Source organism: Nonomuraea sp. NPDC059194 (genome assembly GCF_042754765.1).
GTDB lineage: Bacteria > Actinomycetota > Actinomycetes > Streptosporangiales > Streptosporangiaceae > Nonomuraea.
This window is the reverse complement of the sequence record NZ_JBHZBH010000004.1, coordinates 1-56533: the sequence shown is the minus strand read 5'-3', so window position 1 is coordinate 56533 and position 56533 is coordinate 1. Positions and strand designations below refer to the sequence as shown.

The following is a 56533-nucleotide window of genomic DNA, read 5'->3' as shown; positions in this document are numbered from 1 at the left end:
CCGCCTGGCAGCAGGTGCAGGATGACGAATGTGATCATCGTGACGAGCACGACGATGACCAGGGCCTGGCCCAGGCGCGTGATCAGATACCGGGCCACGGAGGCCCCCTCCTCGTTCCGGGGACCCCGGCGGCGCGGTCGGGCGCCACCGGGGTCGGCGACTCAGTTCTTCCAGGACCAGTCCTGGAAGAACATGCCGTTCATCGGGTCCTGCGGGTCGACGCCCTGCAGACCCGACCTGAACGCCGAGATCTGGTAGACGGGGTTCGGCATCCACAGCACCGGCAGGTCCTTGGCCAGGTGGTCGTTGTAGGCCTTGAGCGTGGCCTCGTCGGCGGAGAACTGCGTCGCCTCGATGAGCCGGTCGGCCTCGGGGTCGCTGTAGCTGCCGAGGTTGACCGGCGCGCCGGTGGCGAACAGCCGCTCGCCGCTGGCGAAGGCCGGGTAGTACCAGCTGCCCTGGGAGCCGAAGAAGGACATGTCCCACGAGCAGGTCGCCTCGGACGGCTTGCAGATCGGGGTGACCGCGACCGAGTCGGGCACCTCCTTGACCGTCAGCTCGACGCCGACCTTGGCCATCTGCGACTTGATCTCGGCGAACATCTTCGTCGTCGCGGCGAAGCCGGTCTGGCTGGTCACGGTGAACGCCAGCGGGGTGCCCGAGGCGATGCCCTCGCCGCACTGGTCGGGCCCGGTGCCCGGCCGCTGGCAGGTCGTCTGCCCGTCCGGGGTCACCTTCCAGCCGTGGCTCTCCAGCAGCTGCCTGGCCTTGGCGGGGTCGAAGGAGTAGGCGCAGCCCTCGCTCGACCCGTTCGTGCCCGGCTTGAGCGGGACGGGACCGCAGGTCGGCGCGGCCATCCCGGACCAGATGACCTTGCTGATCGTCGGCTGGTCGATGAGCATCTGCAGCGCCTGGCGCAGGTACGGCTGCTTGAACAGCGGCCCCGACGTCGGGTTGTTGTAGTTGAGCTGCAGATAGGTGATGGACCAGCCGTACCAGGGGGAGATCGTGTAGCCCTTGGACTCGAGGTACTTGCGCTGGGACAGGTTGGCCGGCGGCAGGTAGCCGTAGTCGATCTGGCCGGCGCGCAGCACGTTGAACTCGGCGTCGTCGCCGGTGAAGGGCCGCAGCACCACTCTGGACAGCTTCGGCTTGTCGGCGCCGGAGTAGTTCGGGCGGGCGGTCAGGACGACCTCGCCGTTCGGGACGTACTTCTCCAGCTTCCACGCGCCGCTGTTGACCTGCCACAGCTCGTTGGTCGCGTAGGTCTTGGGGTCCTTGGAGGCGGCGGTGAGGAAGTCGAAGACCTTCCTGGCGCCCTCGGGGGTGGTGTCGAGGTCGCTCACCTTCGCCGTGGCCGAGTCCTTGTCCCAGACGTGCTGGGGGAGCGGCACGATGCGGTTGAGCTGGTTACCGACGAACCACGCGGTGTTGTACGCCTTCTTCGTCGTCAGCGAGAAGGTCCTGTCGTCCTTGACGGTGAAGTCGGCGATGTTGTCGGGGAAGCCGCCGGCCCGGTAGGACGCCCACTTGTCCTTGTTGGCGGTGACGAGGTTGTACCAGAACCGCACGTCACGGGTGGTGACGGGCTTGCCGTCCGACCACGTGTTGTCCTTCAGCGTGATCGTCAGCGTCTTGCCGCCGTCGCTCACCTCGGGCGGCGCGGCCATCGAGCGCTCGGGGTCGATGTTGTACTGCGCCGAGCCGTCCAGCTTGTACTCGTACAGGTGGCGGTACTGCGCGGCGCCGAAGATGGCGTTCTCGCCCTGGGTGAAGCCGGGCGCCGAGATGGGCAGGATCCAGTTCGGGGTCCGCAGGGCGACGGTCACGCTGTCCTTGCCCTGGCCCCCGCCCTGTGCGCCCTTGGCTGGGCCGCCGCCGGAGCCGCCGCACGCGGCCAGGCCCAGTCCGAGGGCCATCACGCCTGCTAATACCGCGGTGCCGCGGAGCCCGCGCCGGTGGAATCTGCTCCCCATGGGATCTCCTCGATTGACGTGCACATGCCCTGCGCTTTCGGGGCCGAGGTGCGCTCAATCCGGAGAATGTATAGACGGCAATGTATGAAGTCAACGGAACAAAACCACTTTGTTTCGCTGACTTATTTCGAGCTAGAGTCGAAGTGGCGCGTGGTCCATGATGGGGCTCTGTGCAACGGCGCGGCCGGGAATGCGGCCGTAGGGAGGAGCGGCATGTCGGACCCATCGAGTCCCGCCAACCTGCGCGAGCAGGCACTGAGCCTGCTGGCGAGCGGCGAGGCCACGTCCCGTGCCGACCTCGTCGAGACCCTGCAGGTCGCACCGTCGACCGTCTCCAGCGTCGTACGGCGCCTGCTGGAGGAGGGAGCCATCCTCGAGGAGGGCGTGGGCCGCTCCACCGGCGGACGGCGACCGCGGATCCTGCGACTGCGCGACGTCGGCGGCGTCCTGGCCGTGTCGGAGCTGGGCGCCGGGCACGCCCGCATCGGCCTGTGCTCACCCGACGGACGGCTGCTCACCTCCGAGGAGGCCGCCATCGAGATCGCGGCCGGTCCCGCAGAGGTCTTCGACACGATCGCCCGGGAGCTCGGGCGGATCAGGTCGGCCACCGCGCCGGGGCAGGCGCTGCTCGGGATCGGCGTGGCGCTGCCCGGACCGGTCGAGCATCCGCACGGACGGCTGGTCGGCCCGGCCCGGATGCCCGGCTGGAGCGGCTTCGACGCGCAGGCCGACCTCAGGCAGCGCTTCGGCGTGCCCGTCGTCGTCGACAACGACGCCAAGGCCGCCGCGATCGGCGAGCACATCGCCCGCGGCAGGGACTCCGGCGACATGATCTACGTCAAGGCCGGCACCGGCATCGGCGGCTGCCTGGTCAGCGGCGGCCAGGTCTACCGCGGGGGCCGCGGGCTCAGCGGCGACGTCACCCACGTCCGCGTGGCCGACAGTGGTGAGCGCGAGTGCTCCTGCGGCAGCCGCGGCTGCCTGGAGACCGTCGCCAGCGGCGCCGCCCTGGCCCGCCAGCTGGAGGATCGCGGCCTGCCGGTGACCACGACCCGTGACGTCATCGCCGCGACCGTCAACGCCGAGCCGTCCGTCGTCACCATGGTGCGCCACGCCGGCGGGCTGCTCGGGGTCGCGCTGTCCGGCCTGGTCAACTTCCTCAACCCCGACGCCGTCGTCATCGGCGGCGCGCTGTCCAGCCTCGACGTGTACGTGGCCGCCGCCCGGAGCATGCTCTACGAGCGCTGCCTGCCGTCCATGACCCAGTCCCTGTCCATCGAGGCCAGCGTCGCAGGCCCGGATGCCGCCCTGGCCGGGCTCGGGCATCTGGTGCGCGCGTCGGCCGACGTCCGACCCTCCTGAGGAGCCCCCGCCCGTGTCCCGACCCCTTCGCGTCGCCATCGGCGGCGTGCACATCGAGTCCAGCACCTTCTCGCCGCACCTGAGCACCGCCGCCGACTTCGAGGTCACCCGTGGTGACAGCCTGCTGGCGCGGTACGGCTGGCTCTCGCCCGCCGAGCCGTGGGCCGCCGACGTCGAATGGATCCCCCTCGTCCACGCGCGAGCCCTTCCCGGCGGCGCGGTCGCCCCCGGCACCTACGACGCATGGCGCGCCGAGATCCTCGACGGGCTGGCAGCGGCGGGCCCCCTGGACGGCGTCCTGCTCGACATCCACGGCGCGATGAGCGTCGTCGGCCGCGACGACGCCGAGGGCGACCTCGTCACCGCCATCCGGTCGGTCATCGGGCCCGAGCCGTTCGTCTCCGCGGCCATGGACCTGCACGGCAACGTCTCGCCCGCCCTGTTCGACGGGTGCGACCTGCTCACCTGCTACCGCACCGCGCCGCACGTCGACGTGTGGGAGACCCGCGAGCGCGCCGCGCGCAACCTGGTCGAGGCGCTGCGCCGCGGGCATCGGCCCTGCAAGGCCCTCGTCCACGTGCCGATCCTGCTGCCCGGCGAGATGACCAGCACCAGGCTCGACCCGGCCAAGGGGCTCTACGCCCGCGTCCCCGAGGTCGAGGCCAGGCGGGGTGTCATCGACGCGGCGATCTGGATCGGCTTCGCCTGGGCCGACGAGCCCCGCTGCAGCGGCGCCGTCGTCGCCACCGGCACCGACGCCGCCGCCACGGCCGAGGCGGCGCGCGAGCTCGGCGAGCACTTCTGGGCGGCACGCGAGGAGTTCGCGTTCGTCGCCCCGACCGGCACCATGGACGACTGCCTCGACCAGGCGCAGGTGGCGATCAAGGACCCCGCCCGCCGCCCGTTCTTCATCAGCGACTCCGGCGACAACCCCGGAGCCGGCGGCGCCGACGACGTCACCTACGCCCTCGACCGGCTGCTGGCGCGCCAGGAGATCCGCGACGGCTCGATCAGGGCGGTCTACGCCTCGCTGGTCGACCCCGAGGCCGTGGCGCAGGTCGCCGACCTACCGCTCGGCTCGCCGGTCAGCGTACTGGTCGGCGGGCGCATCGACCCACGGGAGCCCGGTCCGCTGCCGCTCGACGGCGTCCTGGAGGCGGTCGCCGACGACCCCGACGGCGGGCGCTGCGTGAGCGTGCGGGTGGGCGGGGCCAGCGTGTTCGTCACCTCCCGGCGGATGCAGTACCGCGAGCTGGCCTCCTACGCCCGGCTGGGCATCGAGGTCGGTACGGTGGACCTCGTGGTCGTCAAGATCGGCTACCTCGAACCCGAGCTGTTCGACGCGGCGGGCGACTGGCTGCTGGCGCTGACGCCGGGCGGCGTCGACCAGGACCTGCGGCGCCTGCCGTACGCGCGGCTGAGGCGGCCGATGTTCCCCCTGGACCGCGACTTCACCGCGGACCTCACCGTGGTGGCGAAGTGATCCACGCAGGTCGGCCCTAGCATGGAAATCATGGAAATCTGGATCAACCCCGACTGCTCCAAGTGCCGGTCCGCGCTGTCCGTCCTGGACGCCGCCGGGGCCGGCTACACCGTGCGGCGCTACCTGGAGGACCCGCCGAAGGAGAACGAGATCCGCGACGTGCTGGCCAAGCTCGGCCTCGAACCGTGGGACATCACCAGGACGGGCGAGGCCAGAGCCGCCGAGCTCGGCCTGAACGACTGGCCGCGCGACGCCCCCAGCCGTGACCGGTGGATCAGGGCGCTGGCCGACAACCCGATCCTGATCCAGCGGCCGATCATCACCGCCGCCGACGGGTCGGCCGTGGTCGGGCGGAGCGAGCAGGCCGTACGGTCGCTGCTCGACTAGACGCCCTGGTGTTATAGTTCGCTCTCGCGGCGGTTCTCTCCCGCCGAACCTCCTGAGCGGGTCCCCACGCGACCCGCCGACCGCGGGGGCAAAGGGGACGTACGCGCCTCGGGAGCGGCAGTCTGACCGGCCTCGCGACACTTCGCGGCCGCCAGGGGCCGCGGGCGTGGGCCGGGCACTGGCGAACGGCCGCGCGGAGAGCCGTCATGACCAGCAAGAAGCAACTCAAGGCCCGCATCCGTCAGCGGATGGCCAAGACGGGCGAAAGCTACACCACCGCCCGCGCCCACCTCGTCGGGCAGGCCGAACCGCACGCCGACGGCGGCTGGCGGTTCGTCGGCGGGCACGATCCCTCGAGCGCGGCGATCACCGCGATCCTGGTCAACCAGGGCGTCGCCGTCAGCGAGCCGATGGTGTTCCTGGCGGGCGGCGGCATCGGCGCCGGATACATCCTGTGGGAGTTCCAGCACGACCAGAGCCGCCACGTGGTCCTGGGCTTCCGCAACCTGTGGCAGTACCACAACCGCTGGATGGACAAGACGCTCACCCGGCTCGGCGTGCCGTACGAGGAGCACACCACCGGCGGGGCCCGCGGCGCGAGCAGCAGGCTCGCACAGGAGCTCGACGCGGGACGGCCGTGCATCATCCTTCCCGACCGCTACCACCTCGGGTACTGGCAGCTGCCCGCCGCGCTGGACGGCTACGGCGGGCACCCCGTGGTCGCCTACCGGCGCGACGAGAGCGGCGTGTACCTCGACGACCGGGGCCAGGCCACGCTGCTCGTCCCGCGTGAGCGCGTCGACGCCGCGCGCGCCAGGGTCGGCTCGTACAAGAACGTGACGCATGTCCTGGGCGAGGCCGTCCTGGACGGGGCGACGCTGGCCGCCGCCGCGCGGGAGGGCTTGCGTGACTGCGCCGAGCACCTGTCCGCGGCGTCCGACTCGTTCTCGCTGCCCGCCTGGCGCAAGTGGTCGCGGCTGCTGAGCGACACCAGGAACGCCAAGGCCTGGGGCAAGGTCTTCGCCGACGGGCGCGGCCTGGCCGGGGGGCTGCTGTCGGTCTGGGAGGGGGTCGAGCCGATCGGCATGGACGGCGGGAACCTGCGCGACCTGTTTGCGCGCTCGCTGGACGAGGCCGCGGACCTGCTGGGCGAGCCGCGCCTGGCCGGGCTGGCGGAACGGTTCCGGCAGATCCACGCGATGTGGCACGACCTCGCCGAGGCGGCGCTGCCCGCGTCGGTGCCGCAGTTCGCCCGGATGCGGGAGCTGACGGCGGCGATCAGGGAGAGCGTCCTGGCGGAGGGGAGCGCGGGCGGCGCCCAGGCGGCAGCGTTCGCGCAGGAGCTGTGGGAGGTCCGCGGCGAGGTCGACCGGTCGGCCCCCGTCGGCGACCTGACCCCGCTGTTCGCCGACCTCAGCGCGCGGGTGGGCGCGATCTACGAGGCGGAGTCGGCGGCGATCGCCGAGCTGTCGGCCCTGACCCACTGATCCGCCGACCTGGTAGGGACTGGCGGCTCAGCCCCGTGCTGCCCGCTCACCCGCGCGGGCCCACCGGTTCGTCGCGGGTGTGCGAGCATGGTCGCTGTGCCGTACCGGCCCGCCCCGTCGCCGACGGTCGCCGACGCGATCGCCGACGTGTCCACGATCAGCGGCTACTTCGAGCTCGGCGTCGGCCCGATCGAGCCGGGCTGGCGGCCGCTCACCGACCTGCCCGTGGAGCAGCGGATCGCCGACGTCGCCGAGCGCCTGGGCACCGGCGAGACCAGGGTGGCGGCCTCGATCCTGTTCCAGGGCCTGGCCGCCCGCCTCTGGTCGCCCGCGGTCGGCGCCGCGGTGGCGCACGGCCTGCTCGTCGACCTCGCTCCCGCCCGGCTCCACTGGTATCCGGCTGCCGGCGGGCCGCTGCCGCTGCGCGCCGAGCGCCCGACCGGATGGCACGTCGCGGACGCCGAGGACGTCCAGCAGATGGCCGAGCCCCTGTACCGCACCGTGGTGTCCGGGCTGCTGGAGCCGCTCGCGCGGGCCGTACAGGAGGTCGTGCGGATCGCGCCGGGGCTGCTGTGGGGCAACGCCGCCTCCTCCCTGGCCGGGGCCGTCCGCGCGATCGCCCGCGGGCGTCCAGGGCTCGCCGCGCGGGCCGCCGCGCTCGGCCGCGAGCTCCTGGAGATGGGAGTGCTGCGCGGCACCGGCGACCTGGTCGAGCCCGCGCCAGGCCAGCCGTTCTTCGTCCGGCGCAGCTGCTGCCTCTACTACCGGGTACCCGGAGGCGGCATGTGCGAGGACTGCGTCCTGATCGACCAGGAGACGCGCCGCGCGCAGTGGGAGACGGCCATGCGCGTCACGCGGGGTTGACGCGCCGCAGCAGGTACGTGTCCATGATCCAGCCCTTGCGCTCGCGGGCCTGCGCACGCAGCTCGCGGATCCGGTCGGCGACCTCGGGCACCGGCCCCGACACCAGGATCTCGTCCGGGGTGCCGAGGTAGGCGCCCCAGTAGATGTGGAACTCCTCGCCCAGCTCGGCGAAGGCGCAGTGCGCGTCGAGCATGACGATGATGTCGTCGGCCGCGACGGGGCCCTCCTGCGCCAGGCGCCGCCCCGTCGTGATGTGCACGGGCCTGGCCACCCTGGTCAGGCTGGTGCGGTGGCGCGCCGTCAGCGCCGACACGCTGGTGATGCCCGCGACGACCTCGTACTCGAACGCCACCTCGCCGCGTTCGGCCACCTCCTCGATGCCGGCCAGCGTGCTGTCGTACAGTCCGGGGTCGCCCCAGACGAGGATCGCGCCGGTCTCGCCGTCGCCGAGTTCGTCACGGATGAACGCCTCGTACAGGTCGGCGCGCCGCGAGCGCCACTCCTCGACGGCGGCGGCGTAGGCGGGCGTGGTCCTGTCCCGCTCCGGATCCTGAGCCTCCACCAGCCGGTACGGCTCGCGGGCGTGCGCCCTGATCATGTCCTGGCGCAGGTCGACCAGGTCGTGCTTGGCCTCGCCCTTGTCGAGGAGGAAGAAGGCGTCGGCGCTGCCGATGGCCTTGACCGCCTGGAGGGTGAGATGGTCGGGGTCGCCCGCGCCGATGCCGATGATGAGGATTCGCTTCACGCGGCAAAGTCTGCCGTCTCGACGGCGCGCGGCGTGCCGCGGGGTGGCCGGGGCGGAGCCGTCCCCAGCGCGAGGAGACGACCGGCGACCTCGGCGGGACGTTGGTCGCCCTGGCCTCGGCCGCGCTCAGGCCCAACGCGAAGCGGGCGGCGGCGTTGTAGACGTCGCGGACATCGAGCAGGGCGTCAGTCAGGCCGGTGAGCGGCCGGGTGATGTCGGCGTGGACGACGGTCAGCCGCCTGGTGTCGATCCCCTGGGCAATCAGCCAGGGGGTGAGGGTGTCGTTCCGTATCGCCGCGGCGACGTGCTGGTTCCTGCCGAGCGGTCTTCATATTCATCGCAAGGGGGAACCCGTAGTGGCGCCGAAGCGCGATGCGATCTCATGGGGTTCGTGCCTCATGGGAAAGTACTCGCGGTGGGCGACAGCGCCTGGGCCGCCGTCACCACGACCTCCGCCTACGTCTTCGGCGTCGAGACGGCCGACGACGACACTCGCGTCGTGCAGTGGTACTGGGGGCCGCGCCTGCCGGACAAGGCGCTGGCCGAGGTCGTCGGGCAGGCGCCGACACGGACCGGCTCGAGCTTCCACGACCCCCGCGACATCGACGAGCTGCTGCCCGTCGAGGGCGGCCGCCGGTGGGGCGTGCCGTCGCTGCAGGCGACCTACGCGGGCGGGGTCCGCTCGGTCGAGCTGTCGTTCGCCGAGGCGGTGCTGTCGGACACGGAGATCGAGCTGGTGCTGCGCGACCCGCTGGGCCTGCGCGTCGGCCTGCACGTGAAGGTGGCCGCGGAGGTCGTCGAACGGTGGGTCAGCCTCGCCAACGAGGGCCCGCACGCCGTACGGATCGGCAGACTCGACTCCGGCAGCTGGGCCATCCCCGAGCAGCCGGCCTACCGCTACTCCGGGGTAGCCGGAGCCTGGGCGCAGGAGACGCAGCTGCACCGGGCCGAGCTGGCCGTCGGCGAGACCACGTTCACCAGCAGGACGGGCACGACCTCGCACCGCGCCAACCCGTGGATCATGATCGACGCGGGCGACGCCACCGAGGAACGCGGCGAGGTCTGGTCGATCGCGCTGGCCTGGAGCGGCTCGTGGCGGCTGACCGCGCAGCGCCGTCCCGAGGGCGACGTCGCCGTCACCGCGGGCTTCGGCCACGACGGCCCCTCGTGGCCGCTCGACCCGGGCGAGAAGCTGGTCACGCCGCCGATCCTCGGCCTCTACAGCGACGGCGGGTTCGGCGCGGCCAGCAGGGCCTGGCACGACTACGCCCGCCACCACGTCCTGCCCACGCCGTTCGAGGAGCGGCCGGTCCTCTACAACTCGTGGGAGGCCACCTGGTTCGACGTGCACGAACAGGGTCAGATCGAGCTCGCCCGCAGGGCCGCCGACCTGGGCGTTGAGCTGTTCGTGGTGGACGACGGCTGGTTCGGCGCCCGCACCGACGACCGGCGCGGCCTCGGCGACTGGTGGCCGAACCCCAACCGCTTCCCGCAGGGCCTGTCCAAGCTCTTCGACACCGTCCGCGAGCTCGGCATGCTGGCCGGTCTCTGGGTCGAGCCCGAAATGGTCAACCCCGACAGCGACCTCTACCGCGAGCACCCCGACTGGGTGCTGCACTACCCGGGCCGCCGCCGCGACACCCTGCGCGCCCAGCTCGTGCTCAACTACGGCAGGGCCGACGTGCGGGAGTGGGCGGTCGGCTGGCTGTCGGGCCTGGTGTCGGAGTACGGGCTCGACTACCTCAAATGGGACATGAACCGCAGCTTCACCCAGGCGGGCTGGCCGCAGGCGGGGGAGCGGGCCGACCTGCTGTGGATCGAGCACACCCGCGGCGTCTACGCGGTCATGGACACCCTGCGCGAGCGCCACCCCCGGCTGCGCCTCGAGTCGTGCTCGGGCGGCGGCGGCCGGATCGACTTCGGCATCCTGCGCCGCGCCGACGAGGTGTGGACCTCCGACAACACCGACGCCCGCGACCGCCAGGCCATCCAGGACGGCTACTCCTACCTCTACCCGGCCGGCGCGATGTCGGCCTGGGTCACCGACAGCCCCAACCCGCACACCAGGCGCGAGGTGCCGCTGACCTACCGCTTCCACGTGGCCATGGCGGGCGTGCTCGGCATCGGCGGCGACCTCACCAGATGGTCCCCGGCCGAGCTGGAGCAGGCACGCGAGCTGATCGCCGCCTACAAGGCGGTGCGGCCGGTCATCCAGCACGGCCGCCAGTACCGCCTGGCCGGGACTGCGGGGGTGACGGCCTCCGCCGTGCAGTACGTCCACGAGGACACCGTGGTCGTGCTCGCCTACAACCCGTTCGCGCTGTCCAAACACCCGCCACGCAGGGTACGGCTGGCGGGCCTCGACCCCGAGGCCGTCTACCAGGACGCCGCCGGCGAGCGGTGGCACGGGCAGACGCTCATGTCGCACGGCCTGGCCCTGCCCTCCTGGTCCACGGAGGGCAGCGACTACCAAAGCGACATGGTGGTTCTCCGTCGCACCGGGAAATAGATGATCCTATGGACATCATGAAGGACGCCGCCGGCGTCCAACGCGTCTTCGGCGAGCCGGTCACCCAGGGCGAGGTGACCGTCATCCGGATGATGGTCCTCGGCGTACGGCCGGCCACCTCGGCCAGGTCGTAGCCGCCCGTGCTCGGCCGCGTCGCCGGATGGCTGCTGCCAGGCGATACCAACAAGCACGGCGTCCTGCCCGCCCTGCTCATCCCGCTGACGTTCGTCACCGGCCTGGTCGACGCCGTCAGCTTCATGGGGCTGAACAAGGTCTTCGTCGCCAACATGACGGGCAACGTGGTCTTCGTCGGCTTCACGCTGGCGGGAGAGCGGGACCTGTCGCTGTGGTCGTCGCTGCTGGCCATCACCGCCTTCGTGGCCGGGGCGTGGACGGCGGGGCGGCTGGTGGCGCGGTCGGCGGCCGTCGAGAGGGCGTTCACCCCCATCACCGGCGCCCACCTGGCGTTCGTCACGACGGCGCTGGTGGTATCAGTGATCTTCGGGCATCAGGCCACCGGCGCGCAGGCCGCGCTGATCTCGCTGCTCGCCTTCGGCATGGGCATGCAGAACGCGGTCGTCAGGAAGCTGGCCGTCCCCGACATGACCACCACGGTCCTGACGGCCGACATAACGGGCCTGGCCAGCGACTCCCCTGGAGTCGCCGGCAGGCGCCGGCTCGTCTCAGTTGTCGCGATGTGCGCCGGCGCGCTGTGCGGCGGCCTGCTTCACATCCACGTAGGCCCGCCGGGGGCGCTGGCGCTCGCGCTGGTGCTGCTCGCCGGCGTCGCGGTGGCCGGCCGGGGCTGAGCCCGGGGGATCATCGCGGCGCATTCGGCGATCGCACCGACCAGCAACTCGTGCAGGATCGCGTCGGGATCCGGCACGCAGGCCTGGGCGATGCCCACCACCGACAGCTGCACCGCGTTCGGCGCCGCGTACCTGCGAAAACCCTTGTCGGTGATCTTCGCGGCCCGGCTGAACCGCCGGGCCGAGTCGGCGGCGTGCGGCGCCTGGTCGAAGGCCCACCTGCTGCGCTCCTCCAGCCCCGCGGGACGGCCGTCCAGCCTGGCCAGCATCTCCTCGGCGGCCAGCACCGAGACGGCCAGCGCGAGCTGCCGCTCGGCGGCGGCGATCGGCAACGCGGTGGTCGATGCGCGCAGGGCCAGCCTGGCGTCGATCCGCAAGTCGTCACCGGTCAGCCCGATGATCGAGGGGACGAGCGGGACGAGCCTGCTCCTGCCCTTGTCGGTGGTGTGGTCGTTGACCAGGCGGGCCAGGCCCGCGAGCAGCGGATGTGTGCACGCGGGATGGTCGCTCCACCGTTCGCCCGCCAGATAGGAGGCCAGCTCCATGAAGCAGGCGCCCTTGCGCGGGTTGCGGTGCCTGCCTCGCGACAGGATCGGCATGTGGTCGTACAGAGTGTCCACGGCTGCTCCACGCGTTCTGCGTTGATCTGCCCTTTCAGTCTGCGTTGACGGCTACCCGAAAGCCAAGGGGTTAAGGCTTCGATCAACGGCCCCAGACTGCGCCGCCCCCAGCGCGTCGCCCTCACGCGCGGTCGATCTCCGCGCGGAGGTCCTCGTGCGATGACGGCGAGGGCTTGAAGTTTTCTTTTAGTTCATTGCTAAGACTTGAAACTTGTCACCATTGCGCGATTGAGTTCGGTCGTGCAGACCCTCCGCTACGTGGCATCCGCCGCACTCGCCTTAGCATTCGTCGCCACCCCGGCGCAGGCAGACCCACCCGCTCCCGCAGAGGACGCGCCCCCCGCGTCGTCCTACACCGCCGACTCGACCCTCCTGCTCAACGCCCCCGCGGGACAGTCGCTGGAGACGGCCACGAAGACCAGGCCCGTCGCGCCGGGCATCACGCTCACCTCCTTCGACCGCTTCGGCGCGGCCGGCTGGCTGCGCGCCGACGCGCTCGCGGCCGACCTGTCGGGCGGCGTCAGCGCCGGATACCTCAACTCCGGCGAGGTGTCGAAGACCGAGCCGCTGTCCGGGCCCGCCAAACGGGCGCGCGCCGTGGCCGCCGTCAACGGCGACTTCTTCGACATCAACCGCTCAGGCGCGGCCCTCGGCGTCGGCGTGAAGGACGGCGCGCTCGTCCAGTCGCCCGTCCAGGGCTGGAACAACGCCGTCGCGCTGAACGAGGGCGTCGGCCGTGTGCTCCAGATGGCCTTCGAGGGCAGCGCCACCCCCGCGGGCGGCGCGCCGATCACCATCACCCAGTTCAACCAGATCGTCCAGGCCGGGGGCGTCGGCCTGTTCACCCCGTTGTGGGGCTCCTACCGGCGCTCCGACGCCGCCAAGGTCACCGAAGTGGTCCTCGTGGACGGCACCGTCACCGAGGTGCGCACCGGCGCCGGTCAGGGCCCCATCCCCGCGGGGACCACGATCCTGCTCGGCAGGGAGGCGGGCGCCGACGCGCTGGCCGCCCTCAAGGTCGGCGACCGCGTGGACGTCAAGTACCAGCCCAAGCCCTCCGACGGCGGCGCCGTACAGACCGCGATCGGCGGCAGGAACGTCCTGGTCAAGGACGGCAAGGCGGTGCCCTTCACCGACACCGACAGCCACCCCCGCACCTCGGTCGGCTTCTCCGCCGACGGCAGGAAGATGTACCTGCTCACCGCCGACGGCCGCCAGGCCGACAGCCGCGGCCTCACGCTCGGCGAACTGGCCGCGCTCATGGTCGAGCTCGGCGCCCACAACGCGCTCGAACTCGACGGCGGCGGCTCCTCCACCATGCTCGCCCGCGAGCCGGGCAGCGCCGACGTCCAGGTCGAGAACAGCCCGTCCGACGGCGGCGAGCGGCACGTCCCCAACGGCCTGGCCCTCTACGCCCCGCAGGGCAGCGGCAAGCTGAAGGGCTTCTGGCTGGAGACCGCCGGCGACCCGGCCAAGGCGCCCGGCGTGGGACCGGTCGCCGGTGGCCGTCCCGACCGCGTCTTCCCCGGCCTCACCAGGCGGCTGACCGCCGCCGGATACGACGAGACGTACGGCCCTGCCGAGGGCGCCCCCTCGTGGCACACCTCGGCCTCCGTGCACGGCAAGGTCACCAAGGAGGGCGTCTTCCACGCCTGGATCCCCGGCCAGACCACGGTCAAGGCCACCCGCGGCGCGGCCAAGGGCAGCCTCGACCTGACCGTGCTCCAGCCGCTCGTCCGCATCGGCGCCACCACCGACAGGGTGGGCCTGGCCGCGGCCGAGGCCACCGGCACCTTCGGCGTCGTCGGCTACGACCGCAACGGCAACTCCGCGCCCATCGAGCCCGACGACCTGAAGCTCGACTACGACACGTCGCTGGTCGAGGTGAAGCCCGCCCAGCACGGCTTCTTCACCGTCAAGGCGCTCAAGGGCACCGGCTCCGGCCTGATCAACGTCCGCGTCGGCGCGGCGACGGCCGCCGTGCCCGTGACCGTCGGGTTCGAGGACGTCGCGGTCGCCGACTTCGACAACGCGGCCTCGTGGACGTTCGCGGCGGCCAGGGCCAGCGGCTCGCTCGGCGCCGGCCAGGGACATGACGCGGGCGGGCTCAAGCTCACCTACGACTTCACCCAGTCGACCGCTACCCGCGCCGCCTACGCCTCACCGCCGCAGCAGATCGTCATCCCCGGGCAGCCGCAGGCGTTCGGGCTGTGGATCAACTCCTCGGGCAAGGGGGAGTGGCCCAGCCTGGAGTTCTACGACGCCCAGGGGCAGTCGCAGATCCTGCGCGGGCCGTACCTGACCTGGAGCGGCTGGAAGTACGTCGAGTTCGCGGTGCCGCCGGGCGTCAGCTACCCGCTCAAGCTGCGCCGCTTCTACGTGGCCGAGACCAGGGCCGACACCAAGTACACCAACGAGATCACCATCGACGGGCTGGTGGCCAGGGTGCCCCCGTCCGTGCAGGCGCCGCCCACCGCGCGCGTCGCCGATCCCGTGGTGAAGACGTCGGTCGAGGCGATGCCGTGGCGGTTCGCGGTGATGTCCGACGCCCAGTTCGTCGCCAGGCAGCCCGACAGCGACCTCGTCAAGAACGCGCGCAGGACGCTGCGCGAGCTCAAGGCCGCCAACCCCGACTTCCTGCTCATCAACGGCGACCTGGTGGACGAGGCCTCGCCGGAGGACTTCGCGCTGGCCAAGCGCATCCTCGACGAGGAGCTCGGCGGCGCCCTGCCGTACCACTACGTGCCGGGCAACCACGAGGTGATGGGCGGCAAGATCGACAACTTCAGGGCCGTGTTCGGCGACACCTCGAAGGTCTTCGACCACAAGGGGACCAGGTTCGTCACGCTCGACACCTCCAGGCTGAACCTGCGCGGCGGCGGCATCGACCAGATCGCGATGCTGCGCGACCAGCTCGCCGCGGCGGCCGACGACCCGGCCGTGGGGTCGGTGGTCGTGCTGTTCCACGTGCCGCCGCGCGACCCGACGCCCGGCAAGGGCAGCCAGCTCGGCGACAGGAAGGAGGCCGCGCTCGTCGAAGGATGGCTGGCCGACTTCCAGCGCACGACGGGCAAGGGCGCCGCGTACGTCGGGGCGCACGTCGGCACCTTCAACGCCTCCCACGTGGACGCGGTGCCGTACTTCATCAACGGCAACTCGGGCAAGAACCCGGCGACGGCCGCCGACGACGGCGGGTTCACCGGCTGGTCGCTGTGGGGCGTCGACCCGGTGACGCCCAAGGAGGCCGAGCACGTCAGGCGCAACTGGTTCGTCGACGCGCCCGACTGGATCGGGGCGCAGGTGCGGCCGCATGTGGACACGCTGACGCTGACGGCTCCCGAGTCGGTCTCCGTGGGCTCGCCCGCGACGGTGAAGGCGTCGCTGACCCAGGGCGACAGGACGGTTCCCGTCGCCTACCCGGTGTCGGCCGAGTGGTCGGGGTCGCCGAACCTCCACATCGGGCGGCTGTCGAAGGCCAAGCCGTGGCACGTCGCGGCGCTCGACCCCGCGACGGGGACGCTGACGGCGCTGCGGCGCGGGCAGGTGCTGGTCGCGGTGACGGTGAACGGGGTCAAGAAGGAGGCCACGGTCGCCACCGCGACCAGGGCCGCCGCCTGACCATTCGCACCCCGAGGCGCCCGCATCCCCACAGGGAGGCGGGCGCCTTCGCGCGTCCTGCCGTACGACGGACGTGGGCGCCTGCTCGCCTTCTGCGGCGAGGTGGGGGAGGACGTCGCTTCCGTTCTTCGGGAAGAGGAGCGGAGGTGCGAACAGAGGGTTGGCCGGGAGGTGAAGCCGGGGACTTCATCGGGCGAGGGGTAGGGGTCAGGGGGCTGGCTGGGAGGTGAGGCGGTCGGCCCACGGCGGGTCGGCGCCCGCCACCTCGCAGGTCAGCGCCGCCACCCTGGCGCCGAGCGCGGCGGCCGCGGCGGCCGAGGCGAGGTCCAGCCCATCCAGGCGGCCGCCGAGCAGCCCCCTGGACTCCAGCGCATGCAGCAGCCCGGCCGTGAAGGAGTCGCCCGCGCCGACCGTGTCCACCACCTCCACCGGCACCGCCGGCACCGTCGCCACGGCTCCGTCCAGCGAGACCAGCGCGCCCGAGGCGCCCATCGTCACCACCACCAGCCGCGCCCCCGCCGCGTGCAGGATCTCGCACGCGCGGCCCACCGGCGCGTCCGGCATCAGGAACGCCAGGTCGTCGGCGCTGAGCTTGAGGATGTCGGCCAGCGCGCACCACAGCGGCAGCCGCTCCAGGTAGTCCTCCCGCGAGGCCAGGCTCGGCCGTACGTTGGGATCGATCGAGACCGTCGCCGCGGCCCGCCCGACGAACGCGGCCACCGCGCCTGCCCCCGGCTCCCTGACCAGGGTCAGCGACCCCGTGTGCAGGCAGGACACGCCGCCGAGCCGGTCGTCGGACAGCTCGGCCGCGCTCCACTCCCAGTCGGCGGTGCCCTCGGCGTGGAAGGAGTAGCGCGCCTGCCCCTCGGCGTCCAGGGTGGCCACGGCCAGCGTGGACGGCTCGCGGGCCCGCACGCACGCCGACAGGTCGACCCCCGAGGCGGACAGGCGCTCGCGGAACAGCTCGCCGAACACGTCGTCCGACAGCCGGCCGAGGAACCTGGTGGAGGCGCCCAGGCGGGCCAGGGCGACGGCGGTGTTGGCGGGCCCGCCGCCGGGCAGCACCCGCAGCGCGAGCTCGCCGGGGCGTCTGTCGGCGAAGGCGTCGGCGACGCACTCACCCAGGACGGCGATCATCTGCCTGCCTTTCGCTGTTGCCGTTTCGTTACAGGCCGAGGGCATTGACGTTTCCCGAATCGGAGTTCATCATCGCACCACAGCGGATGTCAACGATGACATATGTCAACGATGACACCGGGTCTGTCCAGCTCATGTGAGGAACGCCCGACATGAAACGACTCATCGCAGGCCTCATGGCCGCAGCTCTCACAGCCGCCGGATGCGGCGGCGGCAGCACTTCGTCCGGCTCAGGCTCAGGTGATGAGGCGGTCAAGGTCGGCCTCATCACCAAGACCGAGACCAACCCGTTCTTCGTGAAGATGAAGGAGGGCGCGACCGCCGCGGCCAAGGCGCAGGGGGCCGAGCTCATGAGCGCCGCGGGCAAGTTCGACGGCGACAACGCCAGCCAGATCACCGCCATCGAGAACATGGTCGCCGCGGGGGTGAAGGGCATCCTCATCACGCCGAGCGACACCAAGGCCATCGTGCCCGCCATCAAGAAGGCCAGGGACGCGGGGGTCCTGGTGATCGCGCTGGACACCCCGACCGAGCCGCAGGAGGCCACCGACGCGCTGTTCGCGACCGACAACTTCAAAGCCGGTGAACTGATCGGCCAGTACGCCAAGGCCGCCATGGCCGGCAAGCCCGCCAAGATCGCCACCCTGGACCTCGCCCCCGGCATCACGGTCGGCAAGTTGCGCCACGACGGCTTCCTGAAGGGCTTCGGCATCGCCGAGGGCGACCCGTCGATCGTGTGCTCGCAGGACACCGCGGGCGACCAGACCAAGGGCCAGACGGCCATGGAGAACTGCCTGCAGAAGGCGCCCGACATCAACCTCGTCTACACCATCAACGAGCCGGCCGCCCTCGGCGCGCACACCGCGCTGAAGGCCAAGGGCATCGACAAGAACGTGCTCGTGGTCTCCGTCGACGGCGGCTGCACCGGCACCAAGGCGGTGCAGGGCGGGCAGATCGCCGCCACCTCCCAGCAGTACCCGCTGAAGATGGCCGAAAGCGGCGTCAAAGCCGTCACCGACTTCGCCAAGACCGGCAAGAAGGCGACCGGCTACACCGACACGGGGGTCACGCTCATCACCGACAAGCCCGCCGCCGGGGTGCAGGCCAAGGACACCGCCTTCGGCCTGGCCAACTGCTGGGGCTGACATGGCCGTCATCGAAGCGACCCTGCCACGCAGGATCCTGACCACCCCGACGGCGGGCCCGCTGGCCGCGCTGCTGATCGCCTGCGTGTTCTTCTCGCTGAACAGCGAGCAGTTCCTCACCGGCGGCAACTTCTCGCTCATCATCCAGCAGGTCATGGTCGTCGGCACGCTGGCCATCGGCCAGACCCTGATCATCCTCACGGCCGGCATCGACCTGTCGAACGGCGCGATCATGGCGTTCGGCGGCATCGTGATGGCCAAGCTGGCCCTGTCGATGCCGCCGACGCTCGCGATCGCCGCGGGCCTGGCGGTCTGCGCCGGGTTCGGCCTGGTCAACGGGCTGCTGGTGACGCGGATCTCGCTGCCGCCGTTCATCGTCACGCTCGGCATGCTGAACGTGGTCTTCGCCCTCACCCACATCTACTCGCAGGACCAGACGGTCACCGGGCTGCCCGCCGAGCTGACCTTCCTCGGCCAGACCTTCGCGCTGGGCGACACCCGCGTCACCTACGGCTCCGTGCTCACGATCGGGCTCTTCCTGCTGTTCGCCTACCTGCTCGGCCAGACCGCCTGGGGCAGGCACGTCTACGCCCTCGGCAACAGCCCCGAGGTCGCCAGGCTCACCGGCATCCGCACCTCCCGGCTGACCGTCGGCGTCTACACCCTGGCCGGCCTGGTGTACGGCATCGCCGCCCTCCTGCTGGTCTCCCGTACCGGCGTGGGCGACCCGCAGGCCGGGCAGACCGACAACCTCGACAGCATCACCGCCGTCGTGCTCGGCGGCACGAGCCTGTTCGGCGGGCGCGGCCTGGTCCTCGGCACGCTTATCGGCGCGCTCATCGTGGGCGTCTTCCGCAACGGACTGCAGCTGATGGGCGTCCCGTCGATCTACCAGACACTCATCACCGGCATCCTGGTGATCCTCGCGGTCGCCGTCGACCAGCTCTCGCGCAGGAGGACCCGATGACCACCCCCGTACTCCAGGCGCGCGGCCTGACCAAGCGCTACGGACACGTCACCGCCCTCGACGGCGCCGACTTCGACCTGCTGCCCGGCGAGGTCCTCGCGGTCATCGGCGACAACGGCGCCGGCAAGACCACCCTGATCAAGGCGCTGACCGGCGCCATCCAGCCCGACTCTGGCGAGATCCTGCTCGACGGCAAGCGGGTGCGCTTCGGCGACCCGCTGGAGGCGCGCAGGGCCGGGATCGAGACCGTCTACCAGGACCTGGCGATCGCCGCCTCGCTCGACATCGCCACCAACATGTTCCTCGGCAGGGAACTGCGCAAGCCGGGACTGCTCGGCAAGGTCTTCAGGATGCTGGACAAGCAGCGCATGCGGGCCGAGTCGGCCGAGCACATGGCCGGACTGAAGATCGGGCTGCGCTCGCTCGCCGTACCGGTGGAGTCGCTGTCCGGAGGGCAGCGGCAGGGCGTCGCGGTCGCCAGGGCGGTGGCCTGGGCCTCCCACGTGGTCGTGATGGACGAACCCACGGCCGCGCTCGGGGTGAAGGAGTCGGGGCAGGTGCTCGACCTGATCCGCAGGGTCCGCGACCGCGGCCTGCCCGTGGTGCTGATCAGCCACAACATGCCGCACGTCTTCGAGATCGCCGACCGCATCCACGTCCAGCGGCTCGGCCGCAGGGTCGCGCAGCTCAAGCCGGGTGACCACAGCATGGCCGAAGTCGTGGCGATCATGACGGGCGCCATGAACGTGGCCGACGGCAAGGCGGTCATCGCCGACAAGGGAGCAGCGGAGGCGATCGGTCTGTCCTGATCCCATTACCCTGTTCACGACAATGGGGAGGTTCGATGGCGAGCGCGCGGCGCCCGACGATGGCCGACGTCGCCCGCGAGGTCGGCGTCACCGCCAAGACCGTCTCCAGGGTCCTCAACGAGGACGGCCCCGTCGCGCCCGAGACCAGGGCGCGCGTCATGGAGGTCGTGCGCAAGCTCGGCTACCGGCCCAACCTGATGGCCCGCAACATGCGGGTCGGCGCGAGAGACGCGGCGATCGGGCTGGTCATCCCCGACATGGGCAACCCGTTCTTCGGCACCGTCGCCGGCGGCATCGAGAGCGCGGTGCGCCAGCGCGGACTGACCGTGATCGTGGGCTCCTCCAGCGAGACGAAGGAGCTCGAACGCTCCCTAATCGCCGCGTTCCTCGCGCGCAGGGTGAGCGCGCTGCTCGTGGTGCCGTCGGCGACCGGCGACCACCGCTACCTGCGCGCCGAGCGCGAGGCGGGGCTGCCCATCGTCTTCCTCGACCGGCCCGCCATCGGGCTGGCGGCCGACTGCGTGGTCAGCTCCAACAGGGAGGGCGCCCGCGAGGGCACCGCGCACCTCATCGCGCACGGCCACCGCCGGATCGGCTTCATCGGCGACCTGCCCGCGACGCTCTACACCAGGCGCGAACGCTTCGCCGGCTACCGGGAGGCGCTGGAGCGGGCGGGCCTGCCGTACGACAAGGGGCTGGTGGAGAGCGGCCACTCGGCCGAGGCCGCCGCCGCGGCGGCCGAGCGGCTGCTGGCGCTGCCCGACCCGCCGACCGCGTTGTTCGCGGCCAACAACTTCGCCGCCACGGGGGCGGTGGTCGGGCTGGCCAGGGCGGGGCGCAAGGACGTGGCCCTGGTCGGCTACGACGACCTGCCGCTGGCGGAGGTCCTCGACCCGCCGCTGACGGTGGTCGCCCAGGACCCGGCGGGGATCGGCGCCGCCGCGGCGTCGCTGGTGCTGTCCCGCCTGGACGGCGACCGCTCGCGCGCGGCCAAACTGTCGGTGCCGACCCGGCTGATCCCCCGCGGCTCGGGCGAGCTCCCCGCGCGCTGACTTTCTCCTTGGGCCCGCATTCTCCTGCTGCTTCTGCCGTCCCGGTTCGCCTGTCCTGGGCTTGCTTCTTCTGTACGGCAAGCCCGGTCGGGCGCCATCCTGGGCGCGGGGCCGGGCTCAGTCGAGGGATACGCGTCACCGAGCGCGCGTGGCCGGCCGCCCCAACGGAAGGCCACCGGCCTAGAGTCGTTCAGGGGGTGGCGGATGGCTGACGAGGTGGATCACCATGTGCACGGCGCGACCGCGACAGACCTGACGCGGGCCGAGTTCGAGAACCTGATCACCGAGTCCGACCGGCCGGTGCCCGCGTGGATGAGTGCCTTCGACTCCCAGCTCGGCCACGCCATCCTGCGGCACTGCGCGCCGGTGCTCGGCCTCGACCCGCACCCCGACCCCGACTACTACCTTCAGCGCCGCGCCGAGCTGGGGGTGACGGAGGTCAACCGGCGGCTGCTGCGGGCGGCGGGCATCGGCCGGTACCTGGTCGAGACCGGCTACCGGGGCGCGGAGCTGCTGGACCCCGCGGGCATGGCGGCCGCCAGCGGGTCGCCCGCCGACGAGATCCTCCGATTGGAGGCGCTGGCCGAGCAGGTCGCCCCGGGCGACGCGGCGGGCTTCGCCGACCGTTTCGCCACCGTCCTGTTCGCCCGCCTTCCCCTGGGGCCTTCCCAGCCACCCGGTCTCCCGGCTCCCGGTCTCGCGCCTTCTGTCCCCCCGCCTTCTGGTGCCCTGGCTTCTGGCGCCCCGGCTTCTGGCCTCCCCGCTCCCGGTCTCGCGGCTCCCGAACTTGCGAGCTCCGGCCTCCCGGCTTCCGGCCTCCCCACTCCCGGCCTCCCCGCTCCCGGTCTCGCGGCTCCCGAACTTGCGACTTACGGCCCCCCGACTTCCAGCCTCCCGACTCCTGGCACGCCCGACCACCTGACGCCCGCCCTGCAGATGCCCGACTCGCCCGGACCCTCGGGATGGGAGGCGCGGGACGTCCGGGTGGGGGGCGGGGCGGTGGTCAGGGGGTTGAAGACGATCGTCGCCTACCGGTACGGGCTCGACTTCGACCCGCGACGGCCCACGTCCCGCGAAGTGACGCGCGCGGCTGGCCGGTGGTTGCGCGCAGTGGACCGGGGGCGGGTCCGGCTGACCGACCCCGTCGTCATGAGGCACCTCATCTGGACCGCCCTCGACACCGGCCTCCCGCTGCAGTTCCATGTCGGGCTCGGCGACCCCGACGTCGACCTGCGCCGCGCCGACCCGCTCCTGCTGAGGGACTTCATCGAGCTGGCCGAGCCCACCGGCGTGCCGCTGCTCCTGCTGCACTGCTACCCGTTCCACCGCCACGCCGGGCTGCTCGCCCATTCCTACCCGAACGTCCACTTCGACGTCGGCCTCGCCGTCAACCACTCCGGCGCCCGCGCGAAGGCCGTCGTCGCGGAAAGCTTGGAGACGGCCCCGTTCGCCAAGCTGCTGTTCTCGTCCGACGCATGGGGTCCGGCCGAGCTCCATTTCCTCGGCGCGACGCTGTGGCGGAGGGCGATGGCGAGCGTGGTGGACGGTTTCGTGGCGGAAGGCGAGTGGTCGAGGCGTCAGGCCGACCGCGTCACCGCCATGATCGGCGGCGAGAACGCCCGCCGCGTCTACCGCCTCGACGAGCACCCCTGACCGCAACCTCCCCCAAAAGTCCACCACCCGCCACCCTCGGTCACCCCCGCCACCCCCGGTCACCCCCGGTCACCCTCGGCCACCCCACACCCGGACCTCTCCGCCGCCCCAGGCCCCGCCGTTCCACCGCCCCGGCAACTCGGCCACCGGGCCAACCGGCCTCCCGCACACCGACTACGCCGCCACCCTGGCCACCCCAGCCACCTGCGCCACCCAAGCCATCGCGCCACCCATCACCCCGTCGCTCCGACCGCCATTCAGGAATCGTCTGGACATGTGTGATTATTTGGGAAAACATCGATTTTTGTGTACTTCGCCGATTTTGCTCCGGGAGCGGGCCGACTCGACCCGCGCGCCGCGCTCCACTCCGACGCCCCTTCGATCGACCTCAACGGTGACTGGCGCTTCCGCCTGTCGGCCACGGCCGACGCGCCTGACGACTTCGCCGCCCCCGACTTCGACGACGCGGCATGGGACACGTTGCCCGTCCCCTCCCACTGGCCGCTGCACGGCTACGGCAGGCCCGCCTACACCAACGTCGCCTTTCCGTTCCCCGTCGACCCGCCGTACGTCCCCGACGAGAATCCCACCGGCGACTACCGGCGCGAGTTCGACCTGCCGGACGGCTGGAGCGGCGGGCGGCTGCGGTTCGAGGGCGTCGACTCCTGCGCCAAGGTGTGGCTGAACGGCCACGAACTGGGCTTCACGACGGGCAGCAGGCTCCCCGTGGAATTCGACGCGGGGCCGTACCTCAGGCCGGGACGCAACGTGCTCGCGGTGCGGGTGCACCAGTGGTCGGCCGGCAGCTACCTGGAGGACCAGGACATGTGGTGGCTGCCCGGCATCTTCAGGGAGGTGACGCTCACCCGCTCGACCGCCGACGTGTTCGTGCACGCCGCCGCCGACGGCACGCTCAGCTTCGAGGGCGACGGGCTGCTGTCCGTCCCCGAGCTGGGGGTGAGCGACCTGGCGCCCGGCGTCGAGGTGCGCGTGGCGGCGCAGCCGTGGTCGGCCGAGACGCCCCGCCTCTACGAGGCCGTCTTCACCACCGCCGAGGAGACCGTACGGCTGCGCGTCGGCTTCCGCACGATCACCGTCGAGGACGGCGTGCTCAGGGCCAACGGCGTCCCGCTGGTCTTCAAGGGCGTCAACAGGCACGAGTTCCACCCCGATCTGGGGCGGGCGGTGCCGTACGAGACGATGCTCGAGGACGTGCTGCTCATGAAGCGGCACAACGTCAACGCCGTCCGCACCAGCCACTACCCGCCGCATCCCGCCTTCCTCGACCTGTGCGACGAGTACGGGCTGTGGGTGGTCGACGAGTGCGACCTGGAGACGCACGGGTTCGGGCAGGTCGGCTGGCGCGGCAACCCGACCGGCGACATCCGGTGGAGCGAGGCGCTGCTCGACCGGATGAAGCGGATGGTCGAGCGCGACAAGAACCACCCGAGCGTGGTCATGTGGTCGCTCGGCAACGAGTCGGGCGTCGGCGCCAACCTGGCCGTCATGGCCGGATGGACGCGCGAGCGCGACCCGTCGCGGCCGATCCACTACGAGGGCGACCTGTCGTGCGCCGACGTCGACGTCTACAGCAGGATGTACGCCTCGCACGCCGAGGTGGAGGCGATCGGGCGCGGGAGCGAGGACCCGCTCGACGATCTCTCACTGGACGCCCGGCGCAGGGCGATGCCGTTCGTGCAGTGCGAGTACGCGCACGCGATGGGCAACGGCCCCGGCGGGCTCGCGGAGTACCAGGAGCTGTTCGACACCTACCCCAGGCTCGCCGGCGGGTTCGTCTGGGAGTGGATCGACCACGGCCTGACCCACGAGAAGTACGGCTACGCCTACGGCGGCGACTACGGCGAGCCGCTGCACGACTCGAACTTCGTCGTGGACGGCCTGGTCTTCCCCGACCGCAGACCGTCGCCGGGCCTGCTCGACCTGAAGAAGGTGTTCGAGCCCGTCAAGATCACCTTCTCCGACGGGATGGTGACCGTGACGCGGGCGGTGCCGTACCCGATGGAGTTTCCCTGGGTGCTGACGGCGGGCGGTGTGCTGGTCGCCGAGGGAGTCCTGGAGGTGCCCGAGGGGGAGCGGGCGGAGGTGAAGCTTCCCGAGCTGCCCGAGGTGGGCGAGCCGGGCGAGGTGTGGTTCGCCGTGCGGGCGGTCCTCGCGCATGACCTGCCGTGGGCGGAGGCGGGACACGAGATCGCGTGGGGCGAGCTGAAGGTGGGCGAGGGGCTCGCCGAGGCCGCACCGGGGCGAGGGCCCGCCCTCGTGGTGCGCGAGGAGACGATCGAGCTCGGGGGAGGGGTGTTCGACGTCAGGACGGGCGCGCTGACCACGCTGTTCGGGCTCGACGTCGAGGGCCCGCGGCTGGACCTCTGGCGGGCCCCCGTCGACAACGAGCGCTTCGGCGGTCTCGACTGGAACTGGCGCCATCTCGGCCTGAACCGCCTCACCCATCGCGTCAGGTCCGTCTCCCACGATGACGGCGCGCTGACCGTCCGCTCGCGGGTGGCACCGGCGGCCAGTGACCTCGGCATGGGCGTCACCTACCGGTGGACGGCCGACGCGACGGGCCTGCGCCTCGACGTGCACGTGGTGCCCGAAGGGGAGTGGACGCTGCCGCTGCCCAGGCTCGGCCTCGCCCTATCGATGCCGTCGAGCATCGCGGAGGTCCAGTGGTTCGGCAGGGGTCCGGGGGAGGCGTACCCCGACACGGGCCTGGCCGCGGTGACGGGCGGCTTCGGCGCCACGATCGAGGAACTGCAGACGCCGTACGTGTATCCGCAGGAGAACGGCCAGCGCGCCGACGTGCGCTGGGCCAGGCTCGTCGACGGCGAGGGCAGGGGCGTGCAGGTCGCCGGCGACCCCGTTTTCGGGCTGACCGTACGCCGGTGGAGCACCGCCGAGCTCGAGCGCGCCGCCCACCTGACCGACCTGCGGCCGGGGGACCGGGTGCACGTCCACCTCGACCACGCCCAGCACGGCGTCGGGACCGCGGCCTGCGGTCCCGGCGTGCTGCCGCGCTACGAGCTGCGGGCGCAGGAGGCGCGGTTCGGCTTCCGCTTCCGCGCGGTGTAGCCGCATCGGCCGTCGGCCCGTCCCCGCGTCACGCGGGGACGGGCCGCACTGTTTCCAGGTCGGAAAGTCGAGTGTTGACAAGTTGGAAAGTCTGGATGACCCTTTCCAGTATGGAAACTCACGAGAACTCCGGCCGTCCCACTCCCTCCGAAGCGGCCGCGGCGCTGGAGGCCGCCGAGCAGGCGCGCGCGGCGGGCAACGCGCCCCTGCGCGCCTGGCTCCTGCCCGTCACCGGCCTGCTGGTGGCCGGCGTCATGCTGGCCCAGCCCCTGGCCGACATCGCCCCTCTGGCCACGCTCGCGCTCCTGGCGGTCTTAGGGCTCGGCTGGTGGCTGGCGGAGCGCCTGTACTCCAGGCAGGTCAGCCGGGCCGGGATCGCGCCGCGCCATCTCACGCTGCCCCAGCAGCTCGTGCTCGCGGCACCGCTGCCCCCGCTCTGGATCGCCGGGCAGGTTCTCGACGACAGGTGGAGCTGGGTCTGGCTGGTCGCGGCGGTCCTGTCCGCGGGCTGGATCACCGCCTACGGGATCGTCCACAACCGGCGAGCGCGAAACTCGGAAGCGAAGTGACAGACAAGATTGAGGACGGCTTCGACGCCGTGATCCACGCGCCGAACCGGCTGCGGATCTGCGCGCTGCTGGAGGCGGCCGAGCAGGTCGAGTTCGGCGTGGTGCGAGAGCGGCTCGGGGTCAGCGACTCGGTGCTGAGCAAGCACGTCAGCGTGCTGATGGACGCCGGGTACGTGGAGCAGGCCAAGGCCGTACGCGACACCAGGCAGCGGGTATGGCTCTCGCTCACCAAGCCCGGCAGGACCGCCTACCGGGCGCACGTCGCCGCCCTACGCGCCATCGTCGGGGAAACCGGATGACGCCGGCGCTCTGGCAGGCCGGATCGACGGTGACCGGCCCGACCCCGACGACTTTCGAGCACTCGTCGAGGAAGTTGCCGTCGACGATCCGTTCGTTCAGCTCCGCGGTCACGCTGTAGAAGCCGGGATCGGCCGGCAGGGTGTCCATCCGTGCGCGATCCGCCGTCGGAAGGAGCCGGGGCCCGGCCCGGCGGAATAAATCCGTTGCCCGCCGGCTTTTCCCCCTTCATCATGGTCATCATGTTCCGGTACGTCCTTCAGCTCACGCCTGCGGCAGCAGGCGCGCTGGGCCGTGCCGCGATGCTCCGCGACGGCCTGGAGCGCTGACCCTTTCCCGTGCGTCCGATCGTGACCCGGCGGGGGAGGGTTGACGACCCGACGGGTCACCAGGCGAAGAGCATCGAAGGAAAGGGACCATGGCCAAGCAGGCCTACGTGCGCAACAAGCCGCACCTCAACATCGGCACGATGGGTCACGTCGACCACGGCAAGACCACGCTGACCGCCGCGATCACCAAGGTGCTCGCCGAGCGGGGTGGCGCGACGTACACGCCGTTCGAGCGGATCGACCGCACGCCCGAGGAGGCGCAGCGGGGCATCACGATCAACATCTCGCACGTCGAGTACGAGACGTCCACCAGGCACTACGCCCACGTGGACATGCCCGGCCACGCCGACTACGTGAAGAACATGATCACGGGGGCGGCGCAGCTCGACGGGGCGATCCTGGTCGTCTCCGCGCAGGACGGCATCATGCCGCAGACGCGCGAGCACGTGCTGCTCGCCAAGCGGGTCGGGGTCGAGCACCTGGTCGTCGCGCTGAACAAGGCCGACGGCGCCGACCCCGAGCTGGCCGACCTGGTCGAGCTGGAGCTCGGCGAGCTGCTGGCCGAGCACGGCTACCTCGACGTGCCCATGGTGCGGGTCTCCGGGCTGCGGGCGCTGGAGGGCGACCCGGTCTGGACGGCGTCCGTCGAGGCGCTGCTGCGGGCGGTCGACGACCACATCCCGGTCCCGGTCCGCTACGTGGACGCGCCGTTCCTCATGCCGGTGGAGAACGTGCTCACCGTCACCGGGCGCGGCACCGTCGTCACCGGCGCGATCGAGCGCGGCACGGTCAAGGTCGGCGACACGGTCGAGGTCGTCGGGCTGGGCGAGGGCTTCACGGCGGTGGTGACCGGCGTCGAGACCTTCGGCAGGACCATGGACAGGGGCGAGGCCGGCGACAACGCCGCGGTGCTGCTGCGCGGCGTGCGGCGCGAGCAGGTACGCCGGGGCCAGGTGCTGGCCGCGCCGGGCTCGCAGAGCGCCCACCGGCGGCTGTCGGCCAGGATCTACCTGCTCACCGCGGCCGAGGGCGGGCGGCGCAAGCCCATCGGCGGCGGCTACCGGCCGCAGTTCTACCTGCGCACGACCGACGTGCCCGGCCAGATGGTCATGGACGCGCCGGCCGAGCCTGGCGACACGGTCGAGGTGGTCGTGGAGCTGGGCAGGGCGGTGGCTGTCGAACCCGGGCTGGGCTTCGCGATCCGCGAGGGCGGGCTGACCGTCGGCGCCGGAACGGTGCTGACCGTCCTCGATTAGCCGAGCTGGACCAGCCGGGAGACGGCGGCAAGAGCCGCCGTCTCCCGGCTTCCGATCGCCGAGCGGACGGAACCCGGAGCCCCCGAGGCCGGTCCGAGGAGCGGCGGGCCTCCGTGCGCTGGGGGCCGGTCCGAGCAGCGGCGGGCCACCCCGGCCTCCTCGTCTGCCGGCACAACGAACGGCTCCCGCTTCGTGCGCGCGGCCGAAGAAGCCGCAAAGGACCTCGCCTACCGTTCGATCATGCCCCGCCTCTCCCTGAACGACCTCTTCCGCATCGCCGTCCCCGCCGATCCCCAGGTGCGCCCGGACGGCGGCGCGGTCGCCTACACGGTGACCACCGCCGACAGGGACGCGGACGAGAACCGCTGCGAGCTGTGGCTGGCCGAGCCGGGCCGCGAGCCGCGCCGCCTGACCGGCGGCCCGGCCGACCGGGCGTCCCGCTGGTCGCCCGACGGGCGCACGCTCGCCTTCCTGCGCCCCGTGGACGGCAAGCCGCACCTCCGCCTGCTGCCGATGGACGGCGGCGAACCCCGCATGGTCGTCACCGAGGGCGCGGGCACCCCGTGTGGTCGCCTGACGGCCTTCACCTGGCCTTCACCGCCCCGTACGGCGAGGCGAACCCGCACGCGCCCGTCGTGGCCGACGCTCTGGAGTACAAGGCGGACGGCCCAGGCCTGCTGCGCGACCTGCGCGCCCACCTGGTCGTCGTGGACGTCGACTCGGGGTGAGTGGCGCAGGATCACCGAGGGCGACTTCCACGCGGGCGAGCCCGTCTGGTCGCCCGACGGGCAGCAGCTCGCCTTCGTCTCCAGCATGGAGCCCGGCAGGGACCTGACCCCCGACGGCGCCGTCTACGTCGTCGGCCTCGACGGCGGGGAGCCCAAGCGGCTGACCGATCCCAGCGTGATCTGCACGGGCGTGTGGTGGCTCGGCGAGCGCCTGATCGTGACAGGCTTCAGGGGCGACCCGATCGGCCACACCCGCCTGTTCGCGCTCGAGACCGGAGGGCTAGCGTCGCGGGCGCACACCTCGCCTACGTGGCCGCCACCCCCGGCAGCCCCGGCGACGTCTGCCTCGACGACCGCAAGCTCACCGACTACGCGCTGCCCGACGTCGAGCTCCTCCCGCTCGAGCGCCGCCTGTTCACCGCGCCCGACGGCACCCCCGTGGAGGGCTTCCTGCTGCGCGACCCCGCGCTCACCGAGCCGGGACCGCCTGCGGGCGGCGAGGGAGGCGCGGCGAGGACCTGGCCGCCGTTGTCGGTGGCCGCCGTCATGGCGTTTGCGCCAAGGGGTTGGCCGTCGCCTTCGAGTGCTCGGTACAGGGTGGAACGGCCGACGCCGAGGTGCTTGGCGATGGCCGTGATGGACTCGCCGCCGGCCTGGCGCTCGCGGGCGGCGGCCAGCTTGTCGGCGTCCAGCGCCGGGGGCCGGCCACCGATGCGGCCATGAGCGCGGGCGGCGGCCAGGCCGTCCAGGGTGCGTTCGCTGATCAGGTCGCGTTCCATCTCGGCGGCCATGGCGGCGACCAGGAACAGCACCTTGTCGGCGATGGCCTGCCCGCTGGGCCGGTGCAGATGCCGGACAGGATCTGAAGGTTGACGCCGCGCGGGGCGAGCTCCTCTTCGAGGAAGACCAGCAGTTCCTTGACCGAGCGGGCGACGCGGTCGGGCTTGTAGATGACCAGGGTGTCGCCGGGGTACATCCGCTCGACGGTGGCATGCAGCTTGGGCCGGTCTTCGCGGGTGCTGGCGGTCTCTTCGACGACCTCGCGGCAGTGGGCGCCTTCGAGGGCCTGCATCTGGGACAGGTGGTCCAGGGCGCGGGTGGAGATGCGGGCGTAGCCGATCCGGATCGCGTTGGCCGGGCCGCTCACCTTCGGGCCGGTGGGGGCGTTCCCCGATCGCCCCTAAAACCATCCCGAAACTCAAGAAGGCTGAGAGAGGTTTCGGGACACTCGTTCCTGGGGGAACGCGCCGTCTGATCGTCCGGCACTGAGTCGTCCTTAAAACGACCTCATTGCGCTCATGCGGCCTGAGCCGGGCGGCCACTCCCACCGCGCCATCCACCTGCAGCTGACGACCGTGAGGTATGTCGGGTTGTTCCTGGAGAACCCCGCTCGCGGTGCCCGCCGAACTTTCTCGGTGGTGCACGGTGGCGAGCGGCGATGAGCGCGGCCACGGGCGATGTGGAAATATCGGGCGCATGGTCGAATTCCAGATTGGTCACCGGGTCGTCGTCACTTGTGGACCGTTCATGACGCTCGAGGCGACGATCGATGAGTTGGGTGAGACCCCGACCACGGCGAAGGGGGCGATCGAGCTCTTCGGAAGATCCGTGCGAGTCATACTGTCCGCCGACACCGAATCGAGCGTGAACGCGGTTGTCGATCGCTCGGAGGTGATCACGAGATATGCCGGAGCAACCCGGTTCTACAACGTCGTCGGTCGGATCACATCCGGCGCTCGGGCGGGGAGGTACATCCGAGTCGACAAGTTGACGGACCTGGCCGAGACACCACAGGACACTGCGACAGGTGTCACGATCCGCATCGCCGCCGATCCCGGCATGGAGATCGACTGCATCGCGGAGTACGTGGAGGACTGGGCAGGCGTGGAAGAGACTCTTCTGCGCGACGGCCATCGCGTCGACTGGAACGGCGCACACCCCGACGGCATCCGCCAGCTCGAGCCGTAGTCGCCGCCCTCATGGAGCAGAGCCGTACGCACGGACGGCGCGGCAAGGGTCGCACCAGCCGCACAAGAGAGGTTTCGGGACGATCGTTCCTGGGGGAAGGCGCCACCCATGTCGATTTCCGAAGTCACCTGCACCGATGTCCGCACCCGTGTGCACGCCGCGCTCAGCGCAAAGAGCGAATTCGATAGCTGACCATGTCAGGACCACTCCGGACCGTCGAAGGGAGGTTCGCCCGGGCGCCAGACCATCCAGTCCGCACGGCCGGTGAATCCGCCGAGCATCGCGATCTCCGGCCCTTCCAGATGGGAAGGCTCCGGCTTGACCAGCACGGCACCGCATCCGAAATCGACAACGAGACCCGCCCCGGCGTCTTCTGTCGCCGCCAGAACGGTATGCCCGATCAAGGCGCACAACGCGTCCCTGTACCCAGGATCACCCATCGACCAGACGGTGGAGTCTGTGATGACCCGCGGCCAGACGAACAGGGAGAGCCTCGGGCCGTCGAAGTCCAGCTGGACGTAGTCACGAACGAAGATCACCGATGACATCTCTTCGCCGACCAGGGCCGGTAGCAGGGAATCGGACATGAGAAGGCTCCTGGGGGTCGGCCGATTACAGGGCAGGACGTGAATCATCCGGTCGCTTCTCGGGCACGCTCCAGCATCCGATACACCGTCGGCCGCGACACTGAGAACAACTCCGCGAGGTCGGCGATGGTGTACTCGCCGGTGCCGTGCATGCGGCGCAGTTCGCGCGCCGGCCCCGCGGCACCGGCTCCCCGGCCGAGCACCGAGCCGCCCTCCAGGCTTTCCAACGAGCGGTCGAAACCGGCGAGTTGCAGAGCCTGCTCGACATCCTCGCGCCGGACGTCGTCGCCCTGAGCGACGGCGGCGGTGTCAAGCATGCCCTGCTGCGGCCCATCGTGGGGGCTGACAACGTTGCTCGCCTGCTGGCCGTCGGCTGGTGGAAGCGCGACGCGGAAAGGTCCGTCGAGGTGGTGCAGATCAATGGCGGCCCGGGGCTGCTCGTCCGAGTCAACGGCGAGATCGACGGCGTGGTGGCGGTACGCGTGGAGAACGGCTACGTCACCGGCGCCTACCACGTGCGCAATCCCGAGAAGCTGTCGCGTATTGACCAGCAGACCGCCGTGACCCGCTGAGAACCCGTCAGGAGACCTGTCGTGAGGATGCCACCCCGTTCGGGTTCGGCCCCCTGGGCTGTGTGGCTGGAGCCTGTCGGGTCAGCCGCGGCAGGTGGGCCAGAGGGTCAGGTGTGCGGCGGCCATGGCCGTGCTCAGCGAAGGATGAGTGCGCAAAAGGCGATCGGTGCCGATGATCTCCAGGACGCGGGTGACGCGGGCGTGCGGGGCGGCCAGATGCAGGCTGCCGCCGCTCGCGTCCTCGCGGTGGTGCAGGTCGATGAGCAGGTGCACGCCGGAGCTGTCCATGAAGGTCACCGCGGCCATGTCCAGCACCAGCGGCAGGGCCCAGTCGGGATGCCGGTCGTTGAGGTAGCCGGCCAACTGGCCGCTGTTGGTGATGTCGAGTTCTCCCGCCACGCCGACCAGCGTGCCTGCGGCCAGTTTGCGGGAGCTCAAAAGTAGGACGGTCATTGCGGGCCTCGTCTCCGGCCGGAGCCCCGGCCCGGCGGGGGCGGCTGTATCTCGGCCTTGCCCCTGCCGCCACTGCGTTCGCAGGCGGCGGGGAGTTCCCGCTACATCGACAGTACGCCTGAAGGCTATTACATGAAAGGAGTTTCATGATTAAACTGGAGTGCACAGCGCCGCACCAGCGACGAGGACGCATCGTGAGCTCTGACCTGCCCGAACCCGCGGTCCCCCGCTGGACCTTCCTCACCCACCACGCCCGCGTGCTCCTGGAAATCGGCCGCGACCCCGAGGCTCGGCTGCGGGACATCGCGGACGCCATCGGCATCACCGAGCGCACCGTGCAGACCATCGTCAACGACCTGCACGAGGCCGGCTACCTCACTCGCGAACGCAACGGCCGCCGCAACCGCTACCAGCTCAACCTCGACGAGCGCTTCCGCTACCCCACCGAAGCCGACCTGCCGGTCCGCCGCCTGATCGACATGTTCTCCGAGCGAGACCTGCACAACTCGGGGCCCCGGTAGTATCGGCGAAATCTTCAACGGATATGCAGGTCAGAGCCCCCAGGGGGACTTTCGGGCGCAGCTTGCGAGGGCGGCCGCTGACCTGTGTTGACGTTGTTTCCTGCGCCGTTGCTACTGGCACCCCCACAGGACATGCGGCAGGCGCTGGGCTCGGTCTGGGCGTACGTACGGCGTGGCGGTAAATCAGCCCGGCCGGGCCTGGTGCCGGATCAGGCCGGTTCCCAGCGGGGTGATCTGGTGGATGACCATGTTGGTGTGGCGGGTGCTGGTGATCAGGCCGGCACGGCGAAGCACTTGGGCATGGGCGCTTGCGGTCGATAGTGAGGTGCCTGTCCGGCGTGCGAGTTCGCTGGTGGTGCAGCCGTGGGTGACGGTGATGCAGCGCAGGATGCGGGCCCTGGTGGGACCTACGCTCGTTCTCTTTTACACCGCATCCTGGACGCGACCGGATGGGAAAACGTTCTGGGTGATCGTCAATAACGGGCGTCAGGATGGAGTCAGCGACCACGTGTACTTCGAGTACCAGTTCTACGGCAGCTCGACATGGTACTCGACAGTGCCTGCACTTCTACCCCGGCAGCGGCTTCAAGCTCGACCTGCGCGACGGGGCAGTAAATGCGAAGATCAGAAACATGTACTGGGGTGGCGAGTGCTAGCCGGCCGGTGACATCAAGGGCGTGAAGCAGACGAATGCTTCACGCCCTTTCCGGTATGAGCCAAGGCTCAGCGCATCCACTGACATCCTCTCCGCGCTCAACAGGCAGCCCGCCCGGCACCGCGAGACGGCCTGTCGGTAAGGCTGGCCCCACCAGCCGCCATCTGTAACATTCCCGCAGGTGGACAGGGGGAGCTCGCCCACGTCAGCAGGTCTGCGAACGGGAGCGCAACCACGATCACCGCGCCCAGGATCGCTGCGGCCGCCTGGGCGGCCAGAAGCAGGCGCCTACTCCAGCTCGGCTCGATCGGCGTGGCATCGGTCACGAGGGGGCTCCTTTGTCGGCGAGACCTGGTCACGACGGTACGCCGCGGCTTGCCCGGTGGCCCACTGTCCAGTCTCGGGGCCCGGCTCAGTCGGTCATGGCCATCAGCTCGCCCATGGCGCGCAGCGTGTGAACCTCCTTGGCGGCCTCCTGCAGCACGGCCGCCGCCTTGATCAGCGCCTGCCCGGCGTCGGCCGCCTCCCCATCACCGCGCATCGGGTCGACGGCGGTGTGCGCGGGGGTGGCCATCCCGGACAGCGCGGCGGCCACCATGCGCATGGCGCGGATCAGCGCATCACCGGAGCCGACCTCGCCCTGGCGGGGGAAGTGCGGCGCGGGTCCGCCGAAGTCGAGCATGGTGAGCACCTGGCACAGCCGGGTGGCCCGCCAGGCGATCAGCGAGAGTTCGTCGGCCTCGTTCTGGCAGTTGACCCCGGCGAAGGCCATGAGGGCGGCCTGGCCGATGTCGGCGGGCCCGGCGCCGGCGTGGTTGGCGGCGCCTTCGGCCCGGCTGGCGTGCGCCTCGGCGGCGCCGACCAGGGCGTGGGCGAGGCTAGCGGTCAGCAGCTCCCGCGAGTCGATGGAGGCGTCGGGGTCATGGGTATCATCCGCCTTCGTCGGGGACGGTGGTGTGATCGCAACCGTGCCAGATCGGGACGGGCTTAACGTACGTTTCCGTTCCTCCACACTCCGAGGGCCGGTTCCGCACGGGCGCGCGTGAGTGCCTCGCGAAACTCCCGCAACCGGGGCTCGCGCGGGCGCGTAGGGGTGTCCGAACGGTCCGGAATCTCGGCAGGATGGGCGCCATGATGGAGATCAACTTCCTGACCGAATCCGACCGCGCCTGCTGGGAATCGCTGGCCGTGGTAGAGACACATACTTCAAGGTCGAACGCAGCGACGACGACTACGAACGGACCTGGCGACGCCTGCTCGACGACGAGCAGATACGCGGGATCGCCGCCCGACTGGACGGCAAAATGGTCGGCATCGCGCACTACCTGTTCCACGCCAGTGTCTGGTACGCCGGGAAATGCTATCTGGCGGACTTGTTCGTGGACGCCGAAGTCCGGCGGCGGGGGATCGCGACGGCAGTGATCGAGTGGGTGGCGCGGGACGCCAAGGAACACGGCTTCCCAGGTCTCTACTGGAACACGTTGGAAGACGCCCCGGCTCGCGCGCTGTACGACAAGGTGGGCAAGTTCCACAAGGGGCTCATCCACTACGCCTACCGGCGTGACGCGAACCAGACCTCCACCCAGCGCTGAGGAGCGACCAGGATAGGGCGATCTCGACGGGACCGACGACAGCCAGCGGAACGATCCCGTCGACCGCTCGAATCGAGTACCCGACTGTTGCGTCCCGCTGATCTTGACGTAGCTGAGCTGGGGTCCGTCAGGTTAGGCGGGACGATTCGTGTTGTGATCGTCCCGCCTCACCTGACGCAAATTGAGGTTTCTGGGGTGGTGGGTTCTCCTGTCCGTTGGGGGCGAGGATGCCCCACTGCCGTGCGCGGAAGACGGCTTGACGGCAACGTTTCGAGCACCAGCGTCGTGGCCGCCCGGGGCCGGGCTGCCTGGGCTTCAACGGTGTTCCGCAGGCGGGGCAGGTGAGTCCGTCTGCTGGTCGGAGTCGGAGGGGCGCGGGTGGTCCCAGCGGGGTTTGGCGGGAAGCGACGCGCTGTTCTCGGATCGTGGCGTCCCGGCAGGTCGGTGAGCACCAGCGGGTGGGGCGGTTCCTCTTTCCGGCTGGTCGGCGTAGTGGCCGGGAGCAACGCTGGCAGAGGGGTTCTCCGTCAGGATAGCGGCGGGCCTGTGCGCGGGCCGCGATCGCGGCCGCTTCCCGGTCGCGGTATTCAGCGCCCCGGCAGATCTTCGAGCACCATCGGGTTGATCGGCCTGCTGAGGCGCGTGGGGGCAGGAGGAGTCCGCATCGGCCGCAGTGGTGGTCGATGAGAGCGCGTTGGAGGGCGTCGGCGGTTCGGCCGGTGAGAGCGCCGAGTCGTTCGAGGCAGGGTCGGCCGCGGTGTTCGGGGGGGCGGACAGAGGTAAGTGCGCAGGTGGCGGGTGTTGAGGTGGTTGGCTTCGGCCAGCCTGCGGATGTAGGTGTCGGCGGTGTCGCCGGGTGGGGCCGGACTTGGATCGGCAGGCGGCGGAGCGTGCTCATGGTGTGTGGTGCTGCTCTCTTCAGGGCAAGATGCACGGACTTTTCGTGACAGATGCACGGGTCCACCCAGCGGGGACCGAGCAGAGACTGTCGAGTATGAACAACACGACGAATCTCGACACCCACGCACACCATCATCCGTCTGGCCGCGCTGCGGCTGTCGGACATCACCTCCTCGCACGCTGGCCGTCCGTCCTCGGTCTGCTGGCGCTGATCGCCAATATCGCAAGCGGAGCGGATCCCCATGTGACCGCAATGATCATCATGCTGGCAGCGATGTGCTACCTCGCCGCCGCTGCTGTCGGATCGCGTCGAAGCGTCTGGGTGATGGTGGTCGTCGCGAGCGTCGCGGTCGTCCTTGCCCGCCTCACGGGACTCGATCCGACCGCGACGCTGCTCGTCATGGGCGCGGGCTTCGCGATCTTCGGGTTCCTTCGCGGCACCGGGGTCGATCGCCGGGAAGTCGGAGTGCAAGTGCTGGGATTCGTAGGCTTCAGCGCCATCGCCCTGACGGCCATGATGTCCAGTCCGGCGTTGGCCGTATACCTGGCGGCCGTTGCCGCAATCGGACACGCGATCTGGGACGTGATCCACTTCGTCCGCGATAAGGTCGTCAGCCGCTCGCTCACTGAAGCGTGCTTCGTTCTCGACCTCGGCTTGGGAGTCGCGCTCCTGCTGATAACCTCGACTGCGCTGCCGCTGTGAAGACTCCCGCTCGGGAGCAATCGTCAATACCTGGGGATCAAGATCTTTTGGGCGGCGATGGTGGTCTTCTCGGCTGCCGGTGTCGCTTCGGGGCGTTCGACGAGTTTGCCGTTGATGAACGTCGCGCCGGCGCGGATAGGCCGCCGCTTTGAAGATCGCGGCGGAGGGCTGGCCGGTGGGCGCGAGGACCCGCAGCCGCTCTTCATATGCCGGGTGTGAATGTGGCGGGTCGTTCACTGGGAGCAGATCGCGGATCTCGGTGAGGGCGCTGGAGCCGCCTGGCCGCCCGGTGAGGGTGCGTTCGCCGCATTGGGCCCGGCTGATCTCGGGGAATGAGGAGACGTCGAACTGCTCCGCCGAGGTCGCGATGCGATAGCCGATCCAGAGCTGATGGGTGGGGCAGACGTTGTGGGAGAAGTCCCGCCAGCAGTCGACGGCCTCCAGGACGGGGTCCCCGTAGTACTCGCCGAAATTCGGGCGGATATGGCTGGGTAGGCTTCTGAGCTGGGAATCTGTGGTCCTGGCGGGAGGTCTTTCTTGGCGACGCAGGTGTTCGCGGACGAGGAGCTGGAGCGCCTGCGGGGGTTCCCGGAGATTGGGAGGGACGAGCTAGCGAGGTTCTTCACCCTGACTCCGGCGGATGTCGCGTTCGTCGATCCCGGTCGGGGCCGTGGTCCGGCGGACCGGCTCGGCTTGGCCGTGGCGTTATGCACGTTGCCGTGGCTGGGGTTCGTGCCGGACAAGGTGCTTTCGGCCCCCCCGGTGGCGGTGGCCAGGCTGGCCGAGCAGCTCGGCGTCGACCCGGCCGGGCTGCGCTCGTACGGGCGGCGGGCGAAGACGCGGACCGAGCATTTGCGGCTGGTAGCGAAGTATCTGGGGTGGCGGCTGCCGACCACGCTAGAGCTCAAGGAACTAGACGAGTTCCTGCTCGCCAGGGCGATGGAACACGACTCGCCGACCCTGCTGTTCCGGCTCGGGTGCGAGTACCTGATCTCGGCACGCGTGATCCGTCCGGGACCGGTGACCGTGGTCGAGCGGGTCGCCCACACCCGCGCCGAGGCGCAGCGGGAGACGTTCGACCGGCTGGCGCACGAGTTCACCGAGGCACGGTGCGCTGCGCTGGACGGGCTGCTGATCACCGATCCGGAGATCCGCATGACCCGCCTGCGGTGGCTGGCCACCGGCCCGGTGGAGGCGTCCCCGGCCGCGGTGAAGGCCGAGGTCGCCAAGCTGGAGTTCCTGCGCTCGTTGGGCGCGGACAGTCTGGACCTGTCGGCGCTGCCTGCCGAGCGGCGCAGGTTCCTGGCCACGGTCGGCCGGCGGTTGACCGCGCAGGCGCTGGAACGCCGCGATCCGCAGCGCCGGCACCCGATCCTGCTGACGCTGCTGGCGCAGTCGGCGACCGACGTGCTCGACGAGGTTGTGCAGCTGTTCGACCAGGCGATCTCCGCGCGGGAGAGCAATGCCGAACGCAAGATGCGCGACGCGCTGGCCGAACGGGGCAAAGCCGGAGAAGACCGGCAGGCGCTGCTGGATGATCTGCTGGCCATCATCACCGACCCGCAGATCAGCGACGAGCAGATCGGCGGCCTGATCCGAGGTGAACGGATCGGCTGGCCTCGCCTGCGGTCGGCGGTGACGCAGGCCGCGCTACGGTTGCCGCGCGATCACGGGCACCTCGCCGCGCTGGACGGGTCGTATGGGTATCTGCGGCAGTTCACCCCGCAGGTACTTGCGGCGGTGCGGTTCGCCGGTGGCACCGCCTCGGCCGGGTTGCTGGAGGCGTTGGAGATCCTGCGCGAGCTCAACGCCACCGGCGCTCGCCGGGTCCCAGCCGATGCGCCGGACGGGTTCGTGCCCGCGCGGTGGCGCGGCTACCCCGAGACCGCGGCGAAGTCTGGCAACACCAGCGCCTACCGGCATTACTAGGAGCTGTGCACCCTGCTGGCGCTGCGCGATGGGCTGCGCAGCGGGGACGTGTTCGTGCCGGGCTCGCGTCGCTACTCCGACCCGGCCGCCTACCTGCTCACACCGGACAAGTGGGTCAACCAGCGCGCGGAGTTCTGCCAGCTGGTCGGCAAACCCGCCGACCCCGACCGCGCGCTGGCTGCGGCCGCCGACGAGCTGGGTGAGGCGCTCGGCGAGCTGGAGGGAGTCCTCGCTGCTGGGGATGGCCCGGTGCGTCTGGACGACGGCGGTGATCTGGTGATCTCGCCGTTGACCGCCGAGGACGTCCCGGCCGAGGCGACTGCGTTGAAGGCGGAGCTGACCGAGATGCTGCCGTTCGCGCCGAACGTGTCGCTGCTGATCGAGCTGGACAAACGTACCGGTTACCTGGATTGCTTTACCCACGCCGGCGGCAAGCAGGCCCGCAGCCCCGAGCTGAAGCGGAACTTGATCGCGGTGCTGCTGGCCCACTCCACCAATCTCGGGCTGACGCGGATGGCCGACGCGTGCGGGATCTCCTACGACGTGCTCGCTTGGACGTCGGAGTGGTACGTACGGGAGGAAACGCTGCGCGCGGCGAACCTGGCCATCATCGACTACCACCAGCGCCTGCCACTCACCCCGATCTTCGGCACCGGCACCCTGTCCTCATCAGACGGACAGCGGTTCCCCACGCGCGGAAAGTCAGTCACCGCAAGGGCTTTGAGCCGGTACTTCGCGTCCGAGGGGCTCTCGACGTACACACACATGACCGACCAGCACACCACCTACGGCACGAAAGTCATCGTCGCGACCAAGCGCGAGGCCCACTACGTCCTCGACGAGATTCTCGGGAACGCGACCGACATTCCCGTCGCCGAGCACGCGACGGACACCCACGGGGTCACGCTGGTCAACTTCGGCTTGTTCGACCTGCTCGGCTTGCAGCTCTCCCCGCGGATCCGGGATCTGGGCAAGATCACGCTCTACCGGGCCGGATCGCGTGCGCAGGTCGAGGCCGACTTCCCGCACACCGGGCCGCTGCTGACCCGCAAGCTCAACACTGACCTGATCGCCGAGCACTACGACGACCTGCTCGGGCTGGCCGGTTCGCTAAAGTTCGGTCACGCCACCCCTCGCTACTGGTCGGCAAGCTGTCCGCGGCCGGCAGGCAGAACGCGCTCGCCGCAGCGCTCAAGGAGTACGGGGCACTGCGGCGCACCATCTACGCCGCCCGATACCTCGCCGACCCGGCCTACCGGCGCAAGATCTCCCGGCAGCTGAACAAGGGCGAGTCGCTGCACGCGCTCAAGCGAGACCTGCTCTACGCCCACGAGGGCGCCATCCGAGCGCGGCACCTCGAAGCTCAGACCGAGCAGGCGTGGTGCCTGACGCTGGCCACCAACGCCGTGGTCGCCTGGACCACCGAGTACTACGGCCTCGCGGTCGAGTCGATGCGCAGGGCGGGACGCCGCATCGACGACGAGGTTCTGGCCCACATCTCCCCGGCGCATAGCGAGAACATCAACTTCTTCGGCGCAGTCGAGGTCGACATCGAAGGTGAACTCGCCCAGCTCGGTCCCACCGGCTATCGGCCGCTGCGCGTCCGCGACACGCTGTTCTGACGGGCTTCCCTCACGGGGCGCACTCGGCGTCGGGGGCATTGCCCCCTCAGGGGCCCCTTCAGTAGTAGGCGCCGAAAAAACAACGCTTAGCTGCGTCGGCGCTGGGAGAGGTAGGTACTCGCGGATCTTGCCGGGCACGTGCGGCCGCTGGTCGCCGAGCGAGATGCCCAGCGTCGGGAACTGGTTGGCGATCTCCAGCGCGGTGAGAGGGCCTGGCTGGCGCTATAGCTGTGTGACCAGGCGTTCGGGGACCCAGATCGCTCACACTCCTGCTCGCGCAGCGAGCGCGTCGAGCGCTACCGCAACGCCTCTGCGAAAGTAGACAGCCTCTGTTGCAGGTGGCCGTGGAAGGCCTTCCCGTCCGGGCAGACGGCAGCAGCGGTCGGGGAGAGCTGGCCGTGGGTGCGCCGCTGCCCGTACGAGGGTGAAGTCGAGATCCGGTGGGTAGTACTCGAGCCCAGCCGAGTACGCCGTGCCGAGTCCGGAACGCGAGGACTACCTGCGGACGCAGATCGCGCACCGATTAGGTTTCCGCGCCGTGCCCGTCTGTACGTCTGAGATCGACTCACGGGAGGCTGGCACGATGCGGAAACTGATCTTCGGCATGAACGTGACCCTGGACGGCTACATCGCCGCGACCGGCGACGACATCGGCTGGAGCGGGCCGCCGAGCGACGAGCTGTTCCAGTGGTGGCTCGACCAGGAGCGGGCGAGCGAGATGTCGCTGTACGGGCGCAAGCTGTGGGAGACGATGAGCTCTTACTGGCCGACCGGCGACCAGCAGCCCAACGCTACCCCGGCGGAGATCGAGTTCGCGCGGAACTGGCGGGACACGCCGAAGGTGGTGTTCTCATCGACGATCGACAAGGTCGACTGGAACACCCGCCTGGTCACCGGCGACGCGGTCGCCGAGATCACCCGGCTCAAGGCCGTAGACGGCGGCCCGATGGGCATCGGCGGCGCAACGCTCGCCGGGGCGGCCATGCGGGCCGGGCTGATCGACGAGTACGCCCTGCTCACCTACCCGGTCCTGGTGGGCGGCGGCACGCCGTTCTTCACGGCGCTGGACAGCTGGGTGAACCTGAACCTGGTGGAGACGCGGACGTTTCCCGGCGGCGTGGTGCTGACCCGATACGAGGCGAGGCGATGAGCACGGGCCAGATGTTCGGCTCGTGAGGCAGGTCGAAATCCTTCCTGGCGTGCTCACCGTGACCCTCGGCTATGAGGGAACCTTCCCCGGGCCCTTCCTTGCGTTCCAAGTGAGCTGTTGACGACTCAGTGGATATGAGGGCGACGGCGTCGTTGATCGTGACGATGATCTTCGGGCATGAAGATGCCCCGCCGGCAACGCCGGCGGGGCGGTGGTGTTCGCGTTGCCGCGTTGGTGTTCAGCTGGTCGGGGTGCTCATTCGGCGGTGACTTCGGTGACGGCGGCCCGTGCGCTGGACTCGTCGACGATGGGGCCTTTGTCTGATGACAGTGTCGGGGGCAGGCCCAGCCATGGTTTGTCGGTGGCGTCGAATCCGGTGAGCTCGGCGACCTTCCCGACGACGATGTGCAGGACCGCGATGGTGAACAAACGGTATTCCGGGTCGTCGGGGGTGCGGAGGTACAGCGCGGCGGCAGGCATGCGGTTGACCGTCGTGGTGATACAGCGCCAGTCGTCGTAGCCGCGCTGGAAGAGCCCACTGGAGACCCAGCCGTCCACCGCGTCCTTGGCCGTCATGATCAAGGTGCCCGGGTCGGGCAGCATCGCGAAGCGCAGGTCGTCGCGCAGCAGGGCCATCAGCCCGTCGAGGTCGTTGCGCTCATGGGCGTCGATGTACGACTTCACCACGCTGCGCTCGTCATTCGACAGCTCGTGGGTGGCGGGGCTCCGCCAGTCGAGGCGGCGGTCGGGCAGCTGCTCGCGCATCGTCACACGGGCCCGCTGCAGTGCGCTGGTCACCGATGCGACGGTCAGCTCGAGGGCGTCGGCGGCTTTCGACGCCGGCCAGCCGAGGACGTCGCGCAGGATGAACGCCGCCCGCTGCCGCGGCGGCAGGTGCTGGACGGCGACGATGAACGCCAGCTCGATCGTTTCCCGCGCCACCACCGATTCCTGCGGGTCCTCGGGGAGCATCCAGTCGGGGTACGGCTGCAGGTACAGCACCTCGGAGCCGGGGTCCGGCAGCTCGGACGGTACGGGTGTGCGGTCGTTGCGCTTGTCCAGGAAGTCGAGGCAGGCGTTCGTCGCGATCCGGTACAGCCAGGTCCGCAGGGCCGCGTGGCCCTTGAACGACTCCCGCTTGTTCCACGCTCGCAGGAACGTCTCCTGCGTCATGTCCTGGGCGTCCTCGTAGTTCGCGAGCATCCGGTAGCAGTGCACCTGCAGCTCACGCCGGTGGCGCTCCGTGATGAGTGCGAACCGCGCCGTGTCGCCTGAGCGAACCGCCGCGATGAACGTGGCCTCGTCGGCGCCCAGCAGTCTGGCGTCGGTCATGGTCATCAATCCTTCCACCAGTGCGAGAGGGCTAACAGAACTGACGACGTGGCGGAGGATTTCTGATCGGGGAAGCCGCTGACACCGGGCCGTTCGCCAGGCCGGATGGGTCGGGGTCGATCCAGGGGACGTGCTCCGGGTCGGGCACACCCTCGATGTCGAGGTGGGGCCAGCACGGCTAAGCGTTGTTTTTCGGCGCCTGCTACTTAGGGGCCGCATCGGCGCGCCTCCGACCGCGATGCCAAACCAGACGCCGCCTCGGCGAGGTCAGTCACCCGCGCGGCCTCGCCGAGGTCGGACAGGACGCCTAACCGACGGTTCAGACCGGCGGTGGCGCGGTCACAGCGTCGCGCTGAGCTTGGAGTTGCTTCATGCCGGCGCGCTCCTCGGCCTCGCTGGCCGGACTTCAGCTGAGCAGCTCGCGGTCCGACGGCGAGGTCATCGCGCCACCGCCTTTTCCTGGACCACTCTTAGCCGGCACAACTCCGCTCAGGTGAGGCCTGTCCCGGTCGTCCTCGTCTTTGTCGATCTGCTGAGATTGTCAGATAGTGGCGTATTATCTGACAACGGCGGGATCGGCTCCTGCGGGAACACCCGTGCGGGCCGTGCACCTTTCACGCGTGTTACCTGACAACCAGGGAAGCGGGCCAGATGGCGACAGACCGGCACCTCACCGCCGTGCCCGACCGTGACAACGCGGAGACGCCGGGAGGGGTGCCGGCCGCCGAGGCGCTCGCCTCGTTCCTGCGCCACCTCGCTGGCCGACGCGGCCGGTCCGGCCGAATCACCTCGCCGGAGACCGTGCGCGCCTACACCTCGGCCCTGCCGACCGCGTTCACCGGGATCGTGCACCTCGGTGAGCTCGCCAGCGTCGGCCGAGACCGGCTGCACACCAACATCCGCGGCGCGTGGGGCGGCGCGGCGCCGTCGACGTTCAACGCCAAGCGGGCTGCCGTCGCCTCCGCCCTGGCCTACTTCCACGACCAGGGCTGGATCGGAGACCCGGCCGCGGTACTGCACGGCCTGGACCGAGAGCACCAGCCCAGGCCGGACGACACCCGCGTCCGCAGTCGCGAGCGGATCGACCGGCTCATCGCCGACAAACGCCGCCCGCTGGAAGACCGGACGCTGTGGGCGATGCTCTACTCCACCGCCGCCCGCGCCGAGGAAGTCCTGCGCCTGAACGTCGAAGACCTTGACCGCGCTAACCGCCGCGCACGCACCATCCGCAAAGGCTGCAAAGCCGACGAGCTGCTCTACGACATCCGCACCGCCCGGATGCTCGGCCAGCTCCTCGGCCGCCGCACCCGCGGGCCGATCTTCCTGTCCGCGCGCATCGCCCCTGACGACGGCACCGCGCCCGTACGTGACGTTGACCCGGCCAGCCGCCGCCGACGCATGACCTACCGCACCGCCGAACGCCACCTCGGCGCCGCCACCGACGGCTGGAATCTGCACGACCTGCGCCATTCCCGACTTACCCACGCCGGCGAGGACGGCGCCACCGAAGCCGACCTGATGAACCTCTCCGGCCACGAAGACCGCCGCACCCTCCAGCGCTACCTCAAGCCCAGCAAAGAAGGCACCCACCGTCGCCTCGACGGGCTCGACGCCCAGCGAGGGACCTGGACACCCAACGCCGACGAACTCACCGCCCGCATGACCAGCAACCGCGACAGCACCTAAACCCGATCTTTGCTGGTCAGCCATATCCGCCCGATTTTCGGCGAGTACTACGGGGACCCCATCACGCTGGCCGCTGTGCGTCTGAACTCGACACTTCCGACCGGTCACCGATGTTTTCATTCCCAGCTCAGCCACCGGCCGGCCATCCAGGAGGATCTGGAGGCGGCGGCGGAGGCTCAGGGGGCTCGGGTGGTTGAGGGGGCTCGGGGGGAGGGCTGTCCACTTGTGAAGGCATTGTGGGCGTTGGCGGGGCAGGGGGCGGGGTTGGTGAGCAGGCGTACAAGATCAGCACCAGGACCCCGATCACCACCACCACACCACTCCCACCAGCAACAAGAACTGGGGGCGATGGTGGCTTGGGGAGCCTACGACGATGCGGTCTGACCCAGACTCGGCGCCCGTCTGGGAGTGTCCTCCAGTAACCACTCACCCGTCCCGTTCCGTCCTCGGCCATGCACTGAACGCTATGAAGAGGTGGTGGAGTGATCGAGAGCACGTTCGTGTGCCCAGAGGTGACGGAAACCCACCATCTACGTCAGAACCGACGAAGGTCAGCGCCGGTTTCTGTCTCACACCTCTCGCATAGGCCTCCTCCTCCCGAACGTGTCCTCAGCCGCCAACTAGCGACGCGGTCCTGTTCTCGGAAGTGTCGAGCTGGGGTTTCGCCTCTCAGCCATGCATGTTCCCGGAAGCCGTGGCCGTCTCCGCTTCCGAGAACACGATCTTCTCGAAAGTCCGAAGATCGGCTCACCTTGGGGCTGGGGCCGCGTTCGGGAGGAGGAGGCCGGACAGAATTGCACTGTCGGGTGTAGAGCGAAGGCGTCACCGCTGGGCTTGTCGCCGCCTTCGGTCAGGCATCCCGGGCAGGGCCGCTGTCCGCTTACTCTCGGATCAGGCGACCGTCCTCCTCCGACGCCGTCTCCAGCCGCCACCCGTCCGGCCACACATGAGCGGCCATGCGAGCTCCGCGGAACGAGGCGTCCTTGGTGAAGGTCGCCTCTCCGAACCGAGCGGCCGCGGTGAAGGTCGCCCCGTTGAACCAGGCGTCCTCGGTGAAAGTCGCCTCGCTGAACCATGCGTCCTCGGTGAAGGTCGCCTCGTTGAAGAAAGCTTCCCCGCTGAAGGCCGCCCTGCGGAACATGGCGATCCCGGTGAAGGCGACCTTGTTGAACCGGGCGTCCCCAGTAAAGGTCGCCTTGTTGAGGATGGCGTCGGTGACATGGCCGCCGGCCAGGTTGAAGTCGATGAGGGTGGCGCCGGTCAGGTCTAAGTCCATCCCCTCCCAGAAGGCCAGTGCGGCCGGGAGTGCGGAGCGCTGATCTGCGGGGCGCTCGTCGTGCAGGTGAATGCTGAGGATGCGCTGGGCGGTCAACCGCACCTGCAGCTCGCCCTCCCGATCATCGGTCTCCTGCCGTGGCGCGGGCTCAGCGGGAGGGCGCGACCGGCGCGAGCGGCCTGGTAGCGGCGCCGGGCCGCCCGCAGCGCGGCCTTGCGCTCCCGCTCGGGATCAGGGGCGGGCTCGGGCTCGGGCGGGTCGTACGGCATGCGCAGGTAGGCGCAGATCACGTTCACGATCGTCTGCCGGTGGCCGCGGTTGTCCTGGGCCAGGCGCTCCAGCGCGTGCAGCCCGGCCAGACGGACCGCGGCCTTGTCGCTGCCGAGCTGCTCGGCGGCCTTGGTGTACAGCTCGGTCACCCGCCGCTTGGTGGCGTCATGGGTGGCATGCGCGGCGGCGATCTCCTGATGCCGCTGCCGCCGGAACGCCAGCATCAGCGTGACGGCGGCCCCGACACCGGCGCCGGCGGCCAGCGCGGTACGCAAGATCTCCCCCCGCGCGGTGCCGGCCCCAGTCGACCCGGGGGTCGGGGTGGTCAGGGCCGGGTCGGCCAGCAGTCACCACAAGGTGCCGCCCACGGCAGCACCGACCAGCACGATCACGGGGATGATCCACCAGGTCGCCGGGCGCGGCACACGCATCACCGGCGGAGCAGCGATCACAACGGCGGGACGACGGTCACGGCGACGCGGAAGTAACGGCATCCCCCCATTTCAGCCGCCCGCAGCTCGCATCCGAGCGGACGCTACATGATCGTTACCGAGAGGGATCGGACAGAATTGATGCACTGTCGGGTCTCCATAACGGCCTCGGACCGGTGACGGCGCCGGATCGCCGTTCTGGACTGCTTTAATGATCGTCATGGTGAACTGGAGCGTGTTCAACCCGTTCGAGGCTGTGTTATGGCAGACCTGTCAGATCATCGGAGTGAACAAGCTGGGGTGGCCGGGCCGTATAGAGCTCCCCTTGCTTGGGTGCATGTTCCCCCTGTTGAAGGAGGAGAACCTGGTCGCCGTAGAGCAGGCCAGGGTGCGGTGGTTGAAGTCGAAGGCTCCCCAGCCGTACGAGCGGGCCACCTACCGAGATGCGATCGGCATCAGCAGTGTGAATGACATCAAATACGCCCAGTTCGGGCTGGCCATGACCGACGAGATGAGCAAGTACTACGCCCGCAAGGACAAGGATCTAGGCATGGGGAGGCTGACGGTCACCAACGGTCGCGTTCACTTTGAGCGACCCCGCCTGCCGGATCTGATCGTCTGGTTCTCGGACATTGATGGCATTGACCTGACCGGCGAAGGCGTCGTGGAGATCGTCACGCGCAAGGATGACGGGTCACGGCTGGTCTTGGAGTATCACACCCCGTGGGCGTCGTTCATCTTCGGTATGACAGCGGTGGCATACTTCAAGCGTCACCCGCGCCTGCTGTCGGGTCAGTGGTTGCCGCCGGGCTTCGAAGAGCACTGTGAACGTCTCGGCGAGCCGTGCGCCCCTGCCCGCCGCCTGGCCATGAACCGTTAACGAGCTTGAAGGAACTGCCCGTAGCTGGTCTGCCACAATCCCTCCATGGGTGCGGTTGGCGATCAGGGGACTGCCCTTTTCTCTCGTACTTGGTCTTCTTAAATGGCGCGCGTTTTGGCGCCGCGTCTTCCACGCGACGCACCGCTGGCCTCACCGGGCCCGCGTATCGGTGATGTGCTGATCAGCCCGCCGTTGGGCTCTGGGCCGGAGCGGGCTTGGAGCGGACGGTGACGGGCACACTGGCCTGCATCGTGCCGGAGCCGCGGATGGACCGGCCGTCATGGTCCTTCCAGAACTCCAGGTGGTATGTGCCCGCCGGCATGCTCGCCCACTTGTGGTACTGCCAGGAGTTGCAGTTGAACCGCGCGGCCGCGCCCGCGGGCCGAAGCGCTACCCAATATGTGGTGGTGCCGTCTGGACAGGAGTTGTTCCACCACAACTCGATGGCACCGGCCGATGTCTGGGTCCACTCCCGCGAAATGACGCGAAAGGCCATGCGGTCGATCCGTGTGGCGAACCCGTACCGGGGATCGGGTGCGGGCGGCGGCGCGGACGCCGTGGCGACGGCGGCCGCTTCTTCGCCTGGAGCGTGGAGGAAGGCGAATGCGAGGCCAGCCACCACGGCAGCTCCCATACCGGCAGCCGGGACGAGCCAGCGCCCTCGCTTTCCCGGCCTCGCCGCCTCGCCCGTTGAGGGTCTTTGATGGGGTGCCGGTAAGAATCGTGTCACCAGCCCCAAACGAGCGGGCGCTGGTACGGCTGGCGCCTGCCGTACCGTCAGATCCTCAACTGTGATCTTGTACAGAATCGATCGTCACCGACACCGGCTCTTGCAGCGACATCGTGTTCGGGCTGCTGACCCTGGCCGGCTACAGCTGCACGCCTCAGCTGGCCGACCTGCCGGATCAGAAGATGTGGCGTACCCACAAGACGGCCGACTACGGGCCGTTCAACGACGTCGCCCGCGGCCGGATCAACCTCGCGAAGATCGAGCGGCACTGGGAGGACATCCTGCGGATCATCGGCTCCATCCACACCGGCGCCGTCCGCGCGCACGACGTGATCCGCATGCTGAGCCGCGACAGCAGCCCCACCCAGCTCGGCGACGCGATCGCCCACTACGGGCAGATCTCCAAGTCCCTGCGCATCCTGCGCCTGGCCGACGAGCCCGACTACCGGCGGCGGATCAAGACCCAGGCCAACCTTCAGGAGGGCCGCCACGACCTGGCCCGGAAGATCTTCCACGGCCGCCGCGGGCAGCTCTACCAGCGCTACCAGGACGGCATGGAAGACCAGATCGGCGCCCTCGGACTCGTACTCAACGCGATGGTGCTGTTCTCCACCCGCTACATGGACGCCGCGCTCACGAAGCTTCGCGCGGACGGCTTCGAGGTACGGGACGCGGACGTCGCTCGGCTCTCGCCGTTCGTGCGCCACCACGTCAACGTGCTGGGCCGCTACTCCTTCCGGCTGCCCGATCTGCCCGGCGGTATGAGGCCCCTGCGTGACCCAGACGCGGCCGATGAGTAGACCGGGAGGAAGGAGATAGCCGCCGACCCCGGCCGTTGTCTGGCGGCACACGGCCGCCGGACAAGGTCGCCCACCGCCGAAATCAGACGCCTTCGCGCAGGTACAGGTCGCGCAGCAGGCCGATCTCGCCGCCGTGATGTGTGACCTCTTTCAGAGCGTGCAGCGCGAGCTTCAGGTAGGTCTCATCGGCCCAACCGCCGGGGCCCATGCCTATCGGCGCCAACAGGCGCTTGTCGCCGAGGGCTGCGATCCGGGAGATGAAGTACTCCCAGTCCTCGGCGAGCGCCTGGATGCCCTCTTTGGCGGTGCCCGGCCACACATCGCGGTCGCCGTAGTCGGGAACGTCGTCGAAGAGGTAGATCACGTAGCCTCGCAGGCAGAGGTTGCCGATGTGCCAGATGCGCCAGGCGATCGTCGTGACGGGGTCCGGCGCCTCCGGACTCGATTCCGGAAAGAGCGTGGCGACGCGGAAGAGGCCGTCGTCGCCGGGGCGGATGCCGATGCAGTCGCCGACCGGCTCCCAGTGGTACTCGGCGTCGGTCAGGCCCTCCAGGCGCCCGAACAGCTGGTAGCGCACGTTTTCGAAGGCCGCGAGAATGTCCCGCGTGACGGGGTCGGGCACGATCATGTCAGCCATGTCAACTCCAGGGCTCGGTGGTTTCGGGTCGGTCGGGATGAACAGGGTCGACGGGTTGGCCGACTCGGTCACGTGCCGCCGCCTCGGCGTGTGTCGCCGGGTGCGAGCAGGCTGGTGAGTTCGGCGATGGCGTCCGGCGACGGCTTGAAGTAGCGGCGGACGTTCTCTGCCTTCTTGTGCCGCGACTTGGCCATCAACATCAGCAGGCTCGCCCCCTGCTCCCCGAGGTGGGTCAGACCGGAGTGCCGGAACTCGTGCAGATCCCAGCCTGTGCCCGCCCCGTGCAGCGCGGTGTGCTTGTCCAGCAGGGCGCGGGCCTGGCCGTACGACAGCCGGGCCAGCCCGGAATCCGGGCACACGTCCCGCGACGAGACCACCTTGCCCGGCCCAGGGCGGCGGTGAGTGACGAACACCGGGCCGCGGGTGCGGTTCTTCAGCAGCCGCGGAAGCAGCCGGGCGGTGCCGGCGTCCCAGTACACGGGCTCCAGCACGAAATCCTCGTGGGCCTGGCCGCGGCGGCGGGCCTTGGACTGCGCGCCTTTGGCCTTCACCAGCGCGCGGCGGCCAGCGAAGTCCAGGTCCTCGATATTCAGCGGCAGGATCTCTTCCGCCCGCGCCACGGTCTCGTACAGCATCCGGTAGAAGCACTTCTCCCGCAGGTGCACATCGCGGCGGGCGATCAGTCGGTCGATCGCCATCTTCGAGCGCGCCGGCGTCTCGGAGTCCGGCGGGGTCAAGCGCTTGGCCCAGGCCGGCACCTCCGGGCCGTCGAAGCCGCGCTCGGCGAACCAGGCGAGCCAGGACAACACCGCCGCCCGGCGGGCGTTCCAGGTGTTCACCGCCGTCGAGCCCCACAGCGCTTCGAGGGCCTCGCCGATCTCGTCATCCGCGACCTGCCCGAGCGGCCGGCCCTCGCCGACCCGTTCGGCGGTCTTGCCGACCCCGATCGCGTAGTTCCGCACCGTGTTCGGGTTGCCGAGCGCGTCCAGGAAGGCGTCCGCGGCGCCGCGGACGGTGAGCGCCTTCCCGGCGGGCAGCTGCGCGACGGTGGCCACCGCTTCCCCCTTGCCACAGATAACAGGGCCGCTTCGCGTAGCGGCCCGGAACCGTCGCCGCAGGTCGCGATCAACGATGCCCCAGATAATAGGGCGTTATCGGTGGCAACACTCGACCTCAACCATCGCGAACACCTCCCTCTACCCGATCCAAGATCATCCCAATGTGGGTTTGGGCTTATGTGGGCCGACCCCCGACCACAGCGCCGGAGAACGCCGCCCCGTCGAACCCAACCGTGCCATCGGAGAACTCCGCCCCGGTGAACCGGACCGTGCCGGCGGGAAAGACCGTGTGGGTGACGTCGACGTCAGTGGTGAAGGTCACGCCGGTGAAGTCCAGGTCGGCACCGTGCCAGGGAATCGGGGCGTCGGCCTTCAGATGGTGCGGGCAGCATGCCGCCAGTCGGCGGCCTGGTGGTCGCGGGGCGTTGCTGCCGATCGCGCCCGCCACCATGGCCAGGCGGCGGGCCAGCGCGCTGACCTCGTTCTCCCACCCTGTCGACGGCTCATTCGACATCTCCTCAGCCACCCTGCATCGGCGCCAGAGGACGACTTATCCGGCGCGATATCGACGCCTGGCTACAGCCTGATCATGGGTTTCTCAGCGGAGCGCTGCATTGCCCCCTTGGGGGGTGAGTCGCCGTGGTCATCCTCCGGTCCGGAATTGATCATGGGCGGCGTCTCCTGCCATGGTGTGCCGAGCTGGTAGGAGAACGAGTCAGGGAAGACGTCGTCCAGCAATGGGGGGTAGCGGTCGGCGAAGACGTCGGTGACCGGTGCGGCCAGCGGCATGGCCGATGACTCCGCACGCTTCTGGGGGTCCCTGGGGGTGATCTTCGCGACCGCTTGCGGGTGGCCAATCTCGGCTGCCAGCCGGTAGAAGTAGGAGGCGATGCTGGTCTTGATGGTGCCGTCTGCCTCCAGCGTGCAGCCGTACTGGTAAGCGACGGCGGCGGCCTCTTCGCGCAGGTCGCGGCTGTCCTGCAGCGCCATCGCGCCAGCGTGGCCGGCGTCGACGGCCCGGCGCAGCCACTCTGTGCCGTCGTGGCCCCAGCCGCGCAGCAGGGTGAGCAGCGCCAGTTGGAAGCATGCCTCAGCGTCGCCGTTCAAGGCCAGGCGAGCCAGGCGGGCGCCGATCCGGCCGTGGGTTTCGCGGTAGCACTGGATCGTCTCGCTGACGGTCAGCAGCTCGGCGGGTGCCATCGCGGCTGGACCACCCGCGGGAAGAGCGGTGACGCGCCGGCCGTCTGGGGTGGCAGCAGCCCGGTCGGCGTTTCGGGTGTGGAGCCAGCGGGACCGCCAGGTTTCCACGTCCACCGGGCCGATGTCCAGGTTCCCCTTCCTGGCCGCCTCGTGGCAGGCCACGACAAAGGAGACCACCCAGGCCCAGGAGGGGGGATGGCGCCGCTTTCCGCTGAGGATTTCTTGGGTGGTGCTGGGGGCGAGCTCGCGGCCTTCCTCGCCATTGGGCAGCGGTCGCCGCGACAGCTTGCGCAGGTGGGACAAGGACGGGTTACCGGCCTGTTCCCTCAGCTCGTTGAGCTGGTCGATAGAGGCGCAATAGGCAGCGCTGTGCTCTTCAGTCATCACTGTTGCCAGATTCGTGATCCGGGATAGGAGGAGGGGTCACGCCGTGACTGGAGGGGATCAGCGAATCGTGACGGCAGTCATGTTGCCACCGATACGGGGCAAGCCGCGCGCGGATCACCTATTCGAGTTTGTCCGAATAAATCCTCCATAGATTCGCCTCCACACCATCAGCCTGTCCGGCATGATCAGGCCGGCCTCGACGTACATCGAACGGAGCCGGACGGAGTCGAACGCTTCCGGCTCCCGGCCGCGATGCCGGCCGGTTCCGTCGGCCCTTCGCCCGTCCGCGCACTACGTTCGACATCGTTCGACCACGCTTGAACTGCTGGCGGCGGCGCACCGGTGGTGGCATCGTGATCGTCGCCCTGCCGTCCCCGACCTTTTGAAGGGCACTCGATGCTGTGCTTCGCCGCCCCCGACGCTCCACTCCGCCCGGCCAGCTCACCCGCCACCGCGCGGACCACTCGGACGGGCACCTGCGAGCTGCCCGGCGGTTGCCGGCACCCCGATTGCCCCTGCACCTCAGAGGAGATGGCATCCCTGCTGGTGACGATCTGGGCGTTGACGAGCAGCCGCGTCCCGCTCACACCTCCGTTCGATCGGTTCACCGCCGAGGAATTGATCATGTTTTGGGCCGATGACCTGACCGCCGCTGGCCCGCCGCCGTCTTCGCGTGAGCACTGAGGAGAACGCCTTGGCTCTGCTGACCGTCCGCGCCCCTCTGGTCCTTGGCATGGCCGCCGGCGCCGCATCCATCGCGGTCGCCCTGGTCCTGAAGGAGGGCAAGTCCTGGCCCACCGCGATCCTGTTCGGCGCCGGCGCCTTCGTGGGGGACCGCGACCTTCGTGAACGGGGTGATCTCGTAGGGCCGCTCGGCTGGAACCGAGACCTGTTGTCGGCGGAGCTGGAGTTCGACCGCGAGGAGTATCTGTTCACGGTCGAGTGCGCCCGCGATGCCTGGACGGCTTAGAGATGATCCCGCTCGTATCGTCGGCCGGGACGTCCTGAGACACGTTGCTAGTGGGAGCATGAACCGTGATCAAGGGTCTGACCGAGATGAGCGAGCGCGAGTATTTCGCCAACGTCAGAGCCCGGCTACCCATGTACGTGATGGGCGGCCGGCTCGATCGATTCGAAGCGTTCCTCGATGGATACGACCAGCACGCACGACGCCACGGTGGGCCAGGCCTGGAAGGCTGGACGGACTGGCTCGTCGCCAAGCACGGTCAAACCTGCAGTCACGGCTGGTCAGGCCAGGTTCGCCACATCGCCCTTCCCGAGGGATGGGACCGCTGGGACTTGCCCCCTCATCAAGAGCAACTCGTCATCGACGCGCTCTTCGAGCTCCTCGATGGCTATCTCGCTGAACGCGACACAGACCCGACCCATTGATCAGCTCTCACGGCAGGCTGTCTGGACGGCCATCGCCATCGTCGGCGGCGCCTTCCTCATCGGCGAACTGGCCGCCATGACCATGGTCTTCTGGGACATGCCCGCCGCGTTGTCCTACGTGGACGACGCGGATGCCAGCGCGACGTACGTGCACGTCGCCTCGGATTGTCAGTACGGTGGGCCATACTCCGCCAAGCCAGGATGATCACCAACAAGGCGAAGGCGTTGACATGGCACAGTTGCTGCGGAGGCTCGACGACGAGGTCTACGTCGAGTACAACACGTTCGGGCTGGACGGCACCGACCTGCTGGAGTGGGGCTCTCCCACCGACGAGATCTACCACTTCGTCGCGGCCGTGCGCCTGGAGTCCTGGGACGCCGAGCCGGGGGCCGCGGACGCCTCGTGGACGCCGGTCAGTTCTGCGACGTTCGTCGCGGAGAGCGGTGTGGTCGCGATCGTGGCGATGATGGACGGCAGGGGGCATGACTTCCTGATCGGGCCGCCGCATTTCGAGTACGGCGTGGACATGTACCTGCGTGAACCCGAGCCAGGCGACGGGCATGCCACAGGTGAGTGCGAGGAGGCGTGGCTGCTGAGGTTCTGGCCGATCAGGGATGTCTTCGACCCGATTACGCACGCGGCGCCGTTCTCCTACATTGCGCGCGGGGTTCTGTACTACTCGATCGACCTCGAGCCCGAGCAGCTCGTGCAACCTCCGGCGCGGCGGGAGGTGCCGGTGCCGGTCTCGGCGGTGGCGGACTGGGCGTCGCTGCGCGTGGACCCGGACCTGGACACCTTCGACGGCTGGCTGCGCATGTTGCGCCGCAAGGCGGAGGGGACGGGCGTCACCGTTCACGAGTTGCTGCGCGCGTCCGGGGTCGACATCGAGGATGGCGTGGACCTCACCCCGGCCTCCTGCACCCCGCCGCAGACGCGTGCGGGGCGGTTCAAGGATCCGCTGATCGACCGCTACTACGCCGAGCAGGCGCGGCGGGGCTCGTTGTCCGGGCGCGATCTGGGCGAGGATCGGCTGCGCGAGTACGCCGATGGCGAGCGCATCGCCAAGGAGTTGTGCCGGGGCGGCACGCAGACGTTCTCGGTGCCCGTCGAAGGCCGTGGCGCCCTCTATGTACCGGCGGGTGTCAGCCGCCGCGTATGGCGGTGGGAGGACGACATGCTAGGCGGCGAGCTCATGGACGAGGGGCTGACGGTGGATCGGCAGATTCTGGCCAGGAATCCGTGGACCAGGCAAATCCTCGTCTCCGGCATCGTGACGGTCCTGCGCCGCGACCACGACAGGCGCGGCTGCGGCGACACCGTCTGGTACGTGGTGCGCGACGCCGAGCCGCACGAGGCGGCCAGGGTCTTGTGCGCGGAGGCCACCTGGGAGGAGGACCAGGATCAGCGCCGGGCCTTGGACGAGGTGGCCAGGGAGAAGCTGATCGACCTGCGGGCCACCTACAGGAGCCGGGAGAGGTGAGGGCGTGCGACCAGGTCGGAGATGGCTTAGCTGACGGGAACCAGTTCGGGGTGTCGGGACTATCCGTCCAGGATTGAACGCTAAGCACAAAACCCTGTCCGGGGTCCGGGACTATCCGGCCGGGTTAGCGCCAAGCGCCGGACCGCAGATCATACGGGGTGTGGCGAGGCGGGGTTTCGGCGGCCTGCCCGTCGTGCCGGGCTGGTGACTGGATTCCCCGCCGGGTGGCTGTTGTCAGCGCTCCAGCGACCATTGGCGATCCTGGGAGGGCGGCTGGGACTGGGCTGCGCGGCGAGCGACCACGCCAGGGCTGCGGTCAAGCAGCGATGGTGGGGGACAAGAGAGCAGGTCCCCGGCTGCCGCGCTTACCCGAAGGATCCCAACCGGTGCGACTCTCACTACAACCCGCTGACCGAGACATACCCGACCGACCGCGCGAAGGAATACAACTACAACCGCGGCTGCATGAAGTGAGAAGTCAACGAGAACACCTATACGTGGGGAGGACGTGACGGCGTGACACCCCAGAAAGCCTTCGACTTCTGGATGAGCAGCAAAGAGGGCCACCGGGAGAACATCCTCAGCGAAAAATGGCGCGAGATGCGGGTCGCCGTGGTGCCGGGACGCGCCGACCCAGGCACCCCAAACACGTACCCAGCACTGACATACGTCCAGGTATTCGGGTTCTGCGATAGATAGGGGCCCCGGCACTGGTCGTATCTTGACTGCCCGGACATGGGTCTGGTCGACGACACCGCGACGGTCGCTCTTGCGATCGCATGGGCAACACCACCTGCTGGCCAGCGGCCAGCAGAAGATCATCTAGCAGATAATTGCGGTTCTGTCTTGTACATGCCGGGGTTCGGAACTGTCGTCATTGCGATGATCGCGGTTGCCCCCATTCTCCTCGGGGTCCTTCATGAGCCTTGGTGTACTCGCCCAGCTTGGTGGTCGCATCGATCTTCGCGATCTTGGCGAGCTCTGCTCGGGTCGGAAGTCCTTTCGCCCCGCGCAAGTCAGCACCGCGCAGGTCTGCGCCAGTGAGGTCGGCCTCGGTCAGGTTGGCGCCGGGCGATCTTCTGCTGTTCGCGGGCCGCTTCGAGGGACTGGGCCGCCTGGGTGAGCCCGAGGCCGGTGAAGACCAGGCCGACGACGACGCCAAGCGAGGCGGCGACTTGGAGGGCGGCGAGATGCCGCTCGGCTGGCCAGGACAGCGTGGGACCGCACGGAACTGACCTTGACTCGGCTGAAGTCGGACGAACTGGCCTGAGAGGGCGGTTTGCGAGCTGAAGCCCCCGATGTCACAGTGTGATCGAGTGAATCTGTAGCGTTATGCGTGGCTGGTGGGCGTGGATATGCTGGGATAGCCGGGTGAGTGAGCGCAAGCCGTACGCGAGCGACTTATCCGATGAGCGATGGGCATTGATCGAGC

General features: G+C 69.8%; 56 protein-coding genes and 2 pseudogenes (1 of these 58 cut by a window edge). 36 read left to right on the top strand and 22 right to left on the bottom strand.

All coding sequences use genetic code 11. The features are described 5' to 3' along the window. On the bottom strand, positions 1-98 hold the 5' portion of the coding sequence (locus ACFXJ8_RS07510) for an ABC transporter permease (RefSeq protein WP_379642989.1). It extends 862 nt beyond the left edge of the window; only the first 98 of its 960 coding nucleotides appear in the window; it begins with the start codon at positions 96-98; its stop codon lies beyond the left edge, outside the window. A gap of 63 nt (positions 99-161) precedes the next feature. After that, on the bottom strand, positions 162-1976 hold the full coding sequence (locus ACFXJ8_RS07505; protein ID WP_379642988.1) for a peptide ABC transporter substrate-binding protein: 1815 nt from the start codon (positions 1974-1976) through the stop codon (positions 162-164). A gap of 213 nt (positions 1977-2189) precedes the next feature. Between ACFXJ8_RS07505 and ACFXJ8_RS07500 the strand changes: the two genes are divergently transcribed. The 5 genes from ACFXJ8_RS07500 (at position 2190) to ACFXJ8_RS07480 (ending at position 7559) form a co-directional block, all read left to right on the top strand. Then, positions 2190-3338, top strand: a complete 1149-nt coding sequence (locus ACFXJ8_RS07500; protein ID WP_379642987.1) for an ROK family protein — start codon at positions 2190-2192, stop codon at positions 3336-3338. Positions 3339-3351: 13 nt separating this feature from the next. Then, the gene (locus tag ACFXJ8_RS07495; protein ID WP_379642986.1) at positions 3352-4821 is read left to right on the top strand and encodes a M81 family metallopeptidase; all 1470 of its coding nucleotides are present in this window, start codon (positions 3352-3354) and stop codon (positions 4819-4821) included. Between the two features lie 30 nt (positions 4822-4851). Continuing rightward, a complete protein-coding gene (locus ACFXJ8_RS07490; protein ID WP_379642985.1) occupies positions 4852-5208 on the top strand; it encodes an arsenate reductase family protein in 357 nt (118 codons plus the stop codon). Between the two features lie 206 nt (positions 5209-5414). Next, positions 5415-6695: a BtrH N-terminal domain-containing protein gene (locus tag ACFXJ8_RS07485; RefSeq protein ID WP_379642984.1), complete on the top strand. Its 1281-nt coding sequence runs from the start codon at positions 5415-5417 to the stop codon at positions 6693-6695. Between the two features lie 87 nt (positions 6696-6782). Further along, positions 6783-7559: a (2Fe-2S)-binding protein gene (locus ACFXJ8_RS07480; RefSeq protein WP_379642983.1), complete on the top strand. Its 777-nt coding sequence runs from the start codon at positions 6783-6785 to the stop codon at positions 7557-7559. Here ACFXJ8_RS07480 and cobF read toward each other — a convergent pair. Beyond that, the gene (gene cobF, locus ACFXJ8_RS07475) at positions 7546-8304 is read right to left on the bottom strand and encodes a precorrin-6A synthase (deacetylating) (RefSeq protein WP_379642982.1); all 759 of its coding nucleotides are present in this window, start codon (positions 8302-8304) and stop codon (positions 7546-7548) included. The genes ACFXJ8_RS07480 and cobF overlap by 14 nt on opposite strands. A gap of 391 nt (positions 8305-8695) precedes the next feature. Between cobF and ACFXJ8_RS07470 the strand changes: the two genes are divergently transcribed. From ACFXJ8_RS07470 to ACFXJ8_RS07460, 3 genes are read left to right on the top strand one after another with little or no spacing between them, the layout of a single operon-like run. After that, positions 8696-10813 (top strand): alpha-galactosidase, encoded by a 2118-nt coding sequence (locus ACFXJ8_RS07470; protein WP_379642981.1) that lies wholly within the window; start codon positions 8696-8698, stop codon positions 10811-10813. Positions 10814-10821: 8 nt separating this feature from the next. Continuing rightward, a complete protein-coding gene (locus tag ACFXJ8_RS07465; RefSeq protein ID WP_379642980.1) occupies positions 10822-10947 on the top strand; it encodes a hypothetical protein in 126 nt (41 codons plus the stop codon). A gap of 6 nt (positions 10948-10953) precedes the next feature. Then, complete coding sequence (locus ACFXJ8_RS07460; protein WP_379642979.1) at positions 10954-11622, top strand: YoaK family protein; 669 nt, start codon at positions 10954-10956, stop codon at positions 11620-11622. Here ACFXJ8_RS07460 and ACFXJ8_RS07455 read toward each other — a convergent pair. Beyond that, positions 11541-12242 (bottom strand): hypothetical protein, encoded by a 702-nt coding sequence (locus ACFXJ8_RS07455; RefSeq protein WP_379642978.1) that lies wholly within the window; start codon positions 12240-12242, stop codon positions 11541-11543. The two genes, ACFXJ8_RS07460 and ACFXJ8_RS07455, sit on opposite strands and share 82 nt — an antisense overlap. A 228-nt stretch (positions 12243-12470) precedes the next feature. Here ACFXJ8_RS07455 and ACFXJ8_RS07450 point away from each other — a divergent pair, with 228 nt between their 5' ends. Then, positions 12471-15860, top strand: coding sequence for a phosphodiester glycosidase family protein (locus ACFXJ8_RS07450; RefSeq protein WP_379642977.1), 3390 nt, complete (start codon positions 12471-12473; stop codon positions 15858-15860). 207 nt (positions 15861-16067) lie between these two features. Here the strand turns inward: ACFXJ8_RS07450 and ACFXJ8_RS07445 are convergent, their stop codons facing one another. Continuing rightward, positions 16068-16997 carry a carbohydrate kinase gene (locus tag ACFXJ8_RS07445; protein ID WP_379642976.1) on the bottom strand — a complete coding sequence of 310 codons (930 nt, stop codon included), beginning with the start codon at positions 16995-16997 and terminating at the stop codon, positions 16068-16070. A gap of 152 nt (positions 16998-17149) precedes the next feature. On the opposite strand from ACFXJ8_RS07445, the gene ACFXJ8_RS07440 reads away from it, so the two are divergent. The 10 genes from ACFXJ8_RS07440 (at position 17150) to tuf (ending at position 28161) form a co-directional block, all read left to right on the top strand. Then, on the top strand, positions 17150-18142 hold the full coding sequence (locus tag ACFXJ8_RS07440) for a sugar ABC transporter substrate-binding protein (RefSeq protein WP_379642975.1): 993 nt from the start codon (positions 17150-17152) through the stop codon (positions 18140-18142). 1 nt (position 18143) lies between these two features. Continuing rightward, positions 18144-19109 carry an ABC transporter permease gene (locus tag ACFXJ8_RS07435; protein WP_379642974.1) on the top strand — a complete coding sequence of 322 codons (966 nt, stop codon included), beginning with the start codon at positions 18144-18146 and terminating at the stop codon, positions 19107-19109. Continuing rightward, positions 19106-19918: an ATP-binding cassette domain-containing protein gene (locus tag ACFXJ8_RS07430; RefSeq protein WP_379642973.1), complete on the top strand. Its 813-nt coding sequence runs from the start codon at positions 19106-19108 to the stop codon at positions 19916-19918. The genes ACFXJ8_RS07435 and ACFXJ8_RS07430 overlap by 4 nt, the downstream gene beginning before the upstream one ends. A 35-nt stretch (positions 19919-19953) precedes the next feature. Further along, positions 19954-20970 carry a LacI family DNA-binding transcriptional regulator gene (locus tag ACFXJ8_RS07425; RefSeq protein ID WP_379642972.1) on the top strand — a complete coding sequence of 339 codons (1017 nt, stop codon included), beginning with the start codon at positions 19954-19956 and terminating at the stop codon, positions 20968-20970. 204 nt (positions 20971-21174) lie between these two features. Next, positions 21175-22623 carry an amidohydrolase family protein gene (locus ACFXJ8_RS07420; RefSeq protein WP_379642971.1) on the top strand — a complete coding sequence of 483 codons (1449 nt, stop codon included), beginning with the start codon at positions 21175-21177 and terminating at the stop codon, positions 22621-22623. A gap of 306 nt (positions 22624-22929) precedes the next feature. Then, a complete protein-coding gene (locus ACFXJ8_RS07415; RefSeq protein ID WP_379642970.1) occupies positions 22930-25710 on the top strand; it encodes a glycoside hydrolase family 2 TIM barrel-domain containing protein in 2781 nt (926 codons plus the stop codon). A gap of 110 nt (positions 25711-25820) precedes the next feature. Continuing rightward, the gene (locus ACFXJ8_RS07410; RefSeq protein ID WP_379642969.1) at positions 25821-26279 is read left to right on the top strand and encodes a hypothetical protein; all 459 of its coding nucleotides are present in this window, start codon (positions 25821-25823) and stop codon (positions 26277-26279) included. Next, positions 26276-26578 (top strand): transcriptional regulator, encoded by a 303-nt coding sequence (locus ACFXJ8_RS07405; RefSeq protein ID WP_379642968.1) that lies wholly within the window; start codon positions 26276-26278, stop codon positions 26576-26578. Before ACFXJ8_RS07410 ends, ACFXJ8_RS07405 begins: the two co-directional genes overlap by 4 nt. A gap of 150 nt (positions 26579-26728) precedes the next feature. Next, positions 26729-26905: a hypothetical protein gene (locus tag ACFXJ8_RS07400; RefSeq protein WP_379642967.1), complete on the top strand. Its 177-nt coding sequence runs from the start codon at positions 26729-26731 to the stop codon at positions 26903-26905. A gap of 89 nt (positions 26906-26994) precedes the next feature. Next, the gene (tuf, locus tag ACFXJ8_RS07395; RefSeq protein ID WP_379642966.1) at positions 26995-28161 is read left to right on the top strand and encodes an elongation factor Tu; all 1167 of its coding nucleotides are present in this window, start codon (positions 26995-26997) and stop codon (positions 28159-28161) included. Positions 28162-28484: 323 nt separating this feature from the next. Here tuf and ACFXJ8_RS07390 read toward each other — a convergent pair whose 3' ends face one another. The 3 genes from ACFXJ8_RS07390 to ACFXJ8_RS07380 form a co-directional block, all read right to left on the bottom strand. Continuing rightward, positions 28485-28976, bottom strand: coding sequence for a hypothetical protein (locus ACFXJ8_RS07390; RefSeq protein ID WP_379642965.1), 492 nt, complete (start codon positions 28974-28976; stop codon positions 28485-28487). Between the two features lie 281 nt (positions 28977-29257). Further along, positions 29258-29701: a helix-turn-helix domain-containing protein gene (locus ACFXJ8_RS07385; protein WP_379642964.1), complete on the bottom strand. Its 444-nt coding sequence runs from the start codon at positions 29699-29701 to the stop codon at positions 29258-29260. Further along, a complete protein-coding gene (locus ACFXJ8_RS07380; protein WP_379642963.1) occupies positions 29653-30036 on the bottom strand; it encodes a recombinase family protein in 384 nt (127 codons plus the stop codon). The genes ACFXJ8_RS07385 and ACFXJ8_RS07380 overlap by 49 nt, the downstream gene beginning before the upstream one ends. 329 nt (positions 30037-30365) lie before the next feature. Between ACFXJ8_RS07380 and ACFXJ8_RS07375 the strand changes: the two genes are divergently transcribed. After that, on the top strand, positions 30366-30857 hold the full coding sequence (locus tag ACFXJ8_RS07375) for a transcription termination/antitermination protein NusG (protein WP_379642962.1): 492 nt from the start codon (positions 30366-30368) through the stop codon (positions 30855-30857). Positions 30858-31054: 197 nt separating this feature from the next. On the opposite strand, the gene ACFXJ8_RS07370 is transcribed toward ACFXJ8_RS07375, so the two are convergent. Next, a complete protein-coding gene (locus tag ACFXJ8_RS07370; protein ID WP_379642961.1) occupies positions 31055-31444 on the bottom strand; it encodes a hypothetical protein in 390 nt (129 codons plus the stop codon). A 44-nt stretch (positions 31445-31488) separates the two neighbouring features. Then, positions 31489-31761, bottom strand: coding sequence for a helix-turn-helix domain-containing protein (locus ACFXJ8_RS07365; protein ID WP_379642960.1), 273 nt, complete (start codon positions 31759-31761; stop codon positions 31489-31491). An 18-nt stretch (positions 31762-31779) separates the two neighbouring features. Here ACFXJ8_RS07365 and ACFXJ8_RS07360 point away from each other — a divergent pair, with 18 nt between their 5' ends. Beyond that, positions 31780-32016 carry a hypothetical protein gene (locus ACFXJ8_RS07360; RefSeq protein ID WP_379642959.1) on the top strand — a complete coding sequence of 79 codons (237 nt, stop codon included), beginning with the start codon at positions 31780-31782 and terminating at the stop codon, positions 32014-32016. An 81-nt stretch (positions 32017-32097) separates the two neighbouring features. Here ACFXJ8_RS07360 and ACFXJ8_RS07355 read toward each other — a convergent pair whose 3' ends face one another. Continuing rightward, the gene (locus tag ACFXJ8_RS07355; RefSeq protein WP_379642958.1) at positions 32098-32454 is read right to left on the bottom strand and encodes an STAS domain-containing protein; all 357 of its coding nucleotides are present in this window, start codon (positions 32452-32454) and stop codon (positions 32098-32100) included. A gap of 209 nt (positions 32455-32663) precedes the next feature. Here ACFXJ8_RS07355 and ACFXJ8_RS07350 point away from each other — a divergent pair, with 209 nt between their 5' ends. Continuing rightward, entirely contained in the window at positions 32664-32990 is a 327-nt protein-coding gene (locus ACFXJ8_RS07350) for a helix-turn-helix transcriptional regulator (protein WP_379642957.1), read from the top strand. Between the two features lie 183 nt (positions 32991-33173). On the opposite strand, the pseudogene ACFXJ8_RS07345 reads toward ACFXJ8_RS07350, so the two are convergent. Continuing rightward, positions 33174-33386, bottom strand: a pseudogene (locus ACFXJ8_RS07345) (ArsR/SmtB family transcription factor); the annotation flags it as partial. 671 nt (positions 33387-34057) lie between these two features. Next, positions 34058-34657, bottom strand: a complete 600-nt coding sequence (locus ACFXJ8_RS07340) for a hypothetical protein (RefSeq protein WP_379642956.1) — start codon at positions 34655-34657, stop codon at positions 34058-34060. A gap of 145 nt (positions 34658-34802) precedes the next feature. Here ACFXJ8_RS07340 and ACFXJ8_RS07335 point away from each other — a divergent pair, with 145 nt between their 5' ends. The 5 genes and pseudogenes from ACFXJ8_RS07335 to ACFXJ8_RS07315 all read left to right on the top strand — a co-directional run bounded on the left by ACFXJ8_RS07335 (position 34803) and on the right by ACFXJ8_RS07315 (position 41541). After that, entirely contained in the window at positions 34803-35237 is a 435-nt protein-coding gene (locus tag ACFXJ8_RS07335; RefSeq protein WP_379643271.1) for a GNAT family N-acetyltransferase, read from the top strand. Positions 35238-36231: 994 nt separating this feature from the next. Then, complete coding sequence (locus ACFXJ8_RS07330) at positions 36232-36840, top strand: hypothetical protein (protein ID WP_379642955.1); 609 nt, start codon at positions 36232-36234, stop codon at positions 36838-36840. Between the two features lie 537 nt (positions 36841-37377). Next, on the top strand, positions 37378-38769 hold the full coding sequence (locus ACFXJ8_RS07325) for a DUF4158 domain-containing protein (RefSeq protein ID WP_379642954.1): 1392 nt from the start codon (positions 37378-37380) through the stop codon (positions 38767-38769). A 345-nt stretch (positions 38770-39114) separates the two neighbouring features. Next, positions 39115-40391 (top strand): annotated as a pseudogene (locus tag ACFXJ8_RS07320) (transposase). A gap of 583 nt (positions 40392-40974) precedes the next feature. Next, on the top strand, positions 40975-41541 hold the full coding sequence (locus tag ACFXJ8_RS07315; RefSeq protein ID WP_379642953.1) for a dihydrofolate reductase family protein: 567 nt from the start codon (positions 40975-40977) through the stop codon (positions 41539-41541). A 255-nt stretch (positions 41542-41796) separates the two neighbouring features. On the opposite strand, the gene ACFXJ8_RS07310 is transcribed toward ACFXJ8_RS07315, so the two are convergent. Beyond that, complete coding sequence (locus ACFXJ8_RS07310; RefSeq protein WP_379642952.1) at positions 41797-42873, bottom strand: RNA polymerase subunit sigma-70; 1077 nt, start codon at positions 42871-42873, stop codon at positions 41797-41799. Between the two features lie 651 nt (positions 42874-43524). Between ACFXJ8_RS07310 and ACFXJ8_RS07305 the strand changes: the two genes are divergently transcribed. Beyond that, positions 43525-44559 carry a tyrosine-type recombinase/integrase gene (locus tag ACFXJ8_RS07305; protein ID WP_379642951.1) on the top strand — a complete coding sequence of 345 codons (1035 nt, stop codon included), beginning with the start codon at positions 43525-43527 and terminating at the stop codon, positions 44557-44559. An 880-nt stretch (positions 44560-45439) separates the two neighbouring features. On the opposite strand, the gene ACFXJ8_RS07300 is transcribed toward ACFXJ8_RS07305, so the two are convergent. Together ACFXJ8_RS07300 and ACFXJ8_RS07295 are read right to left on the bottom strand one after the other, a co-directional pair. Then, entirely contained in the window at positions 45440-45937 is a 498-nt protein-coding gene (locus tag ACFXJ8_RS07300; protein WP_379642950.1) for a pentapeptide repeat-containing protein, read from the bottom strand. Continuing rightward, complete coding sequence (locus ACFXJ8_RS07295; RefSeq protein WP_379642949.1) at positions 45928-46380, bottom strand: hypothetical protein; 453 nt, start codon at positions 46378-46380, stop codon at positions 45928-45930. The genes ACFXJ8_RS07300 and ACFXJ8_RS07295 overlap by 10 nt, the downstream gene beginning before the upstream one ends. 367 nt (positions 46381-46747) lie before the next feature. Between ACFXJ8_RS07295 and ACFXJ8_RS07290 the strand changes: the two genes are divergently transcribed. Then, complete coding sequence (locus ACFXJ8_RS07290; RefSeq protein ID WP_379642948.1) at positions 46748-47416, top strand: hypothetical protein; 669 nt, start codon at positions 46748-46750, stop codon at positions 47414-47416. A gap of 181 nt (positions 47417-47597) precedes the next feature. Here ACFXJ8_RS07290 and ACFXJ8_RS07285 read toward each other — a convergent pair whose 3' ends face one another. Beyond that, the gene (locus ACFXJ8_RS07285; RefSeq protein ID WP_379642947.1) at positions 47598-48035 is read right to left on the bottom strand and encodes a hypothetical protein; all 438 of its coding nucleotides are present in this window, start codon (positions 48033-48035) and stop codon (positions 47598-47600) included. A gap of 191 nt (positions 48036-48226) precedes the next feature. Between ACFXJ8_RS07285 and ACFXJ8_RS07280 the strand changes: the two genes are divergently transcribed. Beyond that, the gene (locus ACFXJ8_RS07280; RefSeq protein ID WP_379643270.1) at positions 48227-48946 is read left to right on the top strand and encodes a Tn3 family transposase; all 720 of its coding nucleotides are present in this window, start codon (positions 48227-48229) and stop codon (positions 48944-48946) included. An 82-nt stretch (positions 48947-49028) separates the two neighbouring features. Here the strand turns inward: ACFXJ8_RS07280 and ACFXJ8_RS07275 are convergent, their stop codons facing one another. The 4 genes from ACFXJ8_RS07275 to ACFXJ8_RS07260 form a co-directional block, all read right to left on the bottom strand. Then, the gene (locus ACFXJ8_RS07275; protein ID WP_379642946.1) at positions 49029-49583 is read right to left on the bottom strand and encodes a DinB family protein; all 555 of its coding nucleotides are present in this window, start codon (positions 49581-49583) and stop codon (positions 49029-49031) included. Positions 49584-49651: 68 nt separating this feature from the next. After that, positions 49652-50638, bottom strand: a complete 987-nt coding sequence (locus tag ACFXJ8_RS07270) for a tyrosine-type recombinase/integrase (protein WP_379642945.1) — start codon at positions 50636-50638, stop codon at positions 49652-49654. A 178-nt stretch (positions 50639-50816) separates the two neighbouring features. Further along, on the bottom strand, positions 50817-51155 hold the full coding sequence (locus ACFXJ8_RS07265) for a hypothetical protein (protein WP_379642944.1): 339 nt from the start codon (positions 51153-51155) through the stop codon (positions 50817-50819). Positions 51156-51217: 62 nt separating this feature from the next. Then, positions 51218-52228, bottom strand: a complete 1011-nt coding sequence (locus ACFXJ8_RS07260) for a hypothetical protein (RefSeq protein ID WP_379642943.1) — start codon at positions 52226-52228, stop codon at positions 51218-51220. Between the two features lie 531 nt (positions 52229-52759). Between ACFXJ8_RS07260 and ACFXJ8_RS07255 the strand changes: the two genes are divergently transcribed. From ACFXJ8_RS07255 to ACFXJ8_RS07235, 5 genes are all read left to right on the top strand, one after another. Then, positions 52760-52912 (top strand): hypothetical protein, encoded by a 153-nt coding sequence (locus ACFXJ8_RS07255; RefSeq protein ID WP_379642942.1) that lies wholly within the window; start codon positions 52760-52762, stop codon positions 52910-52912. Continuing rightward, complete coding sequence (locus ACFXJ8_RS07250) at positions 52902-53198, top strand: hypothetical protein (RefSeq protein ID WP_379642941.1); 297 nt, start codon at positions 52902-52904, stop codon at positions 53196-53198. The genes ACFXJ8_RS07255 and ACFXJ8_RS07250 overlap by 11 nt, the downstream gene beginning before the upstream one ends. A gap of 65 nt (positions 53199-53263) precedes the next feature. Beyond that, positions 53264-53620 (top strand): hypothetical protein, encoded by a 357-nt coding sequence (locus ACFXJ8_RS07245; RefSeq protein ID WP_379642940.1) that lies wholly within the window; start codon positions 53264-53266, stop codon positions 53618-53620. Beyond that, positions 53580-53825, top strand: coding sequence for a hypothetical protein (locus tag ACFXJ8_RS07240; RefSeq protein WP_379642939.1), 246 nt, complete (start codon positions 53580-53582; stop codon positions 53823-53825). The genes ACFXJ8_RS07245 and ACFXJ8_RS07240 overlap by 41 nt, the downstream gene beginning before the upstream one ends. Positions 53826-53850: 25 nt before the next feature. Next, positions 53851-55101: a hypothetical protein gene (locus ACFXJ8_RS07235; protein WP_379642938.1), complete on the top strand. Its 1251-nt coding sequence runs from the start codon at positions 53851-53853 to the stop codon at positions 55099-55101. 874 nt (positions 55102-55975) lie between these two features. On the opposite strand, the gene ACFXJ8_RS07230 is transcribed toward ACFXJ8_RS07235, so the two are convergent. Further along, entirely contained in the window at positions 55976-56161 is a 186-nt protein-coding gene (locus ACFXJ8_RS07230) for a pentapeptide repeat-containing protein (protein ID WP_379643269.1), read from the bottom strand. On the opposite strand from ACFXJ8_RS07230, the gene ACFXJ8_RS07225 reads away from it, so the two are divergent. Beyond that, the gene (locus tag ACFXJ8_RS07225) at positions 56142-56336 is read left to right on the top strand and encodes a hypothetical protein (protein WP_379643279.1); all 195 of its coding nucleotides are present in this window, start codon (positions 56142-56144) and stop codon (positions 56334-56336) included. The genes ACFXJ8_RS07230 and ACFXJ8_RS07225 overlap by 20 nt on opposite strands. Positions 56337-56533 lie beyond the last annotated feature (197 nt).

Excerpts from the sequence above, each read along its gene's own strand:
- ACFXJ8_RS07505 (WP_379642988.1), bottom strand. The coding sequence starts at position 1,976 with ATGGGGAGCAGATTCCACCGGCGCGGGCTCCGCGGCACCGCGGTATTA.
- ACFXJ8_RS07500 (WP_379642987.1), top strand. The coding sequence starts at position 2,190 with ATGTCGGACCCATCGAGTCCCGCCAACCTGCGCGAGCAGGCACTGAGC.
- ACFXJ8_RS07490 (WP_379642985.1), top strand. The coding sequence starts at position 4,852 with ATGGAAATCTGGATCAACCCCGACTGCTCCAAGTGCCGGTCCGCGCTG.
- ACFXJ8_RS07485 (WP_379642984.1), top strand. The coding sequence starts at position 5,415 with ATGACCAGCAAGAAGCAACTCAAGGCCCGCATCCGTCAGCGGATGGCC.
- ACFXJ8_RS07480 (WP_379642983.1), top strand. The coding sequence starts at position 6,783 with ATGGTCGCTGTGCCGTACCGGCCCGCCCCGTCGCCGACGGTCGCCGAC.
- ACFXJ8_RS07465 (WP_379642980.1), top strand. The coding sequence starts at position 10,822 with ATGGACATCATGAAGGACGCCGCCGGCGTCCAACGCGTCTTCGGCGAG.
- ACFXJ8_RS07445 (WP_379642976.1), bottom strand. The coding sequence starts at position 16,997 with ATGATCGCCGTCCTGGGTGAGTGCGTCGCCGACGCCTTCGCCGACAGA.
- ACFXJ8_RS07440 (WP_379642975.1), top strand. The coding sequence starts at position 17,150 with ATGAAACGACTCATCGCAGGCCTCATGGCCGCAGCTCTCACAGCCGCC.
- ACFXJ8_RS07435 (WP_379642974.1), top strand. The coding sequence starts at position 18,144 with ATGGCCGTCATCGAAGCGACCCTGCCACGCAGGATCCTGACCACCCCG.
- ACFXJ8_RS07430 (WP_379642973.1), top strand. The coding sequence starts at position 19,106 with ATGACCACCCCCGTACTCCAGGCGCGCGGCCTGACCAAGCGCTACGGA.
- ACFXJ8_RS07425 (WP_379642972.1), top strand. The coding sequence starts at position 19,954 with ATGGCGAGCGCGCGGCGCCCGACGATGGCCGACGTCGCCCGCGAGGTC.
- ACFXJ8_RS07420 (WP_379642971.1), top strand. The coding sequence starts at position 21,175 with ATGGCTGACGAGGTGGATCACCATGTGCACGGCGCGACCGCGACAGAC.
- ACFXJ8_RS07410 (WP_379642969.1), top strand. The coding sequence starts at position 25,821 with ATGGAAACTCACGAGAACTCCGGCCGTCCCACTCCCTCCGAAGCGGCC.
- tuf (WP_379642966.1), top strand. The coding sequence starts at position 26,995 with ATGGCCAAGCAGGCCTACGTGCGCAACAAGCCGCACCTCAACATCGGC.
- ACFXJ8_RS07390 (WP_379642965.1), bottom strand. The coding sequence starts at position 28,976 with ATGCTGGAGACGAAGGCGAGCTGCTGCCCGTCGGGCGACCAGACGGGC.
- ACFXJ8_RS07375 (WP_379642962.1), top strand. The coding sequence starts at position 30,366 with ATGGTCGAATTCCAGATTGGTCACCGGGTCGTCGTCACTTGTGGACCG.
- ACFXJ8_RS07370 (WP_379642961.1), bottom strand. The coding sequence starts at position 31,444 with ATGTCCGATTCCCTGCTACCGGCCCTGGTCGGCGAAGAGATGTCATCG.
- ACFXJ8_RS07365 (WP_379642960.1), bottom strand. The coding sequence starts at position 31,761 with ATGCTTGACACCGCCGCCGTCGCTCAGGGCGACGACGTCCGGCGCGAG.
- ACFXJ8_RS07330 (WP_379642955.1), top strand. The coding sequence starts at position 36,232 with ATGAACAACACGACGAATCTCGACACCCACGCACACCATCATCCGTCT.
- ACFXJ8_RS07315 (WP_379642953.1), top strand. The coding sequence starts at position 40,975 with ATGCGGAAACTGATCTTCGGCATGAACGTGACCCTGGACGGCTACATC.
- ACFXJ8_RS07310 (WP_379642952.1), bottom strand. The coding sequence starts at position 42,873 with ATGACCGACGCCAGACTGCTGGGCGCCGACGAGGCCACGTTCATCGCG.
- ACFXJ8_RS07305 (WP_379642951.1), top strand. The coding sequence starts at position 43,525 with ATGGCGACAGACCGGCACCTCACCGCCGTGCCCGACCGTGACAACGCG.
- ACFXJ8_RS07290 (WP_379642948.1), top strand. The coding sequence starts at position 46,748 with ATGATCGTCATGGTGAACTGGAGCGTGTTCAACCCGTTCGAGGCTGTG.
- ACFXJ8_RS07275 (WP_379642946.1), bottom strand. The coding sequence starts at position 49,583 with ATGGCTGACATGATCGTGCCCGACCCCGTCACGCGGGACATTCTCGCG.
- ACFXJ8_RS07265 (WP_379642944.1), bottom strand. The coding sequence starts at position 51,155 with ATGTCGAATGAGCCGTCGACAGGGTGGGAGAACGAGGTCAGCGCGCTG.
- ACFXJ8_RS07255 (WP_379642942.1), top strand. The coding sequence starts at position 52,760 with ATGGCATCCCTGCTGGTGACGATCTGGGCGTTGACGAGCAGCCGCGTC.
- ACFXJ8_RS07240 (WP_379642939.1), top strand. The coding sequence starts at position 53,580 with ATGGCTATCTCGCTGAACGCGACACAGACCCGACCCATTGATCAGCTC.
- ACFXJ8_RS07235 (WP_379642938.1), top strand. The coding sequence starts at position 53,851 with ATGGCACAGTTGCTGCGGAGGCTCGACGACGAGGTCTACGTCGAGTAC.